The sequence below is a fragment of the Streptomyces sp. NPDC093510 genome, assembly GCF_040683555.1.
Classification (GTDB): domain Bacteria; phylum Actinomycetota; class Actinomycetes; order Streptomycetales; family Streptomycetaceae; genus Streptomyces.
Map to the genome: position 1 here is coordinate 1 of NZ_JBFBEE010000036.1, position 56,851 is coordinate 56,851.

Annotated in this window: 50 protein-coding genes, 9 tRNA genes, 1 pseudogene and 1 riboswitch (1 of these 61 cut by a window edge); of the genes and pseudogenes, 36 read left to right on the forward strand and 24 right to left on the reverse strand. The window is 70.8% G+C overall.

The genetic code is table 11. The annotated features are described in order from the left end of the window. From AB0N81_RS37595 to AB0N81_RS37615, 5 genes and pseudogenes are all read left to right on the forward strand, one after another. Positions 1-692: pseudogene (locus AB0N81_RS37595) on the forward strand (DNA polymerase III subunit gamma and tau); the annotation flags it as partial. 169 nt (positions 693-861) lie between these two features. Continuing rightward, complete coding sequence (purD, locus tag AB0N81_RS37600) at positions 862-2,127, forward strand: phosphoribosylamine--glycine ligase (protein WP_365366614.1); 1,266 nt, start codon at positions 862-864, stop codon at positions 2,125-2,127. A 392-nt stretch (positions 2,128-2,519) separates the two neighbouring features. Continuing rightward, entirely contained in the window at positions 2,520-4,412 is a 1,893-nt protein-coding gene (locus AB0N81_RS37605; RefSeq protein ID WP_365366617.1) for a hypothetical protein, read from the forward strand. Between the two features lie 238 nt (positions 4,413-4,650). Further along, the gene (locus AB0N81_RS37610) at positions 4,651-6,141 is read left to right on the forward strand and encodes a N,N-dimethylformamidase beta subunit family domain-containing protein (protein ID WP_365366619.1); all 1,491 of its coding nucleotides are present in this window, start codon (positions 4,651-4,653) and stop codon (positions 6,139-6,141) included. A 151-nt stretch (positions 6,142-6,292) separates the two neighbouring features. Continuing rightward, on the forward strand, positions 6,293-7,189 hold the full coding sequence (locus AB0N81_RS37615) for a phosphoribosylaminoimidazolesuccinocarboxamide synthase (RefSeq protein WP_365366621.1): 897 nt from the start codon (positions 6,293-6,295) through the stop codon (positions 7,187-7,189). Between the two features lie 49 nt (positions 7,190-7,238). Here AB0N81_RS37615 and AB0N81_RS37620 read toward each other — a convergent pair. The 8 genes from AB0N81_RS37620 to AB0N81_RS37655 form a co-directional block, all read right to left on the reverse strand. After that, positions 7,239-7,311 (reverse strand) — tRNA-Gly (locus AB0N81_RS37620). Between the two features lie 23 nt (positions 7,312-7,334). Further along, complete coding sequence (locus AB0N81_RS37625; protein WP_365366623.1) at positions 7,335-7,943, reverse strand: response regulator transcription factor; 609 nt, start codon at positions 7,941-7,943, stop codon at positions 7,335-7,337. After that, the gene (locus tag AB0N81_RS37630; RefSeq protein WP_365366625.1) at positions 7,940-9,307 is read right to left on the reverse strand and encodes a histidine kinase; all 1,368 of its coding nucleotides are present in this window, start codon (positions 9,305-9,307) and stop codon (positions 7,940-7,942) included. Before AB0N81_RS37630 ends, AB0N81_RS37625 begins: the two co-directional genes overlap by 4 nt. 13 nt (positions 9,308-9,320) lie before the next feature. Beyond that, the gene (locus tag AB0N81_RS37635; RefSeq protein WP_365366627.1) at positions 9,321-10,100 is read right to left on the reverse strand and encodes an ABC transporter permease; all 780 of its coding nucleotides are present in this window, start codon (positions 10,098-10,100) and stop codon (positions 9,321-9,323) included. Continuing rightward, positions 10,097-11,068, reverse strand: coding sequence for an ABC transporter ATP-binding protein (locus AB0N81_RS37640; protein ID WP_365366629.1), 972 nt, complete (start codon positions 11,066-11,068; stop codon positions 10,097-10,099). The genes AB0N81_RS37635 and AB0N81_RS37640 overlap by 4 nt, the downstream gene beginning before the upstream one ends. A 135-nt stretch (positions 11,069-11,203) precedes the next feature. After that, positions 11,204-11,279, reverse strand: a tRNA-Gly gene (locus tag AB0N81_RS37645). Positions 11,280-11,357: 78 nt separating this feature from the next. After that, positions 11,358-11,429 (reverse strand) — tRNA-Gly (locus AB0N81_RS37650). 123 nt (positions 11,430-11,552) lie between these two features. Then, positions 11,553-11,870 carry an Lsr2 family protein gene (locus AB0N81_RS37655; RefSeq protein ID WP_365366631.1) on the reverse strand — a complete coding sequence of 106 codons (318 nt, stop codon included), beginning with the start codon at positions 11,868-11,870 and terminating at the stop codon, positions 11,553-11,555. A 319-nt stretch (positions 11,871-12,189) separates the two neighbouring features. On the opposite strand from AB0N81_RS37655, the gene purS reads away from it, so the two are divergent. The 8 genes from purS to AB0N81_RS37695 all read left to right on the forward strand — a co-directional run bounded on the left by purS (position 12,190) and on the right by AB0N81_RS37695 (position 19,308). Beyond that, a complete protein-coding gene (purS, locus tag AB0N81_RS37660) occupies positions 12,190-12,471 on the forward strand; it encodes a phosphoribosylformylglycinamidine synthase subunit PurS (RefSeq protein ID WP_365366633.1) in 282 nt (93 codons plus the stop codon). Beyond that, a complete protein-coding gene (gene purQ, locus AB0N81_RS37665; protein WP_365366635.1) occupies positions 12,468-13,148 on the forward strand; it encodes a phosphoribosylformylglycinamidine synthase subunit PurQ in 681 nt (226 codons plus the stop codon). The genes purS and purQ overlap by 4 nt, the downstream gene beginning before the upstream one ends. Beyond that, positions 13,145-15,394, forward strand: coding sequence for a phosphoribosylformylglycinamidine synthase subunit PurL (purL, locus tag AB0N81_RS37670; RefSeq protein ID WP_365366637.1), 2,250 nt, complete (start codon positions 13,145-13,147; stop codon positions 15,392-15,394). Before purQ ends, purL begins: the two co-directional genes overlap by 4 nt. Before the next feature lie 127 nt (positions 15,395-15,521). Beyond that, positions 15,522-16,028 carry a helix-turn-helix domain-containing protein gene (locus AB0N81_RS37675; RefSeq protein WP_365366639.1) on the forward strand — a complete coding sequence of 169 codons (507 nt, stop codon included), beginning with the start codon at positions 15,522-15,524 and terminating at the stop codon, positions 16,026-16,028. Positions 16,029-16,070: 42 nt separating this feature from the next. Next, complete coding sequence (locus AB0N81_RS37680) at positions 16,071-16,910, forward strand: M23 family metallopeptidase (protein WP_365366641.1); 840 nt, start codon at positions 16,071-16,073, stop codon at positions 16,908-16,910. A gap of 5 nt (positions 16,911-16,915) precedes the next feature. Then, positions 16,916-17,554, forward strand: coding sequence for a TetR/AcrR family transcriptional regulator (locus tag AB0N81_RS37685; protein ID WP_365366643.1), 639 nt, complete (start codon positions 16,916-16,918; stop codon positions 17,552-17,554). A gap of 10 nt (positions 17,555-17,564) precedes the next feature. Continuing rightward, positions 17,565-18,365: a sterol carrier family protein gene (locus AB0N81_RS37690; protein ID WP_365366645.1), complete on the forward strand. Its 801-nt coding sequence runs from the start codon at positions 17,565-17,567 to the stop codon at positions 18,363-18,365. 55 nt (positions 18,366-18,420) lie between these two features. Continuing rightward, on the forward strand, positions 18,421-19,308 hold the full coding sequence (locus AB0N81_RS37695; RefSeq protein ID WP_365366647.1) for an META domain-containing protein: 888 nt from the start codon (positions 18,421-18,423) through the stop codon (positions 19,306-19,308). Positions 19,309-19,327: 19 nt separating this feature from the next. Here AB0N81_RS37695 and AB0N81_RS37700 read toward each other — a convergent pair whose 3' ends face one another. Beyond that, positions 19,328-20,788: a sulfatase-like hydrolase/transferase gene (locus AB0N81_RS37700; RefSeq protein WP_365366649.1), complete on the reverse strand. Its 1,461-nt coding sequence runs from the start codon at positions 20,786-20,788 to the stop codon at positions 19,328-19,330. 215 nt (positions 20,789-21,003) lie between these two features. Here AB0N81_RS37700 and purF point away from each other — a divergent pair, with 215 nt between their 5' ends. Beyond that, complete coding sequence (purF, locus tag AB0N81_RS37705; protein WP_365366651.1) at positions 21,004-22,530, forward strand: amidophosphoribosyltransferase; 1,527 nt, start codon at positions 21,004-21,006, stop codon at positions 22,528-22,530. A 36-nt stretch (positions 22,531-22,566) separates the two neighbouring features. Beyond that, positions 22,567-23,640 carry a phosphoribosylformylglycinamidine cyclo-ligase gene (gene purM, locus AB0N81_RS37710; protein ID WP_365366653.1) on the forward strand — a complete coding sequence of 358 codons (1,074 nt, stop codon included), beginning with the start codon at positions 22,567-22,569 and terminating at the stop codon, positions 23,638-23,640. Positions 23,641-23,757: 117 nt separating this feature from the next. Here purM and AB0N81_RS37715 read toward each other — a convergent pair whose 3' ends face one another. Next, on the reverse strand, positions 23,758-24,012 hold the full coding sequence (locus AB0N81_RS37715) for a DUF3073 domain-containing protein (RefSeq protein ID WP_055568369.1): 255 nt from the start codon (positions 24,010-24,012) through the stop codon (positions 23,758-23,760). Positions 24,013-24,328: 316 nt separating this feature from the next. Then, entirely contained in the window at positions 24,329-25,405 is a 1,077-nt protein-coding gene (locus tag AB0N81_RS37720; protein WP_365366655.1) for a Glu/Leu/Phe/Val dehydrogenase dimerization domain-containing protein, read from the reverse strand. Between the two features lie 153 nt (positions 25,406-25,558). Between AB0N81_RS37720 and AB0N81_RS37725 the strand changes: the two genes are divergently transcribed. Together AB0N81_RS37725 and bldC are read left to right on the forward strand one after the other, a co-directional pair. Next, complete coding sequence (locus AB0N81_RS37725; protein ID WP_365366657.1) at positions 25,559-26,392, forward strand: hypothetical protein; 834 nt, start codon at positions 25,559-25,561, stop codon at positions 26,390-26,392. Between the two features lie 469 nt (positions 26,393-26,861). Next, positions 26,862-27,068, forward strand: a complete 207-nt coding sequence (gene bldC / locus AB0N81_RS37730; RefSeq protein ID WP_003949541.1) for a developmental transcriptional regulator BldC — start codon at positions 26,862-26,864, stop codon at positions 27,066-27,068. Positions 27,069-27,591: 523 nt separating this feature from the next. Here the strand turns inward: bldC and AB0N81_RS37735 are convergent. From AB0N81_RS37735 to hrpA, 3 genes are all read right to left on the reverse strand, one after another. Next, positions 27,592-27,840: a DUF6274 family protein gene (locus AB0N81_RS37735; RefSeq protein ID WP_365366659.1), complete on the reverse strand. Its 249-nt coding sequence runs from the start codon at positions 27,838-27,840 to the stop codon at positions 27,592-27,594. A gap of 273 nt (positions 27,841-28,113) precedes the next feature. Continuing rightward, positions 28,114-28,188: transfer RNA gene (locus tag AB0N81_RS37740), tRNA-Asp, on the reverse strand. Between the two features lie 95 nt (positions 28,189-28,283). Continuing rightward, positions 28,284-32,267 carry an ATP-dependent RNA helicase HrpA gene (gene hrpA / locus AB0N81_RS37745; protein WP_365366661.1) on the reverse strand — a complete coding sequence of 1,328 codons (3,984 nt, stop codon included), beginning with the start codon at positions 32,265-32,267 and terminating at the stop codon, positions 28,284-28,286. A gap of 83 nt (positions 32,268-32,350) precedes the next feature. Here hrpA and AB0N81_RS37750 point away from each other — a divergent pair, with 83 nt between their 5' ends. The 4 genes from AB0N81_RS37750 (at position 32,351) to AB0N81_RS37765 (ending at position 35,737) form a co-directional block, all read left to right on the forward strand. After that, positions 32,351-32,725 carry a hypothetical protein gene (locus AB0N81_RS37750; protein ID WP_365366663.1) on the forward strand — a complete coding sequence of 125 codons (375 nt, stop codon included), beginning with the start codon at positions 32,351-32,353 and terminating at the stop codon, positions 32,723-32,725. 82 nt (positions 32,726-32,807) lie between these two features. Continuing rightward, positions 32,808-33,689 (forward strand): DsbA family protein, encoded by an 882-nt coding sequence (locus tag AB0N81_RS37755; protein WP_365366665.1) that lies wholly within the window; start codon positions 32,808-32,810, stop codon positions 33,687-33,689. After that, on the forward strand, positions 33,686-34,582 hold the full coding sequence (locus AB0N81_RS37760; RefSeq protein ID WP_365366667.1) for a cytochrome c biogenesis CcdA family protein: 897 nt from the start codon (positions 33,686-33,688) through the stop codon (positions 34,580-34,582). Before AB0N81_RS37755 ends, AB0N81_RS37760 begins: the two co-directional genes overlap by 4 nt. 33 nt (positions 34,583-34,615) lie before the next feature. Next, positions 34,616-35,737, forward strand: coding sequence for an ABC transporter permease (locus tag AB0N81_RS37765; protein ID WP_365366669.1), 1,122 nt, complete (start codon positions 34,616-34,618; stop codon positions 35,735-35,737). A gap of 360 nt (positions 35,738-36,097) precedes the next feature. Here the strand turns inward: AB0N81_RS37765 and AB0N81_RS37770 are convergent. The 4 genes from AB0N81_RS37770 to AB0N81_RS37785 all read right to left on the reverse strand — a co-directional run bounded on the left by AB0N81_RS37770 (position 36,098) and on the right by AB0N81_RS37785 (position 38,011). Further along, positions 36,098-36,171, reverse strand: a tRNA-Phe gene (locus tag AB0N81_RS37770). Between the two features lie 24 nt (positions 36,172-36,195). Next, positions 36,196-36,270: transfer RNA gene (locus AB0N81_RS37775), tRNA-Asp, on the reverse strand. 39 nt (positions 36,271-36,309) lie between these two features. After that, positions 36,310-36,382, reverse strand: a tRNA-Glu gene (locus tag AB0N81_RS37780). Positions 36,383-36,463: 81 nt separating this feature from the next. Beyond that, positions 36,464-38,011 carry a metallophosphoesterase gene (locus tag AB0N81_RS37785; RefSeq protein WP_365366671.1) on the reverse strand — a complete coding sequence of 516 codons (1,548 nt, stop codon included), beginning with the start codon at positions 38,009-38,011 and terminating at the stop codon, positions 36,464-36,466. Between the two features lie 71 nt (positions 38,012-38,082). Between AB0N81_RS37785 and AB0N81_RS37790 the strand changes: the two genes are divergently transcribed. The 4 genes from AB0N81_RS37790 (at position 38,083) to AB0N81_RS37805 (ending at position 41,895) form a co-directional block, all read left to right on the forward strand. Beyond that, entirely contained in the window at positions 38,083-38,433 is a 351-nt protein-coding gene (locus AB0N81_RS37790) for a metallopeptidase family protein (protein WP_362991921.1), read from the forward strand. Between the two features lie 156 nt (positions 38,434-38,589). Next, the gene (locus tag AB0N81_RS37795; protein ID WP_365366673.1) at positions 38,590-39,144 is read left to right on the forward strand and encodes a hypothetical protein; all 555 of its coding nucleotides are present in this window, start codon (positions 38,590-38,592) and stop codon (positions 39,142-39,144) included. A gap of 223 nt (positions 39,145-39,367) precedes the next feature. Continuing rightward, positions 39,368-41,710, forward strand: coding sequence for a DEAD/DEAH box helicase (locus AB0N81_RS37800; RefSeq protein WP_365366675.1), 2,343 nt, complete (start codon positions 39,368-39,370; stop codon positions 41,708-41,710). A 112-nt stretch (positions 41,711-41,822) separates the two neighbouring features. Then, positions 41,823-41,895, forward strand: a tRNA-Lys gene (locus AB0N81_RS37805). Between the two features lie 235 nt (positions 41,896-42,130). Here AB0N81_RS37805 and AB0N81_RS37810 read toward each other — a convergent pair. From AB0N81_RS37810 to AB0N81_RS37825, 4 genes are all read right to left on the reverse strand, one after another. Further along, the gene (locus tag AB0N81_RS37810) at positions 42,131-42,295 is read right to left on the reverse strand and encodes a hypothetical protein (protein WP_365366676.1); all 165 of its coding nucleotides are present in this window, start codon (positions 42,293-42,295) and stop codon (positions 42,131-42,133) included. Beyond that, complete coding sequence (locus AB0N81_RS37815; RefSeq protein ID WP_365366678.1) at positions 42,288-42,509, reverse strand: hypothetical protein; 222 nt, start codon at positions 42,507-42,509, stop codon at positions 42,288-42,290. Before AB0N81_RS37815 ends, AB0N81_RS37810 begins: the two co-directional genes overlap by 8 nt. Next, positions 42,506-42,964 (reverse strand): hypothetical protein, encoded by a 459-nt coding sequence (locus tag AB0N81_RS37820; protein WP_365366680.1) that lies wholly within the window; start codon positions 42,962-42,964, stop codon positions 42,506-42,508. The genes AB0N81_RS37815 and AB0N81_RS37820 overlap by 4 nt, the downstream gene beginning before the upstream one ends. 152 nt (positions 42,965-43,116) lie before the next feature. Then, complete coding sequence (locus AB0N81_RS37825) at positions 43,117-44,370, reverse strand: helix-turn-helix transcriptional regulator (RefSeq protein WP_365366682.1); 1,254 nt, start codon at positions 44,368-44,370, stop codon at positions 43,117-43,119. Between the two features lie 394 nt (positions 44,371-44,764). Here AB0N81_RS37825 and AB0N81_RS37830 point away from each other — a divergent pair, with 394 nt between their 5' ends. Beyond that, positions 44,765-44,920, forward strand: a complete 156-nt coding sequence (locus AB0N81_RS37830; RefSeq protein ID WP_365366684.1) for a hypothetical protein — start codon at positions 44,765-44,767, stop codon at positions 44,918-44,920. Continuing rightward, entirely contained in the window at positions 44,917-45,471 is a 555-nt protein-coding gene (locus AB0N81_RS37835) for a GNAT family N-acetyltransferase (RefSeq protein ID WP_365366686.1), read from the forward strand. The genes AB0N81_RS37830 and AB0N81_RS37835 overlap by 4 nt, the downstream gene beginning before the upstream one ends. Positions 45,472-45,581: 110 nt before the next feature. On the opposite strand, the gene AB0N81_RS37840 is transcribed toward AB0N81_RS37835, so the two are convergent. Further along, positions 45,582-46,796 carry an MFS transporter gene (locus AB0N81_RS37840; RefSeq protein ID WP_365366688.1) on the reverse strand — a complete coding sequence of 405 codons (1,215 nt, stop codon included), beginning with the start codon at positions 46,794-46,796 and terminating at the stop codon, positions 45,582-45,584. A 259-nt stretch (positions 46,797-47,055) separates the two neighbouring features. On the opposite strand from AB0N81_RS37840, the gene AB0N81_RS37845 reads away from it, so the two are divergent. Genes AB0N81_RS37845 through AB0N81_RS37855 form a run of 3 tightly spaced genes read left to right on the forward strand, consistent with a single transcriptional unit; the run spans position 47,056 to position 50,154 of the window. After that, a complete protein-coding gene (locus AB0N81_RS37845) occupies positions 47,056-48,393 on the forward strand; it encodes a cytochrome P450 (protein ID WP_365366690.1) in 1,338 nt (445 codons plus the stop codon). Then, positions 48,390-49,106, forward strand: coding sequence for an HAD family hydrolase (locus AB0N81_RS37850; protein ID WP_365366692.1), 717 nt, complete (start codon positions 48,390-48,392; stop codon positions 49,104-49,106). Before AB0N81_RS37845 ends, AB0N81_RS37850 begins: the two co-directional genes overlap by 4 nt. Before the next feature lie 28 nt (positions 49,107-49,134). Next, positions 49,135-50,154: a LacI family DNA-binding transcriptional regulator gene (locus tag AB0N81_RS37855; protein WP_365366694.1), complete on the forward strand. Its 1,020-nt coding sequence runs from the start codon at positions 49,135-49,137 to the stop codon at positions 50,152-50,154. 35 nt (positions 50,155-50,189) lie between these two features. On the opposite strand, the gene AB0N81_RS37860 is transcribed toward AB0N81_RS37855, so the two are convergent. Then, complete coding sequence (locus tag AB0N81_RS37860; RefSeq protein WP_365366697.1) at positions 50,190-51,023, reverse strand: LuxR C-terminal-related transcriptional regulator; 834 nt, start codon at positions 51,021-51,023, stop codon at positions 50,190-50,192. A 413-nt stretch (positions 51,024-51,436) separates the two neighbouring features. On the opposite strand from AB0N81_RS37860, the gene AB0N81_RS37865 reads away from it, so the two are divergent. From AB0N81_RS37865 to AB0N81_RS37890, 6 genes are all read left to right on the forward strand, one after another. Next, the gene (locus AB0N81_RS37865) at positions 51,437-52,411 is read left to right on the forward strand and encodes a nucleoside hydrolase (protein WP_365366699.1); all 975 of its coding nucleotides are present in this window, start codon (positions 51,437-51,439) and stop codon (positions 52,409-52,411) included. Between the two features lie 106 nt (positions 52,412-52,517). Next, the gene (locus AB0N81_RS37870; RefSeq protein ID WP_365366701.1) at positions 52,518-53,747 is read left to right on the forward strand and encodes an alginate lyase family protein; all 1,230 of its coding nucleotides are present in this window, start codon (positions 52,518-52,520) and stop codon (positions 53,745-53,747) included. Between the two features lie 69 nt (positions 53,748-53,816). After that, a tRNA-Met gene (locus AB0N81_RS37875) sits at positions 53,817-53,890 on the forward strand. A 154-nt stretch (positions 53,891-54,044) separates the two neighbouring features. Beyond that, on the forward strand, positions 54,045-55,196 hold the full coding sequence (locus AB0N81_RS37880; RefSeq protein WP_365366703.1) for a PP2C family protein-serine/threonine phosphatase: 1,152 nt from the start codon (positions 54,045-54,047) through the stop codon (positions 55,194-55,196). Positions 55,197-55,417: 221 nt separating this feature from the next. Continuing rightward, a riboswitch (cyclic di-AMP (ydaO/yuaA leader) is annotated at positions 55,418-55,565 on the forward strand. Between the two features lie 41 nt (positions 55,566-55,606). Continuing rightward, positions 55,607-56,662, forward strand: a complete 1,056-nt coding sequence (locus AB0N81_RS37885; RefSeq protein WP_365366705.1) for a M23 family metallopeptidase — start codon at positions 55,607-55,609, stop codon at positions 56,660-56,662. A 71-nt stretch (positions 56,663-56,733) separates the two neighbouring features. After that, positions 56,734-56,851: the start of an aldo/keto reductase gene (locus AB0N81_RS37890; RefSeq protein WP_365366707.1), read on the forward strand. The gene runs 827 nt beyond the window's last position; only the first 118 of its 945 coding nucleotides appear in the window; the start codon lies at positions 56,734-56,736; its stop codon lies off the right edge, out of view.

The following is a 56,851-nucleotide window of genomic DNA, read 5'->3' on the forward strand; positions in this document are numbered from 1 at the left end:
CTCCGTCCGCGCCGAGCCCCGCACCCACGACCTCCCAGGCCCCCCAGGCCCCCCAGGCCCCCCAGGCCCCCGCCCCCATGGCGGCCGCGCCCCCCGCCGGCGGCCCCGACCCGCGCACCCTGTGGCCGAACATCCTCGAGGCGGTGAAGAACCGTCGCCGCTTCACCTGGATTTTGCTCAGCCAGAACGCCCAGGTTGCGGGGTTCGACGGGACGACCCTGCAGATCGGCTTCGTCAACGCGGGCGCCCGGGACAACTTCGCGAGCAGCGGCAGCGAGGACGTGCTGCGGCAGGCGCTGTCCGAGCAGTTCGGCGTGCAGTGGAAGGTCGAGGCGATCGTCGACCCGTCCGGCGGCTCCGCACCCCCGCCCGCCGCCGGGAACTTCGGAGGCAACTCCGGCGGGAACTTCGGCGGCGCCCCGACCGCCTCCCGCCCCGCCTACACGCCCCCGCAGCAGCAGACACCACCCCCGGCGGCACCGGCACCCCACTCCCCGCCCCCGCCCGCCCCGGAGGCCGCCCCGGCCCCCCGCCCTGCCGCGCCCCCCGCCCCTGCCCCGGAACACGTGTCCCCCGAGGACGACATCCCCGAGGACGACGACCCGGACCTGGTCGATTCGGCCCTCTCCGGTCACGACCTGATCGTCCGGGAACTGGGCGCGACGGTGGTCGACGAGTACCCGAACGAGTAGCTCGCGCAGGCGCTCGGACAGAGCGGGGCACGCGGCGGGCAGAGCGGGCCGCTCAGGGCGGGCAGAGCGGGCCGCTCAGGGCGGGCTGGAGGAACGTACAAAGAACTTCCCGGCCCACCCTGAGCGGCCCGTACAAACGCACCGCACCCCGCGGGCTAGGCTGACCACCGTGAAGGTCCTCGTCATCGGCAGTGGTGCCCGCGAACACGCCCTGTGCCGCTCTCTGTCCCTCGACCCCGACGTCTCCGAGCTGCACTGCGCCCCCGGCAACGCCGGCATCGCAGAGGTGGCCGAGCTGCACCGGGTCGACGCCCTCGACGGCGCCGCCGTGGCCGCGCTCGCCCAACAGCTCGGCGCCGGTCTCGTCGTCGTCGGCCCGGAGGCGCCCCTCGTCGCGGGCGTCGCCGACGCCGTGCGCGCGGCGGGCATCCCCTGCTTCGGGCCCTCCAAGGAGGCCGCGGAGCTGGAAGGCTCCAAGGCGTTCGCCAAGGACGTCATGGCGGGCGCGAGCGTGCCGACCGCCCGGTCTTACGTCTGCACGACCCCGGCGGAGATCGACGAGGCCCTCGACGCCTTCGGGGCGCCGTACGTCGTCAAGGACGACGGCCTGGCCGCGGGCAAGGGCGTCGTCGTCACCGACGACGTGGACGTGGCCCGTGCCCACGCCCTCGCCTGCGACCGCGTCGTCATCGAGGAGTTCCTCGACGGCCCCGAGGTCTCCCTCTTCGCGATCACCGACGGCGAGACCGTCGTCCCGCTCCAGCCCGCCCAGGACTTCAAGCGCGCGCTCGACGGCGACGAGGGCCCGAACACCGGCGGCATGGGCGCGTACTCGCCCCTCCCGTGGGCCGACCCGAAGCTCGTCGACGAGGTCATGCAGAGCGTGCTCCAGCCGACCGTGGACGAGCTGCGCCGCCGCGGCACCCCGTTCTCGGGGCTGCTGTACGCGGGCCTCGCGATCACGAGCCGCGGCGTGCGCGTCATCGAGTTCAACGCCCGCTTCGGCGACCCCGAGACGCAGGTCGTCCTCGCCCGTCTGCGGACCCCGCTCGCCGGGCTCCTGATGGCCGCGGCGACCGGCAACCTCGCCGATCTGCCCCCGCTGCGCTGGAGCGACGACGCCGCGGTGACCGTGGTCGTCGCCTCGTACAACTACCCCGGTACGCCGCGTACGGGTGACCCCATCGAGGGCCTGGCCGAGGTCGCGGCGCAGGACGCCCCCGACGCGTACGTGCTGCATGCGGGGACGAAGCGCGACGGCGACGCGGTCGTCAGCGCGGGCGGCCGCGTGCTGTCCGTGACGGCGACCGGCACCGGCCTCACCGAGGCGCGGGAGCGCGCGTACGCCGCGCTGTCCCGCATCCGCCTCGACGGTTCCCAGCACCGCACGGACATCGCGGCGAAGGCGGCCGCGGAGGCGACCGAGGAGGCGTGACCCGCCTCCTCCCGCCCGCGCACCCCGCGCATCCCGCCCGCGCATCCCGCCCGCGCATCCCGCCCGCGCCTCCCGCGCACCCCGCGTGACTTTCGGCCACTCGCGTCGCATCGGGCCCCGGATCTGACACTGGATCCGGGGCCCTTTTGGCATACAGCTTTAGCCAAAGCCATTCCATCGAGTGACCGGTCGCCCATCCGGCTGACGATGGCGGGCGCCCCAACTAGGGTGCGGCGAAAGCGTTCGAGGTGCCCAGAGCCAAACAGACCACCGGCATTGCGGTGTGGATGGCGGGTGCCACAGTGGGGGAGTGAGCAACACGAACGCCGTCGATGTGTGCCGCCGGCTCCGGCCGGCGGCCGAGCAGTAGGCAGCAGGGGGTGTCATCGGTCGTGTCAGGTACGGGTGTGGAGGTCGGCGCGCAGGCCGCGCGCTCCCGGGCCCTCGCCGTGCTGCGTCTGCGCAGCCGGGCGCTGGCCGTCGCCCTGCTGCCCGCGGCCGTCGCCGTCGTGCTGCTCGCGGGCGGGGCCACGGGCCATGTCAGCGGCGGGCGTTGGGACGTCATCCGCTGGGTCGTGACCGTCGTGGCCGTGCTCGTGCTGCTCGCCGCGGCCGGCGTCGGCCTGGTCGTCGCGCGGGCCAGGCCAGCCCTGAGCCCCACGGTGCCGATCACCGAGGAGTCCGCCCCCGACCTGTACCGCCTGGTGCGGGACCTCGCCGACCGGCTGGACGTGCCCGCGCCCTCGGCGATAGCGCTCACCCCCGACTGCGACAGCTGGCTGGAGGACCGCACCCACCCCGCCCACGGCCCGCCCGCGCGCGGCAGCCGGGACCGGGAAAGGGACCGTGCCTCGGCTGGCCAGCCTGCCCAGGCCGCCCAGGCCGCCTCGGCTGGCACCTCCCCGCACGCCTCCGCCCCGCACGCCTCCGCCCCGCAACGCCCGTCCTCCGTAGCCCCCGTGCTCGTCATCGGCTCCCCGTTCCTGTGGTGGATGCGGGTCGGTGAGCTGCGCGCGGTGCTCGCGCCCGTCGTGGCGGGCACGGGGCCCTCGGCGCACCCCGACATAGCCGCGGCGCGCCGCTTCGTGCGCGGGCTCGACGCGGCGGTCGCGGTCGCCGCGGCCCCGGGCCGCGACCCCTTCTCGCGCCTGGTGCTGGCCGGTGTCGGCCGGATCGCCCGGCTCCTCCTGCGCCACTGCCGGGTGCACGCCGCCGAGATGGAGCGCGGCGTCGCCGCGGCCGCCGCCGAGCGCGCCCAGGCCGTGGACTACGGAGTGCGGATCGTCGCGCAGGAACAGGTCGGCCTCGCGTACGCGGGATGGGACCGCCTCCTCACGCGCGTCGCGCTGCCCGCCTGGCGCATGGGCCGCTGGCCCTCCCGGCTCGACGCGGGCGTGGTCTCCGCGCTCACCGAGCTGTCCCGCAGGGACCGCCTGGCGGAGGGCTTCGCCTCACGCCTGGGCGAGCGTCCCGCCTGTGACCTCCTGGAGGAGCCGGGATCGGTGGACGAGGCGGCGTCGCTGCTGGCCGCCCGCCTCTTCCACGGCGGGCCCGCGGAGCCGGGGCCGGACTGGGCGCCGGTGGCCTGGCAGGAGTATCCGGACGAGGTCGTCGACCGGAAATGGCGCATGGACGCCGCCCGGCTGCACCGCGTCCTGGACTCCCTGGGCGTCAGCCACTCCGCGGACCCGACGACCCCGGACCCCGACGGGCCGACCCTCGGACGCGTACTCGAACACCTGACGACGGCTGCCCCGAGCGTTACGGAGAGTGACGGATCGGGGGGGCCGGGCTCGGCGTCGGACAGCGCCCCGCCGCACCGGCTCGCACCCGACGCCCCCGAGCGCGCCGCCACCCTCTTCCCCGCCGAGGAGGAGGCCGACGAGCAGAGCCGTGGCGGCATGCTCGCCGCGGGCCTCACCGCCGAGCTCGCCCGCGAGGAGGCCGCCGCGCCGCCCCGCCCCGCCCCCACGGGCCAGGGCCCGGACGAGGCCCTCTGGGACGACGGCGCGCTGCCGCTCTTCCCGCTCCAGCCGCCGCGCACGGGCCGTGAGCTCCTCGCCGACCACGTCACGGCCATGGTGTGCTGCGCCGCGGTGGACACCGCGGGTGCCGCGCCGGGCCTCGACTGGCTCGACGGCCCGGCCCTGATGGTCGACGGAGAGCGCGCGGCGGACCTCGCGCCACGTGTCCTGAGCCTCGTCGAGGACGGCGACCCGTCTCCGCTGCGGGACTGGCTCACGCGCCTGGGCATCCGCCCGGAGAAACCGGTCCGCCTGGTCTGACCGACCGGGCCGCGCCGAGCGAGCCGCCACCCCACCGCGCGAGCCGCCACCCCGTCACGCGCATCCGCCACCCCGCCACCACCCCGCCCCCGCCTCGCGCGGAGCATCACGCTCCGTTCACATAAATTCGCGACGAACGGTGACGGGGTGCGTGCGTAATGTGATGTGCTGGGAGCGGCCGCCGGACCATATGCACCAAGCGGCGCCGCAGGCTCGGGGGAGCGAGGGAGGGGCACAGATGAGGTCGGAGCCGATCCGCCGCTGGGAATCGGGCGCGCTCGCGCACGCCGTGTCGGATCCTTTCGGCCAGGGCCCGCTGCCCTGGCTGCGCGGATCCGAGCACTATTTCGACGACACGGGCCAGGTCGTGCCCTGGTACGTCGATCATGCCCCGGCCCCCGGCGCGGCGAACATCCCGGAGCCCCGTACCGGCGGCCCGCTCACCGCCGACGACGTGCACCGCCAGATCAAGGGCTTCACCTCCACCGGCGCCGCCGCCCCGGGCGAGGCGATCGACTTCCACGTCACCGTCGACCCGCCCCAGCAGTTCAGCGTCGACATATACCGCATCGGGCACTACGGAGGAGACGGGGCATCGAAGATCACCACCAGCCCCCGCCTCTCCGGCATCGTCCAGCCGGCCCCGCTGACCGCGGACCGCACGGTCTCCTGCCACCACTGGTGGCTCTCCTGGCGTCTGCAGATCCCGAGTTACTGGAGCGTCGGGGCGTACGTGGCGGTGCTGACCACCGCCGACGGGTACCGCTCGCACGTCCCCTTCACGGTCCGCGACGACCACCCCGCCGACCTCCTGCTGCTCCTGCCGGACATCACCTGGCAGGCGTACAACCTCTACCCCGAGGACGGCCGCACGGGCGCCAGTCTCTACCACGCGTGGGACGAGCAGGGCATTCTCCTCGGCGAGAGCGAGGCCGCGGTGACGGTCTCCTTCGACCGGCCGTACGCGGGCGCAGGGCTGCCCCTGCACGTGGGCCACGCCTACGACTTCATCCGCTGGGCCGAGCGGTACGGGTACGACCTGGCGTACGCCGACGCCCGCGACCTGCACGCGGGCCGCATCGACCCCACCCGGTACCGGGGCCTGGTCTTCCCCGGCCACGACGAGTACTGGTCGCCGAGCATGCGCCGCACCACGGAGCTGGCCCGCGAGCACGGCACCTCCCTGGTCTTCCTCTCCGCCAACACCATGTACTGGCAGGTGGAGCTGGGCCCGTCCGCGTCCGGTGTCGAGGACCGCCTCCTCACCTGCCGCAAGCGCCGCGGCCCCGGCAGGCCCGCCCTCTGGCGCGAGCGGGACGGCGGCAAGACGCCCGAGCAGCAGCTGCTCGGCATCCAGTACGCGGGCCGCGTCCCCGAGCCGCATCCCCTCGTCGTCCGCAACGCCGACCACTGGCTGTGGGAGGCCACCGGGGCGCACGAGGGCGACGAGATCGACGGCCTGGTCGCGGGCGAGGCCGACCGCTACTTCCCACGGACGGCGCTCCCCGAGCACCAGGGCCGCATCCTGCTCGCCCACTCCCCGTACGAGGACACCGAGGGCGTCACCCGCCACCAGGAGTCGTCGCTCTACCGCGCCCCGTCCGGCGCCCTGGTCTTCGCGTCCGGCACCTTCGCCTGGTCCCCGGCCCTCGACCGACCCGGCCACGTGGACACCCGCATCCAGCGCGCCACGGCCAATCTCCTGGACCGCATCTGCAAGCGCGACTGACTCCGCCGGCGTATCCGTACGGCCCCGCCGCCAGGCGCGGCGGAACCCCGCCGGTGCACGCCACCGCACAGCCCCGCTCGACCCTTGGCCAAAACCGCGCCTCCCATACGGGAGAATCGACCTCACTTGGCCAGAACCACGGGAGGGAACCGTGTCCGGATTCGTAGAAAAGCCCGAGCCTCTTGAGGTGCCGGGCCTGGTCCACCTCCACACCGGCAAGGTGCGCGAGCTGTACCAGAACGAGGCGGGCGAGCTCGTCATGGTCGCCAGCGACCGCATGTCCGCCTATGACTGGGTGCTGCCATCGGAGATCCCCGACAAGGGCCGCGTCCTCACCCAGCTCTCCCTGTGGTGGTTCGACCAGCTCGCGGACCTCGTGCCGAACCACGTCGTCTCCACTGACCTGCCGGCGGGCGCGCCCGCCGATTGGGAGGGCCGCACCCTCGTCTGCAAGTCCCTGCGGATGGTCCCGGTCGAGTGCGTCGCCCGCGGCTATCTGACGGGCTCGGGCCTCCTGGAGTACAACGACTCCCGCACCGTCTGCGGCCTCGCCCTGCCCGAGGGCCTGGTCGACGGCTCGGAGCTGCCCGCGCCGATCTTCACGCCCGCGGCGAAGGCCGCGGTCGGCGAGCACGACGAGAACGTGTCGTACGAGGAGGTCGCCCGCCAGGTCGGCGCGGACACCGCGGCGCGGCTGCGCCAGACGACCCTCGCCGTCTACGGCCGGGCGCGGGACATCGCGCGCGACCGCGGCCTGATCCTCGCCGACACGAAGTTCGAGTTCGGCTTCGACGAGGAGACGCTGATCCTCGCCGACGAGGTCCTGACCCCGGACTCCTCGCGCTTGTGGCCCGCGGACCAGTGGGAGCCGGGCCGCGCCCAGCCGTCGTACGACAAGCAGTTCGTGCGGAACTGGCTGACCTCGCCGGACTCGGGCTGGGACCGCAAGAGCGAGCAGCCGCCGCCGGCGCTGCCGCAGGACGTGGTGGACGCCACACGCGCCAAGTACATCGAGGCGTACGAGCGGCTGACCGGAACGCCCTGGTAGCCCCGGCAACGCGGAAGGCCCCGCTCCGAGGAGCGGGGCCTTCTCTCTGAGCGGACGACCAGGTTCGAACTGGCGACCTCAACCTTGGCAAGGTTGCGCTCTACCAACTGAGCTACGTCCGCGTTGCGCCGAAGCGCGAGGACAACTATACCCAACCTCGCTCGCGTGCGAGACGCACCGCGGCATGCCGGTTCTCCGCCCCCATCTTGGTGGCCGCCGAGGAGAGGTAGTTGCGGACGGTCCCCTGGGACAGTGCGGCGCGCTCGGCGATCTCCGCGACGGGTGCCCCGTCGGCGGCGAGTTCGAGCACCTCGGCCTCGCGGGCCGTCAGTGGCGAGTCCCCGGCGGAGATCGCGTCGGCCGCCAACTCCGGGTCCACGTAGCGGTTTCCGGAGTGCACGGTGCGGATGATCTCGGCGAGCCGCTGGGCGCTCACGGTCTTCGGCACGAAGCCGCGCACCCCCACCGCGAGGGCCCGCTTGAGATGTCCCGGTCTGCCATGGCTCGTCACGATCATGGTCCGGCACTGCGGGAGTTCGTCCCGCAGGGATGTGGCCACACTCACACCGTCGGCGCCCGGCATCTGCAGATCGAGCACGGCGACGTCGGGACGGTGGGCCCGCGCCATGGCGAGTGCCTCGGGCCCGGTCGCGGCCTCGGCGACCACGACGAGGTCGTCCTCGAGGGCGAGCAGCGCGGCGAGCGCCCCTCGGATGAGGTGCTCGTCGTCGGCGAGCAGTACGCGCAGGCTCACGCGGCCACCCCTCGATCCTGATTCCGGTTCCGATCCTGATTCCGGTCCCGATCCTGATTCCGGTCCCGGTCCCGGTCCCGGTCCCGGTCATGATCCTGATTCCGATCCCGGTCCCGGTCCCGCCGCTCCCCGGGCACGGGGCCGTCCGAAGGCGGCAGCGGGATTTCCACGGTGAGCCGGAACAGATCCTCGCCGGACGCGAAGTCCAGCACCCCGTCCACCGCGGCCAGCCGCTCCCGCAGCCCCGCGAGACCGGACCCCCGCCCTTCGGGCGCGACCTCCGGCGCTCCGTCGTTCTCCACCACCAATGTCGCCCGCCCCTCGTCCACCGCCAGCGTGATGTCGCAGCGTCCCGCGTCACCGTGCCGCAGCACATTCGTCGCCGCCTCCCGCACGACCCACCCGAGAGCCGACTGCACCGAGGCGGGCAGCGTCGCCGCGGACCCGGTCACCCGGCACACGATCCCGGCCGCCTCCAACACGCCCTGGGCCCCGGCGAGTTCCACCGCGAGGTCGACCTCGCGGTATCCCCGTACGACTTCGCGCACCTCCCGCTGCGACTCGTGCGCGATCCGCTGCACCTCGACCATCTGGTCCACCGCCTCGGGCCGTCCCCTGCGGGCGAGCTGCACCGCGAGTTCGCTCTTGAGCGCGATGACGGCGAGGTTGCGCCCCATCACGTCGTGCAGGTCACGGCCGAACCGCAGCCGCTCCTCGGCGACCGCGAGCCGCGCCTCGACCTCGCGGGCCCGGTCGCCCTCCCACATCACGGAGAGCGTCCAGGCGCCGCAGCGCGTGGAGACCAGCGCCAGGACGCCGGCGAAGGCGATGAGGCCGCCGACCGCGGCGAGCTCCCCGCCGCGGACTCCGCCGGCCGCGAAGGCGGCCACGGCCACGGCGTCGACCAGCGCCACCCGGGCCAGGAACCCCCGGATGGGCACGGAGAAGGCGAGCGCCTGGGCGAACGGCATCATCATGTACAGGGTCGTGAAGCCCAGCATTCCGTTGCGCACACCGTCCACGGCCTGGAGGCCGACGGCGAGTCCCAGGGTGCCGCCCATGAGGGCGGCGGCCACGGCGAGGTCGCGGCGCGGCAGGGGCGCCCGCCGGAGGTAGTGGTCGATCGACCGGCGCAGTGTGCGGTTGGCGTGCACGCACTGCGCGGCCGCCAGCGCGATCAGCGACCAGCCGAGGAGCTGTGCGGCGAGCTGTGGGCGCAGGCTCAGGCCGAGCGGCACCGAGAGCCAGCTGAGGAAGAAGATCCACGGCATGGCGTGCCACATGGCGATGCTCTGGAGCTCGACCCTCTCGATCTTGCTGCGGCCGTGCCAGTCACGCTGCCAGGCCCGCATGCGGTCGATCACGGTGGCTCCTCCCTCAGTGCCGGGGTTCCCAGCGGAACCATCGCCGTACAGCAAACACCGCGAGTACGGTCCAGGCCACCGCGGTGGCGGCGGCGCCCAGCGCGTCCCCGGCCGAGAGGTTGCCGGCCCAGCCGCCGCGGATCAGCTCGACGACCGGGGAGAGCGGGAGCAGCTCGCAGACCGAGGCCACCTTGTCGGGCATGACCTCCAGCGGGATGAAGAGGCCGGAGCCGATCATCGACACGAAGATCAGCGGCATGCTCATGACCTGCGCGGACTCGGTGGTCCTGCTGAAGCTTCCGGTGACGGCGGCCAGCGCGGAGAACATCACGAGCCCCACGGCGACGCCGAGCACGACGAGGTGCGGCGCGCTCGGCGCCCCGGCGTCGAGGAGCACCGCGCAGCCCACGGAGAGCACGAGGCACTGCACGACCCCGATGAGGACCGACGGCAGCGCGGCGCCCGCGAGGATCTCGGGGTCCCGGAGTTCGCCGGTGCGCAGCCGCTTGAGCACGAGCTCCTCGCGTCGGGCGGCGTAGACGGCGGTCAGTGCGGAGTACACGGCGAACAGCAGGGAGAAGCCGAGGGCGCTGGGCAGGACCACGGTGCCGACGTCGAGCCCGGTGCCCTTCAGGTCCATGCCTTCGGCCGCCTGCCGCATGCTGAACGGGATCACCAACGGCACGAACAGCGCCGCGAACAGCATCGCCTTGTTCCGCCCGAACAGCGTCATCTCGGCGCGCGCCAGCGCCTGCATCCGGCCCGCCGGGGTCGTCTCGGTCGCCGTGCTCATACCGACATCTCCTTGCCCCCGAGGCGCCGCTCGGCGGCCTCGCTCGTTCCGCTCTGCGCGTTCCGCGCGATCCGCAGGAACGCCTCCTCCAGCGTGGCCGCGCGCACGTCAAGGGCGGTCAGCTCGACCCGTGCGTCGCGGGCCCACAACAGCAGCCCGGTGGCGGCCCGTTGCAGTTCTTCGGTGCGCAGCCGGACGCGGCGGCCGTCCGTCTCGTGCCCGGTCACGCCGAGTCCGGCGAGCGGCGGCAGGTCGCCCACGAAGTACCCGGCGGGCAGTTCGAAGGAGATGTGGGAGGGCTGCTCGGCCACCACGTCGGCGACGCTTCCCTCGGCGGCGATCCGGCCCTCGTGGAGGATCGCGAGGCGGTCGGCGAGCTCCTCGGCCTCTTCCAGGTAGTGGGTGGTGAGCAGCACGGTCGTGCCGTTGTCGCGCAGGTCCCGCACCAACTTCCAGGTCTCGCGCCGCCCTTCGGCGTCGAGTCCGGTGGTGGGTTCGTCGAGGAAGAGCACCTCGGGCCGCCCGAGGAGCGCCATGGCCAGGTCGAGGCGCCGCTTCTCGCCGCCGGAGAGCTGTTTCACGCGGACCCGGGACCGCTTGGCGAGCCCGACGAGCTCCAGGGCCTCGCCGACGGGCCGGGCACCGCTGGTGCACCCCGCCCACATCCGCGCGGTCTCGACGACGGTCAACTCCGCGGGGAAGCCGCCCTCCTGGAGCATGACGCCGATCCGCGGGCGCACCGCGTTCCGCTCGGTGTACGGGTCGTGCCCGAGCACCCGCACCCGTCCGGCGGCCGGTGCCGCGAGCCCTTCGAGGAGTTCGACGGTGGACGTCTTGCCGGCGCCGTTGGTGCCGAGCAGCGCGAAGAGCTCGCCGCGTCCCACGGTGAAGGAGATGCCCCGTACCGCCTCGAAATCTCCCCCGTACACGCGCCGCAGGTCGGTCACGTCGATCACTTGGTCAGTCATGATTCGAGCGTCTCCCGGCCGGGGAGCCTTCGGCAGTGCGCGCTGTCACCGGCCCGCATGACAAATGTCAGAAGCGGCGCATCGCCACCGGGGACACGAAGAAGGCCCCGGTCGCATGACCGGGGCCTTCTCACATGGAGCGAACGACGAGGTTCGAACTCGCGACCTCAACCTTGGCAAGGTTGCGCTCTACCAACTGAGCTACGTTCGCATTGCCTCCGATCGGCTCTCACCGACCGGCGCGGCACCAGCTTACCGCAACCGGAGGACCGGTCCGTAAGCGGTGCAGAGCGGGTGACAGGAATTGCACACTGCGCCTTCCCCCTGGAAGGGGGATGTTCTACTACTGAACTACACCCGCAAGACTCCGTGAGGTTCGGCCCTGCGGCCTCGCCCCTCGGCGTGCTCCAGACTTTAGCTGACCGGGAGGGGTGCTGCGCAAGTCGGTTGCCGCGAGGGGCTCCGGGCGGCGTCGGGCCGGGAGTCAGTTGGCCGCTTCGAAGGCCTCGTAGACCTTCTTCGGGATGCGGCCGCGGGGCGGGACGTCCATCTGGTGCGAGCGCGCCCAGGCGCGCACCGCCGACGGATCGGGGGAGACCGCGGTGTGCCGGAAGGCGATGCCGGACCTCGACTGCTTGCGGGCGGCCTCCAGATACGGCGCAAGTGCCGTGCGCAGTTTCTTGGCATTGGTTTGATTGAGGTCGATCTCGTACGACTTGCCGTCAAGACCGAACGCGACCGTTTCCGCCGCTTCCCCGCCGTCGATGTCGTCAAAGAGAGTGACCACGACACGTTGCGCCACGAATATCGGTCCCTTCGCGCGGCTCTACCGCGTTGACATGCGGTGATGCCGACTGCACGGATGTTTTGGGCAAAGTATCGACTATTGCCATTTCCTTTGTACAGTGCCCGGCATTGCATTGCAGCAATGACGATGCGTGATCTTTCTGGATTCATCGTGAAGGTTCTCGGTTCGCAACCTGTTCAGACACCGGAACGTGACCCGCATCTCGTAGGTTGCTACGAATCTACGCGAGTAGAAATTTTGTGCCGGTAGTCTGAAGGGACCTGCTCAGCGCCTCGCAAGCAGCACACGCCAGCACCACACACCGGGAGTGCCAGTGGCACGCGTCGTAGTCGACGTCATGCTCAAGCCGGAGATCCTCGACCCCCAGGGCCAGGCGGTGCAGCGTGCACTGCCGCGCCTCGGTTTCCAGGGCATCTCCGACGTACGTCAGGGAAAGCGCTTCGAACTCGAGGTGGACGGGCCCGTCGACGACGCCGCCCTCGCCCGTATCCACGAGTTGGCGGAAACCTTCCTCGCCAACACCGTGATCGAGGACTTCGTCGTAAAGGTCGAAGAGGCCCAGAAGACGCAGAAGGCCGAGGAGGCCGCGAAGTGACTGCTCGAATTGGAGTCGTCACTTTCCCGGGAACCCTCGACGACCGCGACACCCAGCGCGCCGTCCGCGTGGCGGGCGCCGAAGCCGTGCCGCTGTGGCACAAGGACAAGGACCTCAAGCAGGTCGACGCCGTGGTGCTGCCCGGCGGCTTCTCCTACGGCGACTATCTGCGGGCCGGCGCCATCTCGCGTTTCTCCCCGGTGATGGAGTCCGTCATCGAGCAGGCGAAGGCCGGAATGCCGGTCCTCGGCATCTGCAACGGCTTCCAGGTGCTCACCGAGACGCACCTCCTGCCGGGCGCGATGCTGCGCAACAACCACCTGCACTTCATCTGCCGCGACCAGAAGCTGCGCGTGGAGACGGACAGGACCGCCTGGACCGCCGACTACACCCCCGGCCAGGAGATCTCGATCCCGCTCAAGAACATCGACGGGCAGTACGTCGCCGACGAGCGGACGCTGGACATGCTGGAGGCCGAGGGCCGCGTCGCCTTCCGCTACCTCGACATGAACCCCAACGGCTCGCTCCGTGACATCGCCGGCATCACCAACGAGGCGGGCAACGTCGTCGGCCTCATGCCGCACCCCGAGCACGCCGTGGAGCCGCTGGTCGGGACCGGCCGCACCGACGGCCTCGGATTCTTCACCTCGATCCTGAAGAAGCTGGTCAACGCATGACTCTGGACACCGTCAAGCACGCAGCCGACACTCCCGACGTCAAGCTGCCCTGGGCCGAACTGGGCCTGAAGGAAGACGAGTACGAGCGCGTCCGCGAGATCCTCGGCCGCCGCCCGACCGGCGCCGAACTCGCCATGTACTCGGTGATGTGGTCCGAGCACTGCTCGTACAAGAGCAGCAAGGTCCACCTGCGCCAGTTCGGCGAGAAGGTCCCCGAGAACGACGCCATGCTCGTCGGCATCGGTGAGAACGCCGGCGTCGTCGACGTCGGCCAGGGCTACGCGGTCACCTTCAAGGTCGAGTCCCACAACCACCCGTCGTACGTCGAGCCCTACCAGGGCGCGGCCACCGGCGTCGGCGGCATCGTCCGCGACATCATCGCGATGGGCGCGCGGCCGGTCGCGGTCGTGGACCCGCTGCGCATGGGCGACGCGAACCACCCCGACACCAAGCGCGTGCTCCCCGGAGTCGTCGCGGGCATCGGCGGCTACGGCAACTGCCTGGGCCTGCCGAACATCGGCGGCGAGCTCGTCTTCGACGCCTGCTACCAGGGCAACCCGCTGGTCAACGCCGGTGCCATCGGCGTGATGCGGCACGAGGACATTCACCTCGCGAAGGCGTCCGGGCCCGGCAACAAGGTCATCCTGTACGGCGCCCGCACGGGCGGCGACGGCATCGGCGGCGCCTCGATTCTCGCGAGTGAGACCTTCGACGACAGCAAGCCGTCGAAGCGCCCCGCCGTCCAGGTCGGCGACCCCTTCCAGGAGAAGCTCCTCATCGAGTGCACCCTGGAGGCCTTCGCCGAGAAGCTCGTCGTGGGCATCCAGGACCTCGGCGCCGCCGGACTCTCCTGCGCCACGAGCGAGTTGGCGTCCAACGGCTCCGGCGGTATGCGCGTCGAGCTCGACGACGTGCCGCTGCGCGACTCCACGCTCACTCCCGAGGAGATCCTCATGAGTGAGTCGCAGGAACGCATGTGCGCCGTCGTGGAGCCCGGCAAGGTCGACCGCTTCCTGGAGATCTGCGAGAAGTGGGACGTCATCGCCACCGTCGTGGGTGAAGTCACCGACGGCGACCGCCTGGAGATCTTCTGGCACGGCGAGAAGATCGTCGACGTCGACCCGCGCACGGTCGCGCACGACGGCCCGGTCTACGAGCGTCCGTACGCCCGTCCCTCCTGGCAGGACGCCCTCCAGGCCGACGACGCGAACAAGCTGGCCCGCCCGGCGAACGCGGACGAACTGCGCGAGCAGGTCCTCAAGCTGGTCGCCGCCCCGAACCAGGCCGCGAAGTCCTGGGTCACCGACCAGTACGACCGCTTCGTGCAGGGCAACACCGTGCTCGCGCAGCCCGAGGACTCCGGGATGATCCGGATCAACGAGGAGACGGGCCTCGGCGTCGCCATCGCCACCGACGGCAACGGCCGGTTCGCGAAGCTCGACCCGTACACGGGCGCGCAGCTCGCCCTCGCCGAGTCGTACCGCAACGTCGCCGCTTCGGGCGCCAAGCCGCTCGCGATCTCGGACTGCCTGAACTTCGGTTCGCCCGAGGACCCGGACGTCATGTGGCAGTTCGCCGAGGCCATCCGCGGCCTCGCGGACGGCTGCCTGGAGCTCGGCACCCCGGTCACCGGCGGCAACGTCTCGCTGTACAACCAGACCGGCGAGGCGGCGATCCACCCGACGCCGGTCGTCGCCGTCCTCGGTGTGATCGACGACGTCGCGCGCCGCACGCCGATCGCCTTCGAGGAAGAGGGCCAGCTCCTCTACCTGCTGGGCGAGACGCGCGAGGAGTTCGGCGGTTCGGCCTGGTCGCAGGTGGTCCACGGGCACCTCGGCGGACTGCCGCCCAAGGTCGACCTGGCGCGCGAGAAGCTGCTCGGCGACATCCTCATCTCCGCCTCGCGCGACGGCATGATCGACGCCGCGCACGACCTGTCGGACGGCGGTCTCGTGCAGGCCGTCACCGAGTCCTGCCTGCGCGGCGGACGCGGTGCCCGGCTCGTCGTGCCGGACGGTCTGGACGCGTTCACCTTCCTCTTCTCCGAGTCGGCGGGGCGCGCGGTCGTCTCCGTCCCGCGGAGCGAGGAGCTGCGCTTCACCGACATGTGCGGGGCGCGGGGTCTGCCCGTCACGCGCATCGGTGTCGTCGACGGTGACGCCGTCGACGTGCAGGGCGAGTTCACGCTGCCGCTGAGCGAGCTGCGCGAGGCCCACGAGGGGACTCTTCCGGGGCTCTTCGCCTGATCCACCTTCGCTGACAGCCCCCGTCCGGACCCGGTCCGGACGGGGGCTTCGGCGTTTCCGGCCCGAGCCGGTTCCCGGGGGCGCCAGTGGGTTGCCAGTAATTACGTAACTACGTAAGCTCGTAATCGTGGATCTTGAAGAGCGCGTCGCCGAGCTCGAACGGCGCATGGCGGAACTGGAGAGCGCGGGCCCGGCAGCGCCTCCCGTGGGCGAGGGCGATTTCTGGGCCCTCGACGCACTGAAGGCGCGGCACCCGGTGACGGAGGACGCGGACGGCGCCGTCCTGTTCACCGGCTCGGTGCGGGTGCCGACGGGACACCGGTACGACTGGCAGTACGGCCTGCTCACCGAGACGGTGTTCGAGGGCGACTGGTCGGAGGCCGCCGAGTCGTTCGCCGCCCTCGGCAATCCCGTGCGGCTGCGGCTGCTGCGGGAGATCCTCGGCGGCCTGCGCACCGCCGCCGAGCTGGCCGCGCTCGACGACGTCGGCACGACCGGCCAGATCTACCACCACCTGCGCCAGCTGACCGGCACGGGCTGGCTGCACAGCACGGAGCGCGGTCGCTACGAGGTCCCCGCCGGGCGGGTGGTGCCGCTGCTCGTGGTGCTCACGGCCGCGCGCCCGGTGACCTGACCGGTCTTTCGGTATGGATGTCCGTACGTACGAGGGGGAGTTATGTCCATAGGCCTGCGCAAGTCAGCCGCGGTGCTCCATCGGATGCTGTGGGTCGTGTTCTTCGCCCAGTTCGTCGTCAGGCTCTTCACGGACCTGCCGTACGACTACTGGCTGAGCTGGCTGCCCGCGCTCGCCGCGATCGCCATCAGCACGACGCTGTCCCGCTCCGCGCGCCGGCGGATCGAGGCGGAACCCCCGGCCCCGGTCGAGGTCGAGCCCCCGGTCACCGGCCGCTGGTCCGCGCTCAACAGCCCCGCCGACAAGGTGCCGAGCCACGGCACGCACCACCTGGGGCAGACGTACGCCATCGACATCGCGGCCGAGCCGGAGGAGGGGCCCGCGCGCCCCAAGCCCGTCTGGTTCTGGCCCATTGCCCGGCCCGGCAAGGCCTACCCCGCCTTCGGGGAGCCGCTGCACGCCGTGGCCGACGCCACCGTCGTGCACGCCGAGGACGGCCAGCGCGACCACCTCAGCCGCAGCTCCCTCGCCGGGGTCCTGTACTTCTGGCTGTTCGAGGGCGTCGGCAGGACGCTCGGCGGCACCCGCCGCGTCGTCGGCAACCACGTCGTCCTCGATCTCGGCGGGGGCACGTACGCGATGTACGCCCACGTCCAGCGGGGTTCGCTCGCCGTCCGGACGGGGGACGGGGTCGTCGCGGGGCAGCTGATCGGGCGCTGCGGGAACTCCGGCAACTCCACCGAGCCGCACGTCCACTTCCAGCTGATGGACGGGCCCGACCTGGACACGGCACGGGGTGTGCCGTTCAGCTGGCGCGGGGTCGGGGTGCCCCGCAACCGCGAGACGTTCACCGTGCGGGAAGAAGCCACCCCGGTACCGTGACCTGCATGACTGAGGAGCTGGGGCTGCGCGCGCGCAAGAAGCGGCAGACCGCCGCGCGGATCTGGCAGGTCGCCGTGGACCTCTGCTCCGAGCGGGGCTTCGACCACGTCTCCGTGGCGGAGATCGCCGAGGCGGCCGACGTGTCGAAGATGACCGTCTTCAACTACTTCGGCACCAAAGAGGGCGTGCTCGTCGGCCCGATGGAGGAGCACGCGGGAGACCCGGCCCGCGCGGTGCGCGAGCGGCGGCCCGGCGAGTCCGCGGTCGCCGCGGCGCGCCGCCAGTTCCTGGAGCAGATCCCCGGACACGACCCGTCGATCGGCCTCAGCGGCGACCCGCGCACCCTCAAGGTGCGCCAGCTCATCAAGGAGACACCGACGCTCGCGCACCGGGTGGTGATCTTCCACATGCGTAGCGTCCAGCTCCTCGCGGACGCCCTCGCCGAGGAGACCGGCGACATGCTCCTCGCGCGGGTCGCCGCCGCCCAGCTGATCGGCGCCCGGAACGCGCTCATCATGGAGAACCACGAGCGAACCCTCGCCGGCGACCCGATCGACGAGATCGCGAAGGACTGCGCCGAGGCCGCCGAGCGCGCCTTCGATCTGGTGGAAAAGGGACTTCAGGGGTACCCCGAAAGCGCTTAGGCTCGGCACCATGCCACCGGCCAAGAAGCGCACGCGTTCGTACGACTCCGCCAAGATCCGCACCGCGGTCCTCGCCCAGTTCGGCAACGTACGGGACGCGGCGCGCACCCTCACGCCCGAGCAACTCGCCCGCCCGACCCGGCTCGGTGACTGGACCGTGCACGAACTGGCCGCCCACCTCGCGATGGTCCTCGGCACCGTCCACCGCTACCTGGGCATGCCGGAACCGGAGAAGCACGAAGTGCCGCTCATGGACTGGCCGTTCGCCACCGTCACGGCGGCCGCCCAGGTCGACGAGGACACCCGCGCCATCGCCGAGAGCGCCGGCGCCGGCCTCGACGACCTGTTCACACGCACGCTCACCGGCATCGAGGAGTCCCTGGCCGCCGCGTCCGACGACCGCCTGGTGCCCTCCCGCTTCGGCGCCATGACCCTCGGCGACTTCCTGGTCACCCGGACCGTCGAACTCACCGTCCACACGGACGACTTGAACGACGCGGTGCCGGAACTCGACGTACCGTACGACCGCCAGGCGCTGGCCGCCTGTGCCCGGCTGCTCGCGGACGCCCTCGCGGTGAAGGCGCCGGGCGCCTCGACCGAGGTGCGGATTCCGCCCTACGCGGTCGTGCAGTGCGTGGAGGGCCCCCGGCACACCCGGGGCACCCCGCCCAACGTCGTCGAGGCCGACCCGCTCACCTGGATCCGCCTCGCGACCGGCCGCACGGACTGGGCCACGGCGCTGGGCGCGGCGCAGGTCAGCGCGAGCGGTGAGCGGGCGGATCTGTCGGGGCTGCTCCCGATCATGGGCTGACCCGCGCCGGGGCGCCGGATGGAACCGACTCCCCCACTTGTCCCGTCACATCGTCATGCACACGCAGCGACTGACCCTCACCCTGACCGCGCTGGCCTCCGCCGGGCTGCTGCTCACCGCATGCGGCACCGAGTCGGGGGCCGGCTCCGAAGGCGACTCCGGCGGCCGTTCCGTGGAGAGCTCCGCGGAGAGCGGGGAGGCTCTCACCGGCGTCCGCTGGACCGTCGAGAGCCTCACCCTGGGCGGCAAGAAGCACGACGCGCCGGGCGACGCCTACCTCAAGATCGGTAAGGACGGGCGGGCCGGCGGCAGCTTCGGCTGCAACTCGGTCGGCGCCGACGTGACGATCAAGGGCGGGACCGTGGAGTTCGGGCAGCCCCTGACGACGAAGCGGGCCTGCACGGACGGCGGCCGCATGACGTTCGAGAAGAACGCCCTGCGCGCCCTCGGCAAGGAGAAGTTCACCGCGAAGGTCACCGGCGACCGCATGACCCTCACCACCGCCAAGGGAGACCGCGTGGCCTTCAGCTCGCAGCCCGCCGAGCCCGACGCCCCGCTCACCGGCACCAAGTGGAAGGTCGACGCCGTCGGCGACGCCCGGACCACCGCGTCCCTGCCGAAGGACGTGGCCGACAAGGTCCACCTGACCTTCGGCGAGGACGGCAAGGTCCGCGGCAACCTCGGCTGCAACTCCGTCACCGCCAACGCCGAGGCGAAGGACGGCCGCATCACCTTCGGCGCCCCCGCCACCACCCGGAAGATGTGCCCGGGCGAGGCGATGACCACGGAACGCAAGCTCCTGAAGCTCTTCGACGGCACGGCACGCTACGAGGTGGCGCGGGACACCCTGAAGATCACCGCCGCCGACGGCACCGTGATCAGGGCGAACGCGGACCAGGCGGGCCACGCGGACCAGAAGGACACCGAGAAGCCGGCGAAGTAGTCGCACGGCGCCCGGGGCTTCAGCCGTACGCCAGCAGCTCCCCGTCAGTCCGCTCCCACGCCGCCCGCAACTCGGCCAGTAGCTCCGGCTCGCCCGCGGCCCGGTCGGCCTGCTCACGCCGGTCGGCCGCCAGGTCGAAGAGCTGGTCCGCGCCGCCCTTGCCGCGGTAGTACTTCCACTTCCCGCGGCGCAGCGCCCGCTCCCCGCGCACCCGCCAGAACAGCTCGCGCTCGGCGACGGCCTTCCCCTTCAGGAGGTAGGGGGCGAGGCTCGTCCCGTCCAGCGGATACGCCGGGTGCGGCCGGGCCCCGGCGATCTCCAGGAGCGTCGCCGTCCAGTCCGGGGTGTAGACGGGCTCGTCGCTGACCTGCCCGCCGTCGATCCGCGCCGGCCACCGCACGATGGTCGGCACGCGGATGCCGCCCTCCTTGAGCGAGCCCTTGTTGCCGGACAGCGGCCAGTTGTACGAGAAGCGCTCACCGCCGTTGTCGGAGGCGAAGAACACCAGGGTGTCCCGCTCCTGCCCGGACTTCCGCAGCGCGCGCAGCACTTCGCCGACCGAGCGGTCCAGGTCCTCGACCATCTCCGCGTACTTCTCCACGGAGCCGCCGTCCTGGTGCCGGAGCGCGCCCTTGTCGCCCGCCTTGATCCTCCGCACGATCTCGGCGCTCTCCTCCTTGTCGCCGTCCGCGATCCAGGGCCAGTGCGGGGTGGTGAAGTTGAGGTTCAGCAGCCACGGCTTGTCCCCGTGGTCGCGCCGTACGTAGTCGCTCGCCCGATCGGTCAGGATCTGCGTGTAGTACCGCAGGTCCTTGTACTCGGCGTCGCCCTCCCGGACAGCGCCTTCGTAGAGGTCGTACTCCCCGCCGAGCCCCAGCTTCGAGTAGTACTCCAAGGCCCCGCCGAAGTTCCCGAAGAACTCGTCCCAGCCCGACTTGGTGGGGGAGTAGTCCGGCAGGTATCCGCAGTGCCACTTGCCGATCAGGGCGGTCGCGTACCCGGCGTCGCGCAGCAGCGAGGCGAGCGTGGGGTGGGTCGGGTCGAGGCCGACGGACCTGTCGGCGATCGGCTCCGCGAGTCCGCCCTTCGTACGGCCGGGGTAGCGCCCCGTGTACAGGCTGAAGCGGGTGGGCGAGCAGGTCGCGGACCCGGAGTAGGCGTCCGTGAACCGCACGCCCTGGCGGGCGAGGCGGTCCAGATTGGGGGTTCTTATGTGCGGCGACCCGTAGGAGGAGAGATCAGCCCAGCCGAGGTCGTCGCCGAGGATGAAGAGGATGTTGGGCCGCCGGGAGTGCCGCCCGCGCGCGGCGGCGAAGGGCCGCTCGGCAGCGGCTTCGGCGGCTTCGGCGGGTGCGCCGGACGCGGCGTCGGCGCGCGTCGCGGCGCCCACTGCACCCACGCCGACGGCGGCGCCCGCCACTCCGCCGGCGAAGGAGCGCCGGGACAACCGAGAAGACCGTGACAATCCATGAGGCTGCATGGATCAGGAGCCTCACGGGCTGCCGGAAGGGCCGTCAACGCGTCGAAGCCCCTGTTCACAAAGCCGTCGTCGCAGTTCACAGCCCTGTCGTACGCCCGAAGCACTCGCGCCGCGAACGGGCTGCGACGGCCCCGGCGACGGATCGCGCTCACCCTCCGTGCAGGGCCCGTATCCCCAATTCGGACCAGTGGTCGATCTCGCCTACACTCGGTGGCGTGCCACGTGGTGACGGTCGACTCAATCACGATCTGCTTCCCGGCGAGAAGGGCCCCCAGGACGCTTGCGGCGTCTTTGGTGTCTGGGCTCCAGGCGAAGAGGTCGCAAAGCTCACTTACTTCGGGCTCTACGCCCTCCAGCATCGGGGCCAGGAATCCGCGGGAATCGCGGTCAGCAACGGCTCCCAGATCCTCGTCTTCAAGGACATGGGTCTCGTTTCCCAGGTCTTCGACGAAACCTCTCTCAGCTCGCTCCAGGGTCATATCGCGGTCGGTCACGCCCGCTACTCGACCACCGGAGCCTCCGTCTGGGAGAACGCCCAGCCGACGTTCCGTGCCACCGCGCACGGCTCCATCGCGCTCGGGCACAACGGCAACCTCGTCAACACGGCCCAGCTCGCCGAGCTGGTCGCCGAACTCCCGAAGGAGAACGGCCGCGCGACCCAGGTCGCCGCGACCAACGACACCGACCTGGTGACGGCTCTCCTCGCGGGCCAGGTGGACGACGACGGCAAGCCGCTGACCATCGAAGACGCCGCCATGAAGATCCTCCCGCAGGTTCAGGGCGCCTTCTCCCTCGTCTTCATGGACGAGAGCACGCTGTACGCGGCCCGTGACCCGCAGGGCATCCGCCCGCTGGTCCTCGGCCGCCTGGAGCGCGGCTGGGTCGTCGCCTCGGAGTCCGCGGCGCTCGACATCTGCGGCGCCAGCTACGTCCGCGAGATCGAGCCCGGCGAGTTCGTCGCGATCGACGAGAACGGACTGCGAACGTCCCGATTCGCGGAAGCGAAGCCCAAGGGCTGTGTCTTCGAGTACGTCTACCTCGCGCGCCCCGACACGGACATCGCGGGCCGCAACGTCTACCTCTCGCGCGTCGAGATGGGCCGCAAGCTCGCCGAGGAAGCTCCCGTCGAGGCCGACCTCGTCATAGCGACGCCCGAATCCGGCACCCCCGCCGCGATCGGGTACGCGGAAGCCTCCGGCATCCCCTTCGGCGCGGGCCTGGTCAAGAACGCCTACGTCGGACGTACGTTCATCCAGCCCTCGCAGACGATCCGCCAGCTCGGCATCCGTCTCAAGCTGAACCCGCTCAAGGAAGTCATCAAGGGCAAGCGCCTGGTGGTCGTCGACGACTCGATCGTCCGCGGCAACACCCAGCGCGCCCTGGTCAAGATGCTCCGAGAGGCCGGCGCCGCCGAGATCCACATCCGGATCTCGTCCCCGCCCGTGAAGTGGCCGTGCTTCTTCGGCATCGACTTCGCGACGCGCGCCGAGCTCATCGCCAACGGCATGACCATCGAGGAGATCGGCACGTCCATGGGCGCCGACTCCCTCTCGTACATCTCCATCGACGGCATGATCGAGGCCACGACCATCGACAAGCCGAACCTCTGCCGCGCCTGCTTCGACGGCGAGTACCCGATGGATCTGCCCGACCCCGAGCTGCTCGGCAAGCAGCTTCTGGAGACGGAACTGGCCGCGGGCCCGGCGAGCACCGCCGCCGCCGACGCGATCCGTCGCCCGTAAGACCCCACGCAGTACGACACGAAAGTTCTCACCGTCATGTCTGAGACCACTGGTGCCAGCTACGCAAGCGCGGGCGTCGACATCGAGGCGGGCGACCGCGCCGTCGAGCTGATGAAGGAGTGGGTCAAGAAGACCCAGCGTCCCGAGGTCGCGGGCCTCGGCGGCCTCGGCGGCTTCGCCGGCCTCTTCGACGCCTCCGCGCTCAAGCGTTTCGAGCGCCCCCTGCTCGCCTCCGCCACCGACGGCGTCGGCACGAAGGTCGACGTCGCCCGCCAGATGGGCGTCTACGACACCATCGGCCACGACCTCGTCGCGATGGTCATGGACGACATCGTCGTGTGCGGCGCCGAGCCGCTCTTCATGACCGACTACATCTGCGTCGGCAAGGTCCACCCCGAGCGCGTCGCCGCCATCGTGAAGGGCATCGCCGAGGGCTGTGTCCTCGCGGGCTGCTCCCTCGTCGGCGGCGAGACGGCGGAGCACCCGGGTCTGCTCGGCCCGGACGACTTCGACGTCGCGGGCGCCGGCACGGGCGCGGTCGAGGCCGACCGCCTGCTCGGCCCGGATCGCATCCGTAAGGGTGACGCGGTCATCGCCATGGCGGCCTCCGGTCTTCACTCGAACGGGTACTCGCTCGTGCGGCATGTGGTCTTCGACCGCGCGGGCTGGGCCCTGGACCGGCACGTCGAGGAGTTCGGCCGCACGCTCGGCGAGGAGCTCCTGGAGCCCACGAAGATCTACTCCCTGGACTGCCTGGCGCTCACCCGCACCACCGACGTCCACGCCTTCAGCCACATCACGGGCGGCGGCCTCGCGGCGAACCTCGCCCGGGTGATCCCGGACGGCCTGCACGCGATCGTCGACCGCGAGACGTGGACGCCCGGCGCGGTCTTCGACGTGGTCGGCAAGGCCGGTCAGGTCGAGCGCCTCGAACTGGAGAAGACGCTGAACATGGGCGTCGGCATGATCGCGATCGTCCCCGAGGAGTCGGCGGACGCGGCGCTCACCACCCTCGCGGACCGCGGCGTGGACGCCTGGGTCGCGGGCGAGATCACCGACCGCGGCGACCACGCGACGGGCGCCGAGCTCATCGGCGACTACGCGAAGTAAGAAGCGCAGGACAGCACAGAACCCGGCCCGGGGTGGTGCCCCCGGACCGGGTGAAGTGCAGTTGCTATGAGAACTGCGAATACTGCGTAGGCAATAAATAATGCGTATTCAACGAGGTCAAGCGCCGCGGCGCTGAGACGAAGGACCGGACTCGTCGGAGTCCTCGTCCTCATCGTCGTTATACAGATCCGCGTACTGGGCGTACGGGTCGTCTTCCTCGTCGTCGTCCTCGAACGGCTCGCCATTCGGCGGCTGTTGCGAAGTCGAAGCGCCCAGCTCATTGGCCAGACGCGACAGGTCAGTCCCGCCGCTGCTGTACTTCAGCTGGCGGGCGACCTTCGTCTGCTTGGCCTTTGCCCGGCCGCGCCCCATGGCTCGACCCCCTCGGATACGGGGCTCGACGGCCCCAGAGTCTTGACACGCGTTCATGATCTGGAACGGTCTCTCCGTGGAGAGACCGGTCCGTAGGGCTTCCACGGTACCTGCTCCTGCGGCCATACGGTACGTCGCCCGCAGGACGCGCCTAGGCGCACAACCCTCGAGGAGCCCCGTCCTCGCTGGTCAACTGCGATTTTAACCTCTTCTTGCCGGGCGACCCGCCGATGGGGGTGAGTCTTGTCTCTCGTGTACGTCGACGGGGCCCTGTCAAAACGTGCCGTACTGCCGGAACATCAGATTCCGGCCTCTTTCACCGTGCGTCGGACATCCGCTGCTCGGCGATCCTGTCGGCCGCGGCGGCAGGCGGAATGCCGTCCTCCTTTGCGCGTGCGAATATTGTCAGCGTGGTGTCGAAGATCTTCGAGGCCTTCTCCTTGCACCGGTCGAAGTCGAAGCCGCGCAGCTCGTCGGCGACCTGGATCACGCCGCCGGCGTTCACCACGTAGTCCGGCGCGTAGAGGATCGACCGGTCGGCGAGGTCCTTCTCCACCCCGGGGTGCGCCAGCTGGTTGTTCGCGGCGCCGCACACCACCTTCGCGGTCAGGACCGGCACGGACTCGTCGTTGAGCGCGCCGCCGAGCGCGCAGGGCGCGTAGATGTCGAGGCCCTCGGTGCGGATGAGCGCCTCGGTGTCCGCCACCGCCGTCACCGAAGGGTGCTTGTGGACGACGCGCGTCACCGACTCCTCGCGGACGTCCGTGATCACGACCTCGGCGCCGTCCGCAAGGAGGTGCTCGACGAGGTGGTGGCCCACCTTGCCGACGCCCGCGACACCGACCTTGCGGCCGCGCAGCGAAGGATCGCCCCACAGGTGCTCGGCGCTGGCGCGCATGCCCTGGAAGACACCGAACGCGGTGAGCACGGAGGAGTCGCCCGCGCCGCCGTTCTCGGGGGAGCGCCCGGTGGTCCAGCGGCACTCGCGCGCGACGACGTCCATGTCCGCCACGTACGTACCGACGTCGCAGGCCGTCACGTACCGGCCGCCGAGCGAGGCGACGGAGCGGCCGAAGGCGAGGAGCAGGTCCTCGCTCTTGATCCGGTCGGGGTCGCCGATGATCACGGCCTTGCCGCCGCCGTGGTCGAGACCGGCCAGGGCGTTCTTGTACGACATCCCGCGCGACAGGTTCAGGACGTCGGCGACGGCCTCTTCCTCGGTCGCGTACGGATAGAAGCGGGTGCCGCCGAGGGCCGGGCCCAGGGCGGTGCTGTGGATGGCGATGACGGCCTTGAGGCCGCTGGCTCGGTCCTGGCAGAGCACTACTTGCTCGTGGCCTCCCTGATCCGAGTGGAACAGGGTGTGCAGGACGCCGTTGTCTGCTTCGGTCACTGTGGTGACTCCCGGTCAAGTGGCGGCGGTCGGACGGGCTCCCGTACGGGTGGCGGGCCCCGATGGGCATGAGACTAAAGGCTGTCCACCCACCTTGACCGCCCGGAGTCGAGGATCACGTTTTCGAGTCCACCCATAGGGGAGAGAGCAGCCGTGCCCAAGGTGTCATCGGTGACGGTCCCGTACGCGTCCTATCTGCGTGTGTACGAGCCGCTGGCCGCCTTCCCGGAACCGGAGCGCGGCCACTGGGCGCGCTACGCCCGCCGCGAAGACCTGCCCTCCTGCCAGGACGAGCTCCGCCGCTCGCTGGCCGACCTCGTGTCCACGCCACCGGTGCCCGTACCGGTGCACGAGAGCGGCGACGCGTTCGTGGTGGAGGCCGACGGGGTGCTGTGCGTCTGCCCGTGGCGGACCCGGCTGCGCGGCTGGCAGGCGATGGGGGAGCTGGCCGGGCAGCTGCCCGCGCCGGTCCTCGACGCGGTGCTCCCTCCCGTGCTGCGGCGGCAGACGGCGGCGGACTACGAAAGGTGGCTGGCCCGCAACCCCGACGCGCGCCCGTGGATTCGTACATCCACGTGGCAGGTGCCGCTGCACTGGTTCGTGCTCGTCTCCGACGAGGAGCGGACGTACGTGAAGGGTGACCCGCCCGACCTTCGCTACCGCACCCCGATGGTGCAGGCCCGGCGCCGGGTCGCGCGCGGTCTGAAGACGCTGCGGGAGGCGCTGGACGAGGGGCCGCTCATCGACGGGCTCGTGGACGTCGGCCGGTGGCTGGAGGACTTCCACCCGCGCTCCTTGGTCGAGCTCGACTACGGAGGGCTCGTGCACGCGGTGGCGCCCGACGAACTCGACGAGGACCACTCGGCGGCGGACGTGGCCGAGGGGATCGAGGCGCTGCGCGACGGCGACGACGAGGCGGCCGGCGAGGCGTATGCGAGGCTCGTGGAGCGATGGCGGGCGGTCCGGGATCTTCAGTTCGCGAACTGAGGATCTGTGGTCCCCGCCGGGCGGCGGGACGTAGGTCCCGATCCGGGCCTTTGCCTCAAGCGTGATGGACCGCACTTACGGGGCCCTTGCGCCCAACGCCCCTCCTCATGCCAAAATAGGACAAGGAGTCCGGGGAGGACTCCTTCCGCCCAACTATGGGCGGAATGCTCAGCATTGCACTCTATGGGGGGTCTGTTGACTCCTGATCGCTCTGTGACTGATCGTCACTGTGGCGTGACTGTCCGCTATGGCATGGTCCATCGGCTTCCGTCGGTGATGAACACCTGGGAGGGCAATTCCATCGGTTTGGCCGACGCGGCTGGACGGATGGTGTAGTTGTAGTGCCGAGGACAAGCCGTTCGTCCTATAACCGACTCGACTCGCGTCCGCCATTTCGGGCAACGCGGGTCAAGGTGCAGAATTTAGAGGAATGAACCGAGAAGGTTCGGTTCTCCCGAGGAGGCCGCTCATGACCGCTCGCACCCCTGATGCCGAGCCGCTGCTGACCCCGGCTGAGGTCGCCACGATGTTCCGCGTCGACCCGAAGACGGTGACGCGCTGGGCAAAGGCTGGCAAGCTCACGTCGATTCGCACGCTCGGCGGACACCGCCGTTACCGCGAGGCTGAGGTCCGCGCACTGCTCGCGGGTATTCCGCAGCAGCGCAGCGAGGCCTGACGTACGCCAGAAGTACCGCTCAACCAGCAGTAACTCGTACAACTCGGGCGAAGAGCACCACTGCTGCCAGGTCCCCCAACCTGGCCGTACGTCCGACATATGGCTACACGCGACGAGGGTCCCGCCCCAACGGGAGCCACGCCTGACACACGTGGGTGCGTCGTTTTGATCGCGCTGGACTCCGCCGGGTCCAGCGCGATCTTTTTTGTGCGCCGAGGACGTGCTGGTGGGCGGACCTGTGGGCGCTCTTGTTGGTCTCTGGGGGGCCGCTGGGGGATGCCGAGGGGGTGCCCGGGGGGATGTCGGGGGAGCGCCCCGGGGGCGGTGCAATTGCACATATTAAATTGGCCGGTTGTATGAAGGGTGTAAGTTCCGGGGTTTCTTAAACCAGTTCGGTGACACCCGTCACACGTCATGAATCTTGTAGCGCACAACTCCCCTGCGCTAGAGGGGTCCTGGCGCCACTCGAAGGCCCTCGGCTCCCAGCCTGCCACCGGGGAGGCGGGTCGCGCGTCGGCTTTGGTCATGCGTCGGGAGGACTTTCGTCCTCGCCGGGCTCGGCAGGGGCGTCTGCGGCGCTCTCGCGCACGAAACCTCCGTCGGGGTCCTCACGCTCGCCGGAGACGCGCTGAGAGGGCTCCAGGGCGAGTCTCAGCAGCCGGTGGCAGATCGGGCAGTGCCGGGTCACGTGGCGGTAGCTGGTGGCCGCCGCGAGGTGTGCGCGGAGCAGTGCGCGCGTCTCGTGCCGCGCGGACGCCGGAGAAGCGGACATGCGTCACCTCCTGGGGGCCTCCCGCCGGCCCCCTGCTCTCCGGAGTACCGGTGGAATGTGACTCCGTCAAGCCGTCCAGGCACGGCCAGGGCATACGGCGAGGGCCGCCCGTGGGTACGAACCGCACACGAATGAGGGCCGCACCCGATGGGTACGGCCCTCACTCTTACTGCGGTCCTGACGGGATTTGCTGTGTCTGATTGCGGCTCCGCCGCGGGCGCGGCGCACGCGACTGAGGGCCGCACCTGATAGATGCGGCCCTCACTCTTACTGCGGTCCTGACGGGATTTGAACCCGCGGCCTCCACCTTGACAGGGTGGCGAGCACTCCAAACTGCTCCACAGGACCTTGCTTTGCGGCACTTGCTTGCGCGTTGCGCTGCGAGACAGGACTCTACAGCAGTGCAGGCCCGGCGGTCGAACTCACCGTGCGTACCCGGGTGATCACGGGGCGAGCGCGTCGATCGCCTTCACGATCCGCTTGTCCGAGACGGGATACGCCGTGCCCAGCGCGTGCGCGAAGTAGCTGACGCGGAGCTCCTCGATCATCCAGCGGATGTCCAGGGCCTCCTGAGGGACCGGGCGGCCCTGCGGCAGCTGCTCCAGCAGCCACAGGTACTCGTCGCGCATCTCGCGGACCTTCTCCATGCGCGTGGTGTCCCGCTGGACGTTGGCCGGCATCTGCTGCAGGCGCCGGTCCGCCGCCACCATGTACCGCATCAGGTCCGCCAGGCGGCGCAGCCCCGTCTCCGTCACGAACCCCGGCTTGATGAGGGAGTTCAGCTGCTCCCGCACGTCCGACAGGTTGGCGAGCAGAGCCGGGCTCTTCGTCGACTTCAGGCGCCGCTCGCAGGCCTGCCAGGCGGCGAGGACCTGCTGCACCTGGCCGACCGCGCGCACGGTCGTGTCGACGATCTCGGCGCGCACCTTGTCGTACAGCTTCCGGTACGACTCCTCGTCCCAGACGGGCCCGCCGAAGTCCGCCATCAGCTTGTCCGCGGCGGCCGTCGCGCAGTCGTCGAAGAGGGCCTGCATGGAGCCGTGCGGGTTCGCGGACAGGGCGAGCTTCTGCTGGTTGGTCAGCTTGTCCGAGGCGAACTTGCCCGGGTTCACCGGGATGTTGCGCAGGATGAGGCGCCGGGTGCCGCGCCACATGGCCTGCTGCTGCTCCGCCTCGGTGTCGAAGAGGCGTACGGAGACGGTGTCGCCGTCGTCCACGAGCGCGGGGTACGCCTTCACCGGCTGACCGGCGCGGCGCGTCTCGAAGACGCGCTGGAGCGTGCCGATGCTCCAGTCCGTCAGGCCCGCGCGCTCGACCGCCGAGCCGCCCGTCCGCTCGGCCGTCGCTGCGGCCGCCTGCGAGAGCGCCTTGCGGGCCTTCGGCTTCAGCCGGAGCTTCAGCGCTTCGAGGTCCTTGTCCTCGGCGAGCTTCTTGCGCCGCTCGTCGACGATCCGGAACGTGATCTTCAGATGGTCCGGTACGCGCGTCAGGTCGAAGTCGTCCGGCGAGACGGGCACCCCGACCATCCGCTGGAGCTCGCGCGCCAGCGTCACATGCAGCGGCTCCTGCAGCGGAACCGCGCGCTCCAGGAACGCCTTCGCGAAGTTGGGCGCCGGGACGTAGTTCCGGCGGACCGGCTTCGGCAGGGAGCGGATCAGCTCGACCACGACCTCCTCGCGAAGGCCCGGGATCTGCCAGTCGAAGCCTTCGTCGGTGACCTGGTTCAGGACCTGGAGCGGGATGTGGACGGTCACGCCGTCCGCGTCCGCGCCCGGCTCGAACTGGTACGTCACCTTGAACTTGAGCTGCCCCTGACGCCACGAGTCCGGGTAGTCGTCCTTGGAGACGTCCCCCGCCTTCTCGTTGATCAGCATCGACCGCTCGAAGTCGAGCAGCTCGGGCTCTTCCCGCTGCTTCTTCTTCCACCAGGAGTCGAAGTGCGCCCCGGAGACGACGTCCGCGGGCACCCGCTGGTCGTAGAAGTCGAAGAGCGTCTCGTCGTCCACGAGGATGTCGCGGCGCCGCGCGCGGTGCTCCAGCTCCTCGACCTCGGTGAGGAGCTTGCGGTTGGCGGCGAAGAACTTGTGGTGGGTGCGCCAGTCGCCCTCCACCAGCGCGTTCCGGATGAACAGGTCGCGGGAGACCTCGGGGTCGATGCGGCCGTAGTTCACCTTGCGGTCGGTGACGATCGGGACGCCGTACAGCGTGACCTTCTCGACGGCCATCACCGCCGCCTGGTCCTTCTCCCAGTGCGGCTCGCTGTACGTGCGCTTCACGAGGTGCTGGGCGAGCGGCTCGACCCACTCGGGCTCGATCTTCGCGTTGACCCGCGCCCACAGGCGGGAGGTCTCGACGAGCTCGGCCGACATGATGAAGCGCGGGGGCTTCTTGAAGAGCGCCGAACCGGGGAAGACGGCGAACTTCGCGTTGCGCGCGCCGATGTACTCGCCCCGCCCGCCGCCGCGCTGCTTGGGGTCCTTCTCCTTGCTGTCCTTCGACTCCTTCACGTCCTTCATCCCGATGTGGGAGAGGAGACCGGCGAGGAGGGAGATGTGGACGTGCTGCTCGGGGGCGTCCTCGTCGTTGAGCTGGAGGCCCATCTGCTTGGCGACCGTACGGAGCTGCGAGTAGATGTCCTGCCACTCACGGATGCGCAGGAAGTTCAGGTGCTCCGCCTTGCACATACGCCGGAAGGAGGAGGAGCCGCGCTCCTTCTGCTGCTCCCTGACGTACCGCCACAGGTTGAGGAAGGCGAGGAAGTCGCTCGTCTCGTCCTTGAAGCGGGCGTGCTGCTGGTCGGCCTGCGTCTGCTTCTCTGCCGGGCGTTCGCGCGGGTCCTGGATGGAGAGCGCCGCCGCGATCACCATGACCTCGCGCACGCAGCCGTTCTTCTCGGCCTCCAGGACCATGCGGGCGAGCCGCGGGTCGACGGGCAGCTGGCTGAGCTTGCGCCCCTGCTGGGTGAGCCGCTTCTTCGGGTCCTTCTGGGTGGGGTCGAGCGCACCCAGTTCCTGGAGGAGCTGGATGCCGTCGCGGATGTTGCGGTGGTCCGGCGGGTCGATGAAGGGGAACTTCTCGATCTCGCCGAGGCCGGCCGCCGTCATCTGCAGGATGACCGATGCGAGGTTCGTACGGAGGATCTCCGCGTCCGTGAACTCGGGGCGGGAGAGGAAGTCGTCCTCGCTGTACAGGCGGATGCAGATGCCGTCCGACGTACGGCCGCAGCGGCCCTTGCGCTGGTTGGCGCTGGCCTGGCTGATCGCCTCGATGGGCAGCCGCTGCACCTTCGTGCGGTGGCTGTAGCGGGAGATGCGGGCCGTGCCCGGGTCGATCACGTACTTGATGCCGGGGACGGTCAGGGACGTCTCGGCGACGTTGGTCGCCAGGACGATTCTTCGGCCGGTGTGCTGCTGGAACACGCGGTGCTGCTCGGCGTGCGAGAGGCGCGCGTAGAGGGGGAGGACTTCCGTGAACCGGTAGTTCTTCTTGTTGAGCGCGTCCGCCGTGTCCCGGATCTCGCGCTCTCCGGAGAGGAACACGAGAATATCGCCGCTGGCGCCCTCCGCCTGGAGCTCCTCGACGGCGTCCGTGATCGCGGTGATCTGGTCGCGGTCGGAGTCTTCGGAGTCCTCTTCGAGGAGCGGGCGGTAGCGCACCTCCACGGGATACGTGCGGCCGGACACCTCGACGATCGGCGCGTCCCCGAAGTGCCGCGAGAACCGCTCGGGGTCGATGGTCGCGGAGGTGATCACGACCTTCAGGTCCGGGCGCCTCGGCAGGAGCTGGGCGAGGTAGCCCAGCAGGAAGTCGATGTTGAGCGAGCGCTCGTGGGCCTCGTCGATGATGATCGTGTCGTACGCGCGCAGCTCGCGGTCCGTCTGGATCTCGGCCAGCAGGATGCCGTCCGTCATCAGCTTCACGAACGTGTCCGCGCCGACCTGGTCGGTGAAGCGGACCTTCCAGCCGACGGCCTCGCCGAGCGGCGTGTCCAGCTCTTCGGCGACGCGCTCGGCGACCGTGCGGGCCGCGATGCGGCGGGGCTGCGTGTGGCCGATCATGCCGCGCACGCCCCGGCCGAGCTCCATGCAGATCTTGGGGATCTGCGTGGTCTTGCCCGAACCGGTCTCGCCCGCGACGATCACGACCTGGTTGGCGCGGATCGCCTCGGCGATGTCGTCCTTCTTCTGGCTGACCGGCAGCTGTTCCGGATACGTGATCACGGGCAGGCGGGAGCCGCGCTCGGCCATCCGCGCCCCGGCCTTCTCCACGTCCGCCGCGATCTCGGCGAGGACGGCGGCACGGGCCTCGGGCTTATGGATCCGGCGCGCACCCTCCAGCCGCCGGCCGATCCGGTGCTCGTCGCGCAGCGAGAGCTCGGAGAGGCGGGAGGCGAGGGTGTCGAGGGCGAGGGCGGGCTGCGTAGACATACGCCGTCCAGGATCTCACCCGCGACTCGGCAGTGGCGAACCGATTTCCGGTGGGGCGCCGCCCGGCACGTACGATTCCGGGCATGTTGTCCCGTGCGCGTACGCCGTGGTGCCCCCTGGTGGCGGTACTGCTCGTCGTGCTCGGGCTGCTCTGCGGCGGGCCTTCGACGGCCGGGGCGGGCCCCGCGGAGCCGTCGGCGGTGGTGACGGCGGTGGTGACGGCGACAGCGGGCGCGACGCCCGGCTGCGGCAAGGGAAGCCCGCAGGACGCCGACCACGTGCCGGGCACGCCGGCGCGCTCCGGCAGCTCGTACGAGCTGCTTCCCGCGCTGTACGACGCCCACGCCGCGACCGGCGCGTGCGCGGTCGACCACGTCGTTACGCCGCCGCTGCCCGGCCGCGCGCCGCCCGCCCTCGATCCGCCGTCGCCGATGGAGCTCTCCGTCCTGCGCGTGTAGGAGGCCCCCGCCCCCTCACGTTCCTCACGTGACCCATGGGCCCCTCCACCGACGTACAACAGGACATAGAGAGAGCACAGCCATGCCCAAGAACGGCAGCAAGAAGAACCAGGACAACAAGAGCCGCAACATCGCCATCGGCGCGGGTGTCGCCGTCGCCGCGGTGCTGCTCGGCGTCGCCTCGTACACCGCGACCAAGCCGGCGGACTCCGGTGGCGGCACGGTGAAGGAGGAGGCCGCGGGGGCCGCGCCCTCCGCCGGGCAGGAGGCCGGCGTCTACCCCGAGCTGGAGAAGCTCGCCCGACGCGACGCCAAGGACCCACTCGCGCAGGGGCGTGCGGACGCGCCCGTCGTGATGGTCGAATACGCCGACTTCAAGTGCGGTTTCTGCGGCAAGTTCGCCCGCGACACCGAGCCCGGCCTCGTGAAGAAGTACGTCGACGAGGGCACCCTGCGCATCGAATGGCGCAACTTCCCGATCTTCGGTGAGGACTCCGAGCGGGCCGCGCGCGGCGCGTGGGCGGCGGGGCGCCAGGGCCGCTTCTGGCAGTTCCATGAGGCCGCGTACGCCGACGGGTCCAAGGAGAAGGGCTTCGGCGAGGGGCGGCTGAAGGAGCTGGCCCGGGAGGCCGGGGTCAAGGACGTCGGCCGGTTCGTGAAGGACCTGGACAGCGACGCCGCCGAGGCCGCGGTGAAGAAGGACCAGGAGGAGGCGTACGGACTGGGAGCCGCCTCGACGCCGTCCTTCCTGATCAACGGCCGGCCCGTCTCGGGCGCCCAGCCGGACCAGGTCTTCGACCAGGCGATCGAGGCGGCGGCCAAGAGCGCGAAGCCCGCGGGCAAGGGCGGGGATTCCGCCGGCAAGGGCGGGGACTCCGCGGGCAAGGGCGGGGACTCCGCGGGCAAGGGTGGGGACTCCGCGGGCAAGGGTGGGGACTCCGCGGGCAAGGGTGGTTCCGAGTGACCGCCGACGTCGGGTACTTCGCCGCCTTCCTCGGCGGGCTGCTCGCCCTGGTGAGTCCGTGCAGCGCACTGCTGCTGCCCGCCTTCTTCGCCTACTCGATCGACTCTGCCTCGCGCCTCGTCGCCCGGACCGGCATCTTCTACGCCGGACTCGCCACCACCCTCGTGCCGCTCGGCGCGGCCGGGTCCTACGCAGGGCGCTTCTTCTTCGGCCACCGCGACCAGCTGGTGCTCGCCGCGGGATGGCTGATCGTCGGGCTCGGCGTGCTGCAGATCCTCGGCATGGGCTTCGCCTCGCGGAAGATGGCCGAGCTGTCCGGCCGCATCCGGCCGACCACCGCCTTCTCCGTGTACGCGCTCGGGGCGGTGTACGGGCTCGCCGGGTTCTGCGCGGGGCCGATCCTCGGCAGCGTGCTCACGGTGGCCGCGGTGAGCGGGAGCCCGGTCTACGGAGGGCTGCTGCTCGCCGTGTACGCCCTGGGGATGGCCGTGCCGCTCTTCCTGCTCGCGCTGCTCTGGGAGCGGTTCGACCTGGGGCGGCGCGGATGGTTGCGGGGGCGGACGTTCCGGCTCGGCCGGTTCGAGCTGCACACCACGTCGCTGCTCTCGGGGCTGTTCTTCATCGCGCTCGGGGCGCTGTTCCTCGCGTACGACGGGACGACGGCGCTGCCCGGTCTGCTGGATGTGGACGACTCGTTCGCCGTGGAGCAGTGGGCGGGCGGGGTCGGTCGCGCGGTGCCGGACGTGGCGCTGCTGATCGGGGTCGTCGTGGTGGTGGCCGCGGTGCTCGGGGTACGCGGGTGCCGGAAGTGGGAACAGTCCGAGTCGCGGGAGCAGCCCGAATCGCGGGAGCAGCCTGAGTCCGTTTCACCCGGTTCCTCGCCGGGTGAGTGAGAAGGATACTTATGCGTGGTTTAGCGTATTCGTATGCCTGATCAAGTCGGTACGCCTGGTCAAGAGCCGGAGCAACATCAGCCGGAGCAGCATCAGCCCGAGCAGCATCAGCATGGTGCTCATGGGCGCGTGCCCACCCGGAGCGAGCGGTGGGACGCGTTCAAGCGGTCGCCCTTCCTGCCCGCGATCGTGCTGGTGTTCATCCTCGCGGCCGCCGCCGGGCTCTTCGCCGGTTCGTACACGTACTCCATGGCGAACCCGACCCCGCACCACATCCCCACCGCGGTGGTCGACGCGCGCGACTCGGCGCGCGGCAAGGCGTTCCTCGAGGGCATGGAGAAGGCGCTGAACGCGTCTCTGGAGGTGCGCCGGTACGACAGCCGGGCGGCGGCGCTGCGGGACGTGGAGGAGCAGAAGGTCTTCGCGGTCCTGGATGTGGCCCGGGGCGGCGACAAGGTGACGCTGGACGTCTCCGGGGCGTCCGGCGCCTCTGTCGCGCAGGTGCTCGCGGAGACCGCGCCGAAGGTCGGCGAGAAGGTCGGCGTGCCGGTGGCGGTGAAGGACATCAAGCCGCTGCAGGAGGGCGACCCGCGGGGTCTCGCCATCTTCTACATCTCCCTCGCCGCCGTGATCATCGGCTTCGTGGGGGCGATCCAGCTGAGCGTCCACGCCCGGGGGCTCAATCCGGCGGAACGGATCGGCTTCACCGCGCTGTACGCGCTGCTCGGCGCGTTCGTCATCGCGGCGGTCGTGGACTGGTGGCTGGGGGCGGTGCGGCTGCCCTTCGTGGAGTCGTGGCTGATCCTGGCGCTGACGATGTTCGCGTCGGGGATGGTCTTTTCGATGTTCAACACGATGTTCGGGCGGTGGGCGATGCTGCCGACGTGGGGCCTGATGGTGCTCCTCGGCAATCCGTCGTCGGGTGGTGCGGTGTCGTGGCCGCTGCTTCCCTCGGTGCTCGGGCACATCGGGCAGTGGCTGCCGCCGGGGGCGTCGGTGAACGCGCAGCACACGGCCGTGTACTTCGGCGGTCACCAGCACGCGTTTCCGTTCCTGGTGCTGGGGGGCTGGGCGCTGCTCTCCAGCGCGATCTTCTGGGTCTGGCGCCATCGCCATCCGGGGGGCCGCACGTCTTCTCCCGCTCACGCGGGGTAGCGCCTTCCGCCCGGCTGTGGGGCGGGGCCGTGGGGGTATGTACGTACTCGCTATCCCTGCGTCGCGCCTCAAGTCCAAAGGCGCCAGAGTGTGCTCGGTGCTCCGTGCGCACATACCCCCACGTCCCCTCGGGACGCGTTTGCGGCTGCGGCCCGGTGGAGGGCCACCCCCCTACTGCTCCTACCCCTGCAGGGCGTCGCGGGGAACACCCCACCCACCCGCCCCTACTCCCGCGGGACGTCGCGGGGTGCACGGGTGGGTGGGTGGGATGCATCCGCCGCGGAGCGGCGGGCCTGTTTGGACCGGCAAGGGGGAGAACGACAGAAGCCCCGCCGGGTGAGGCGGGGCTTCTGTAAGAGGTGGCTGGGGCCGGGATCGAACCGGCGACCTATCGCTTTTCAGGCGATCGCTCGTACCAACTGAGCTACCCAGCCACGCGATCCGCGTGGAATCGCAAGCGGTCCTGACGGGATTTGAACCCGCGGCCTCCACCTTGACAGGGTGGCGAGCACTCCAAACTGCTCCACAGGACCAAGCATTGTGCGAGCACTAGTCTCGCACAAGGTGTTGCGTGCCCCCAACGGGATTCGAACCCGTGCTACCGCCTTGAAAGGGCGGCGTCCTGGGCCACTAGACGATGAGGGCTAAGAGGCCCGCCTGGGCGCTTTGCAGCGCGTCGGGGACGTGAGAAGCATATGGGATGCGGGGAGCTATCGCCAAAACGGTTTACCGCGAGGGGGTCGGGGGCGTGGGCGGGACGGGCGCCCCGGGCCTGTTCTCCTTGGGCAGGTGGCGGCTGACCTCCGCCTTCGTCAGGCCGAGCCCGCCCAGTCTGATCTCGTCCCAGGCCTGCAGCCGCTTGGTCGTCCGGTCCAGGTAGAGGATCGACGCCTCGACCGGGTCGGGGTGCTTGTCCTCCACGGCGCGCAGGCCGCTGCCGCCCGTGGAGCCTTCGATGCGCAGCCGCGTACCGCCGTCCATGACCTCCATCTCCTGGTGGTGGACGTGGCCCGCGAGGACGAGCGGCACCTCGCCGTCCGTCTCGCGCGCCGCCTTCGGGTTGTGGGCGACGGCCACGTCGACCGGCGTCCCGGCCGCCCGCTCGGCGCGCAGGGCGGACGCCAGACGTATGCCCGCCATGTGTTCGACCGAGTCGCCGCCGGGCTTCTCCGAGCGGTCGGGGGTGTACTGCGGGTCGCCGATGCCGGCGAAGCGCAGGCCCGCGACGGTCTCGGCCCTGCCGTCGTCGAGGACGTGGACGTTCTTGAAGCGCTCCAGGTAGCGCTGGGTGGTGTGCGAGTCGTGGTTGCCGCGTACCCACACGTAGGGCGCGCCGAGGTCCTCGATGGGGTCGAGGAAGCCGTTCTCGGTGGCCGAGCCGTGGTCCATGGTGTCGCCCGAGTCGACGATGACGTCGATGTCGTACTGGGTGACGAGGGAAGAAATGATCTTCCAGCTCGCCGGGTTCAGATGGATGTCCGAGACGTGCAGGACGCGCATGGTGGTGGGGTCCGGCTGGTACGCGGGGAGGGTGGACGTCACGTCGTACAGCTTCGTGACGTTGGTGACCAGGCGCGCCAACTCCTGTTGGTAGACGTCGAATTCGCTGACGATGCTGCGGGCGTCACCGACGACGGAGGGCGCGCTGCTGAGCAGGCCGGAGAACTTCGGCTCCAGGACGGACTTCGGGTTCCAGGTGGCGTACGCGGCCGTGCCGGACGCCGCGAGGAGGGCGAGCGCGAGGCCGCCCGCGGCCAGGGCGCGGCGCGGGCGGCGGTAGACGGCGAGGCCGAGGGCGGTCGCGCCGAAGACGACGGCGACGCAGGAGCGTACGGCCAGGTCGAGCGTGCCGTGGCCGACGTCGCGCGCGACCTCGTCCTGGAGCCCGGAGAGCCGCTCCGGGTGGTCGACCAGGGCCTGTGAGCGCACCGGGTCCAGGCGGTCCACGTCGACGTCCAGGCGGATGGGGGCCGTGTGGGACCGGAGCTCCAGGGCGCCGAGGGGGGAGACGTCGATCTTCGTGCCGCCGGTCACGGACGGGCGCAGCGTCATGCGGGTGTCCATCGGGCCGACCGGCGCGCGCACGCTGCCGACGACGAGGAGGCCGAGCCAGGCGCCGAGCAGCACGACCGTGACCAGGCCGAGGGCGCGGGCGTACGGGTGCGGGGGGCTGACCAGTTCGTTGACGGGGTGGGTGCGGCGGGCGCGGTAGTGGCCCACCAGGGCGCTGCCCGCCCTTCGTACGCCTTGCAGGGCGGTGAAGTCGCGGGCCATTGGTCCCGTATGCCCAGTTGGAGCGGTGGATATGCCGGGACGGGGCGGTCGGCGTGGCCGACAATGGGGGTGTGCTGGAGATGACGCGCGAGGAGTTCGAGGAACTGGTCGGCGAGGCTCTCGACCGGATTCCGCCGGAGCTGACACGGCTGATGGACAACGTGGCCGTTTTTGTGGAGGACGAGCCGCCGTCCGACGATCCCGAACTGCTCGGGCTCTACGAGGGGACTCCGCTGACCGACCGCGGCGAGTGGTACGCGGGGGTGCTGCCGGACCGCATCACGATCTACCGGGGGCCGACGCTGCGGATGTGCGGGTCGCGCGAGGAGGTGGTCGCCGAGACGGAGATCACTGTGGTGCACGAGGTGGCCCATCACTTCGGCATCGACGACGCCCGGCTGCACGCGCTCGGGTACGGGTGAGTTCCGGCCCGCGGGCCGGTTCGGGTACGGGTGAGCGAGGGGGTCCGGCCTGGTGTGCGGGGCCGGGCGGGCGGGGGTGGGCCGCCGTGTCCTCTTGCGGGCCGCGGGAGTTGGGCAGGGCGTCTCGATCCTCAGCGCCTCAGGAGGTGCTCGGCCGTGCGCCAGTTGTACGTTCCCGTCCGTTGGGCCGCGGTCGCGGTGGCCGTAGCGGCGACCGCGGGCTGCATGAGCATCAGTGACGACGGGAAGGCCCCGGCGCCCGGCCGTTCCTCGGGGCAGCGCGACGGTGCGGCCGCGCCCGACGGCGGCCCCGTGACGCAGGGCGGTGACGTGTCGTCCGAGGACGGGCACGGGGAGGGGCGGGGGCGGCACAAGGGCAAGAAGGGCGGCAAGGGCGGGTCCGCGCGCGCGGGCGGCTCCGGGTCGGGGAGCGCGGCCGAGCCCGCGGAGTCCTCCTCCGCGACGGCCTCCGAGAAGCCGCCGAAGCCGGGCGGCCCGGGGAAGCCGACGCCGCCGCGTCCGAAGCCGACCCCGACGCGCACGAGCGCGACGCCCGCCCCGCCGAAGCCCACGCCGACCCCCACGCCCGATCCGACCACTCCGGAGCCGTCGTCCTCGGCGCACGAGGGGTCGGGGCAGGGCGCCCAGCTACAGCGGCGAAACGCGGAGATCGGGGAGCGTGAGCCGTCGCCCCAGGCGGGTCCTCGCTGACGAACGCGCAGGTGAGAGGGGTTTCGCGGGGGCGGTTTGCCATATGGGGTGGGGGGTGCGTATGGTGGTAGATCGTTTGATCCCATTTGCCCGGCGCCGACACAGAAGAGCGCCGCGTGGCGCGTACTCTCCCTTGCCGTGGCTGACCGCATAGAGGCGGTCCATTGCGAAATCACGGAGTTGACGGGCGCGTGCCGAGACTCCGGAAGGTTTCGCATTTCGCATGTCCATTTCTCATTCTGACCACGCCGTCCTGCCCGAGAACGAGACGACCGACGAGCTGACGGTGGAGACCGTCACCGAGGCCGTCGAGACCGTCCAGGCCGTCGAGACCGTCCAGGCCGCCGACGTCGTGGAAGCGGCCGAGCAGGTCGTCGTCGAGACCGAGGCCGCCGACGAGGCCGACGAGGCCGCCGAAGACGCCGAAGACGCCGAAGACGCCGAGACCGGCCCCACCTTCGGTGACCTCGGTCTGCCCGAGGGCATCGTCCGCAAGCTGGCGCAGAACGGCGTCACCACGCCCTTCCCGATCCAGGCCGCGACCATCCCGGACGCCCTGGCCGGCAAGGACATCCTCGGCCGTGGCCGCACCGGCTCCGGCAAGACCCTCTCCTTCGGTCTCCCGATGCTGGCGACGCTCGCCGAGGGCGGCCGCACCGAGAAGAAGAAGCCCCGTGGCGTCATCCTCACCCCGACCCGTGAGCTTGCGATGCAGGTCGCGGACGCCCTCCAGCCCTACGGCGACGTGCTCGGCCTGAAGATGAAGGTCGTCTGCGGCGGTACGTCGATGGGCAACCAGATCTACGCCCTCGAGCGTGGCGTCGACATCCTCGTCGCCACCCCGGGCCGCCTGCGCGACATCATCAGCCGCGGCGCCTGCTCGCTGGAGAACACCCAGATCGCCGTCCTCGACGAGGCCGACCAGATGTCCGACCTGGGCTTCCTGCCCGAGGTCACCGAGCTGCTCGACCAGGTCCCCTCCGGCGGCCAGCGCATGCTGTTCTCGGCCACGATGGAGAACGAGATCTCCACGCTGGTCAAGCGCTACCTGAACAACCCGGTGACGCACGAGGTCGACAGCGCCCAGGGCAACGTCACGACCATGTCGCACCACATCCTGATCGTGAAGCCCCGCGACAAGGCGCCCGTCACGGCCGCCATCGCCGCGCGCAAGGGCCGCACCATCATCTTCGTCCGCACCCAGCTGGGCGCCGACCGCATCGCCGAGCAGCTCTGCGACTCCGGTGTGAAGGCCGACGCGCTGCACGGCGGCATGACGCAGGGTGCCCGCACCCGCGTGCTCGAGGACTTCAAGAAGGGCTACGTCAACGCCCTGGTCGCCACCGACGTCGCCGCCCGCGGCATCCACGTCGACGGCATCGACCTGGTCCTGAACGTGGACCCGGCCGGCGACCACAAGGACTACCTGCACCGCTCCGGCCGTACCGCTCGCGCGGGCCGGTCCGGCACGGTCGTCTCCCTCTCCCTCCCGCACCAGCGCCGCCAGATCTTCCGCCTCATGGAGGACGCCGGCGTCGACGCCACCCGCCACATCATCAACGGCGGCGGCACCTTCGACCCGGAGGTCGCCGAGATCACCGGCGCCCGTTCGATGACCGAGGTCCAGGCCGACTCCGCGGGCAACGCGGCCACGCAGGCCGAGCGCGAGGTCAAGGACCTCACCAAGGAGCTGGAGCGCGCCACGCGCCGCGCCGCCGAGCTGCGCGAGGAGGCCGACCGCCTCACCGCGCGTGCCGCCCGTGAGCGCGGCGACGACCCGGAGGCCGCGGTCGCCGAGGCCGCCGCGGCGGCCGAGGCGGTCATCGAGGCCGCCGTGTCGGTCCCGGAGCAGCCCGTCGCCGAGCGCTCCGAGCGCCCGGCCCGCGATGAGCGTTCCTCCTCGTACGAGAACCGTCGTCCGCAGCGTGACGAGCGCGGCAACTACGAGCGCCGCGACAACCGCGGTGGCGACCGTGGTGGCGACCGCGGTGGCCGTTCGTTCGAGCGTCGTGACGACAACCGCGGTGGTGGCTTCAACCGCGACCGTCGTGACGACAACCGTGGTGGCGGCTTCCGCCGTGACGACCGTCCGTCGGGCGGTGACCGTGGCGGCCGTTCGTTCGAGCGTCGTGACGACAACCGCGGTGGCGGTTTCAACCGCGACCGTCGTGACGACAACCGTGGCGGTGGCTTCCGCCGCGACGACCGCCCCTCCGGTGGTGACCGTGGCGGCCGTTCCTTCGAGCGTCGTGACGACAACCGCGGTGGCGGTTTCAACCGTGACCGTCGTGACGACAACCGTGGCGGTGGCTTCCGTCGCGACGACCGTCCGTCCGGTGGTCGTTCGTTCGAGCGTCGTGACGACCGTCCGGCTGGCGGCCACCGTGGCAGCGACCGCCCGTTCAACCGCGACCGTCGCGACGACCGCCCCTCCGGCGGCTCGGGCGGCTTCCGCTCCGGCGGTCACGACCGCCCGTCGTACAACCGCCGCGACGACCGCACCGGCTCCGGCACGGGTTCGTTCGGCCGCCGCGACGACAAGCCGCGCTGGAAGCGCAACAGCTGACCTGTAGCCAGGCCCGCACGACGTACGCGTCGTGCGGGCCTTTTGGCGTCGTACACCGATACCCGATCGGACTCCGGGGCCCGTCCCGCTATGCTCGGGGGTGCACCGACGAGGACCGTTAGCTCAATTGGCAGAGCAGTGGACTTTTAATCCATTGGTTGTGGGTTCGAGTCCCACACGGTCTACAGCTCAGGCCCAGGTCAGACGACATCTGATCTGGGCCTGCGGTGCGTTTCGGGGGCTCAAAGATCGCTAGGGTCAGGTGCGAGACCTGCCCGATGACGACACGCGTGGCTTGGGTGATGGACGTGCCGGTAGCGACCCTGACGGAGTGACGCGGCCCCGGCTCCGCGATCTCGTGTAGCGGTGGGCGGCCCCTCCCCGTATCCGCGGTCCCTTCGACGGGGCCGCGGCCGGGGGCTAGGCGGGGTAGCGGCGTACGAAGGCGCGCGGCTTCGAGCACGTCGCGTGCAGGAGGACGGCCGCGCCACCGCCCGAGATGGAGACCTTCGCGGCTGTCACGACCGCCTGCCCTGTGAGGATCGGCTGGTCGCAGCTCCAGCAGAACCGTGTGCCCTCACTCATCGCGGGTCGCCATCCGGGCCTGAGCCCGTGCCGCCCGCAGCGCCGGGCTCTCTGTCACTGCGCTTCGTGTTGCGCGGACCGCGCGGCGGATTCGCGTCCCCTCGGCGCAGTCTTCTTCGGACTGGCAGGGCGAGCAGTCGTCGAGGTGCGCCAGGAGGGCGTTGTACGTCTTCTGCGCCTGCCGCTCTTCGGTGGTCGTCTCGGTCAGGCTCATCGCGGCCTCCGGAGGTGGTCGCGGGCGATGGTGAGCAGGGCGGCGACGGACTGCACGGGGCACAGGTCGCCGACCATGCGGGGCCGCACGGCCCAGTACAGGCCGGTCGGGCCCGTGAGGTCGGACGCCGGCACGCTCAGGAAGTGACCGGTGCCCAGCATCGGAGCCTCGTCGGGGTACTCCCACCGCGCCGGAGGGAACGGCGTGGTCAGCGCGTAGTACTGGCGCTGTGGGCGGTTGTGGATGACGGGCCCACGGAGCAGGTGCGCCAGGGTCACGGCCACGAGCTCAAGGTCGTCGGTCCCGGTGGCCGCGTGCACGAGCCGCGCGGGCAGGCACACCGAGTTGAACCGCTTCCCCAGCGGCAGGAGAGCGATGCCCGTTTCCATCCACTCCCGGTGGGCCTGCTGCGGCGCGTCCTGCGCGCGTGCCAGCAAGTCGAACGCAGCGCTCAACAGCCTTGGGGGGTCGTCACTTTTCGCACTGAGTGCGTCCCTGTCTTCCCGTCCGGTCGTCATCCGCCTACCCTCACAGCCGCAGTGATGTGCCTCACATGCGCGACCGTAGGGGCGGCAGACGATGAGGGAGGACCGGAATCCGGTCCCCTCTATGCCGCCAAAATGCCGACGTCCACAGCAAGCTCCGACGCCCGCCGACGGCGCTCGGCCACCTTCGACTCGACCTCTTCGAGGATGATCCGGCGTGCGTACCCGTTGTACGCGATCGTCTCTGGCGCCGCCTCGTTCGCCTTCTGCAGCGTGGCGATCGCCACGTCGGGCTGCCCGTCGAGCTGATACCCGCGGGCCTCCTCGATCCTGTGCCGCGCCCGGCGAGGCCGCGAGCTGATGACGGCCTTGTCCGCCTTCGCCGCCTGGCGCACGGACTCCCCGCCCTGGTGCAGCTCGACGGCGACGGTGACCGCGTGCGCGCCCATGATGGCGCGAGAGAAGGACGTCACCGGGTGGTAGTAGCCCCGTGGCAGCCGCTCGGCCATGTCATTCGCCTTATCCCAATGCCGCCATGCGGTACCGGTTTCCCGGCGACGAGCCGCGGTATAGCCGAGCTCGAACTCCAGCGCTCCGGCGATGGCGAGCACATCGTCCGAGGCGTCTGGCAGCAGCGGGTCGAGGAATCGGATGGCTTCGAGATTGACTGCGTCGGCCGCGTCGAAGTGGCGCGGGCCGCTATCACGGTGCGCCTGAGCGAGCAGCCACGCCGCCACACCGATCGCGTGCGGGTCCTCCGACTCCTGGGCAGCAGTCATGCCGCGTTCGGCGACACGCCAGAGAAGGCTGCTGTCGGGCTGATAAGCGGCGAAGAACTGGCAGAGGCTGTACGACTCCGCGAGTAGCGCCTGAGCGGCGCGACGGTCGGACGCTGTGTCCGCGTGACGCACCAGTGCCTGCCCGTCGCGGATGAGGTCGGGCAGCAACTTGCCGATGACCTCCCGGTGGTTGGGAGCCTGGTGACGGGCCTTCCACGCGGCGTGAAGGCGCGCCTCAAGATGCGCTACCGGCGGCGGCTCGACGTCGGATCCCAGGGTGAAGGAGTCGACCGCGGCCTTCACGGACGCGAGCCGCGGGTGCCCGGGGCCGGTGAAGAGGTCAATGTGCATGTCCTCGGGCTGGCCTGTCAGGTCGGCAAGATTGCGCACTCGCAGCGCTTCGGCGATGCGGAGCACCATTTCCAAGCCGGGAGCCTGCTGCTGTCCATTCTCGATCTTCTTCAAGGTGTGCGGTGAGACGCCCACGAAGTCCGCGAGTTGAGGCCGCGTCATTCCGCGGCGCTCGCGGAGAATTTGCACGCGTTGCCCGAATCGCAGTGGGTCGGCGTAAGGGTCCCGGGGAGCATCTGGAGACATTGCGGCCTTGCCCCTCTCTGAACAGCTCGACACTGTCAGCGTATGGGCAGGGCCGTTTCGATGTGAGGTGTCTGTCAACCCCGGCGCCGAGCATGACGAAAGGCCCCCTCCCGCCCGAAGGCAGAAGGGGGCTGTGTCATGGGTATTGGCGACGGGCCGGATCGAGTGCGACCTGCGGGGTGGGTCTGTCGTCGGGCTCCGGATCGGGTGCACCGTCACGGCGGCAGACGAGGGCGTCCGGGTCGTCGGACGGCTGCTGGAGGCTGTATCCCTATCCCTGCGGGCGGCCGTGCGTGGGATCGGTGGCGACCTGGCCCGCAACAGTGCCTCGTATCGCGTGAAGCTAGCGGGTGTACTGCTCGCTGCTGGGGAAGTCGAGGCGGGGTGCGCGGAGATGAGCGCCGTTCTGGACGCGTACGGTGGCATTTCCTCGCCCCGCTTGGCCGGCAAGCTGCGCGAGTTCCAGCGCACTGCCGCTCGCATCGACAACAGGGCGGCCCGGGACTGTGCGGAGCGCATGCACGAGACCGTACGAGGGAGCATCGAATGACGCAGAACGGCACCGTCGACGTCAGGCGGATGGACGGCCCACAGGCGGCGCGGGTCGAGGCCGCGTTCCGGGCGGTCTACGCCGAGGCGTTCGCCGAACCGCCCTACAGCGAGGGCGAGGACGCCGTCGAGGCGACGTTCCGCCGTTTCCGCTCACAGAGCCGTAAACGTACCTTCCGCGGCGCCCTCGCCCGCAGGGCCGACGGCGAGCCGGTCGGTATGGCCTACGGCTACCCCCTCGGCGCCAACACTGGGTGGTGGGGAGAACTCACCACGCCTGTGGACGACGACATGCGGCGCGAGGACGGGCGCCGGACCTTCGGGCTCATGGAGCTTGCCGTATGTGTGGACTGGCGGGGGCTCGGTATCGCCCGGCGGCTGCATGACGCTCTGCTCGACGGTGTCGAGGCGGAACGGGTGCTGCTGAACGTCCATCCGGAGAGCAAGGCGGCGGTGGCCGCCTATCGAGCATGGGGATACCGGAAGGTCGGCGAGGCACGCCCCTGGGAGGGCGCTGAGCTTCACGACGTGATGCTGCTCGCCTTGCGTTGATCCCCGGTCCACCAGAGCGTCATACGTCGCCCTAGCCCCTCTGACCTGCTACGCAGCGTCCGGGTCGACGGAAGTCGGCTCGGGCGCTGTTGCGTTTTCCCGGGGTCCCTTCAGTCCGCGGCCCGCGCGCCCTGGCGGAAGCCGTTCGTTCGCGCGATGAACACGATCGTGCCCGCCGCCACGGCGAGGGCCAGCAGGACCCACGGGAAAGCGGTCACGCCGGCCTCGTCGAGCAGCAGGCCGCCGACCACGCCGCCGCCCGCCACCGCGAGGTTGAACACCGTCACCATCATGGACTGGGCGATGTCCGCGTCCTCGCCGGCCGCGTCGGCGACAGCCGTCTGCAGCAAGGTCGGCGCGCCGCCGAAGGTGATACCCCAGCACACGATGCCGATCACCGCCGCGGGGGCCGAGTGCAGGCCGATGGCGAGCAGCAGGGCCGCCGCCGCGAAACCGGCCAGGCTCACCAGCGTCACGGCGCGCAGAGCCCGGTCCAGCAGAGCGCCGGTGCCCCAGATCCCGATGACCGCGCCGGCCCCGAACACGAACAGCATCGCGTCGACGCGTCCGCCGAGCCCGGCTGCGGTCAGGTAGGGGGAGACGTAGGTGTAGAGAATGTTGTGGGCCAGGATCCACAGCAGGACCACGAGCAGGACGGGCCGTACGCCGGGCAGCGCGGCCACGGAGGCGATCGGGCGCCGGGCGGAGGCCGCCTGGCCGGGGAAGTCGGGCAGCAGGGCGCGTATCCAGACGATGAGCGCCAGGGCGAGCCCTGAGATGATCCAGAACACGCCGCGCCAGCCGACCACGTCGCCGAGAAGGGTGCCCAGGGGCACGCCCAGCGTCAGGGCGACGGGCTGTCCGACGCCGACGACGGCCAGCGCACGCCCCTGCTGCCGCTCGGGCACCAGACGGCGCGCGTACCCGACCAGCAGACCCCAGATGACGCCGGTCGCCATACCCGCCAGGAAGCGCGCCGCGAGCGTCAGCGGGTAGCTGGACGAGAGCGCGGTGACGGCGTTGAACACCATCAGTCCGGCGATGGCCCACATGAGCAGCGGGCGGCGTCGCATTCCGCGGGTCGCCGCGATCACGGGCACGGCCGCGACCATGGCTCCCAGGGCGTAACTCGTGACGAGCTGCCCGACAAGGCTCTCGGAGACGCCGAGCCCGTCCTCGATGCGGGGGAGCAGACCGGCCGGCACGGTCTCGGTCGTGATCGCCAGAAAACCGGCCGCGGTGAAGGCCAGGAGCTTGAGGACAGGGAGGCGGCGCGGGCCGGTGGATATGAGTGCTGGGTCGGCCTGGCCTGCTTCGGCAGTCAATGAAGTCTCCGTGCGGGTGCGGGTGCGGGTGCGGGTGCGGTGCGGGTGGGGAGGGTGTTCGGGGTGTGTCGGCGAGCCACAGCGGGTGACGGCGGGCGGCGGCCGTGCGGGGGGCCCGGTGGTCCGCAATCCCTGGATCAGTGTCCACGGCGGTGAAATCAGGGCTTGCCGGCGCCCTGTGTCGTGTATGCGCATGGCGGCGAGGCGACGTGTGTCCGGGGGGTGTGGATCGGCGTACGCGCGCCTAGCGTGCTGCTCCATGAGCATCAAGCACAACGGCGGCGTCGCACAATTCAGCGTCAACTCCCCCGAGTTCGAAGAGCTTCGTTATCAGATATACGGTGAACTCCGGGAGACGGAGCCGGTGTTCTGGCACGAAGAGACGGACTCCTGGTTCATCACCCGCTACGAAGACGTCTCCAAGCTTCTGGTCGGTGAACGCTTCATCACCAGCCGCCTCGTGCCCGCCAAGATGGAAATCGTCCCCGAGGGCGAGCGCGCGGAGTTCTCGGACATCATCGACATCATCTCCACGTGGATGGTCTACAACGACCGTCCCCGCCACGCGGAACTGCGCGGCCACATGAACCGTGCGTTCCTGAGCGCCGAGATCGCGCTGATCCAGCCCGAGATCGCCAAAATCGTCTCCGAGCAGCTTGATGATGTGCTGCTCCGCAACGGCACCGAATTCGATTTCGTCACCGAGGTCGCCCACCCCATTCCGGCACTGGTGCTGTGCAAGATGCTCGGCATACCCGGTGACGAGGTCAAGCGCTTCATCCAGTGGTCCGACGACATCGCTGCCTTCATGCAGGACTTCGTCGTCTCGCCGGTGCCGGACCGGGAGATCAGCGCGCAGACCCGGCAGAGCATGCGCGAGATCGTGGCGTACCTGACGGACGCCATCGCCGAACGCCGTGCGGCTCCCAAGAACGACCTGCTGTCCCGGCTGATCTCCGAGCAGCCGGGCGAGGGCGGCCAGCTGCGGGACAGCGAGGTCATGACGCAGGTGATCCACCTGATCTTCGGCGGCCACAAGATTCCCCAGTTCCTGCTGAGCAACTGCCTCCACCTGCTGTTCCGCACGCCGGACGCCCTCGCCGCGGTGAAGGCGGACCCCGAGAAGCTGCTCACGCCCGCCGTCGAGGAGGGCATCCGGCTGGAAGGGCCGACGCAGTTCATCACCCGGCACGCCGCCGAGGACGTGGAGGTGCACGGCAAGACCATCAAGAAGGGGGATTCCGTCTACTTCTACCTGGGTGCGGCCGGGCGCGACCCGAACGCCTTCGAGGAGCCCGAGGCCTTCCGTCTGGACCGGGCGGGCCGCAGGCACCTGGGATTCGGCGGCGGCTATCACGCGTGCATCGCCGCCGCGTTCTCCCGCGTCGAGGTCGAGGAGGTCCTCAAGGGCGTCCTGGCCAGGGTTCCCGACATCCGGCCGCGCTACGACCTCGACAACCCCCGCTGGACCAGCAACCCGACGTTCCACGGGATTCTGGACATGCCGGTCAGCGTGGCCGCGCCGGACGCGCAGTCCGGGGCCGGCGACGCGCAGTCCGGGGCCGGCACGTCACCGGCTGTCGGAGCGGGCCAGTGACGGGCGGCAAAGTGGCGCGCACCGCCCATATCGTCTTCGACTTCAACGGAACCCTCCTCGACGACAACGCGCCGCGCCTGCGGGCTCTCAACGACTCGCTGGTCGGGCTCGGCGTCCCGTCGATCGACATGGACACCTTCCGCAAGACGTTCTGCGTGCCCGTGCCCCGCTTCTACGCCACCCTCCTGGGGCGTGAGCTGACGCAGGAGGAGTGGCTCGAGGCCGACGGCGTCTTCCAGCGGAACTACCTGGAGTACGCGCCGACCCAGACGGAGCTGGTCTCCGGGGCCGTCGAGGCGCTGGCCGCCTGGACCGAGGCCGGGCACACCGCGTCCCTCCTGTCCCTCCACACCCACCAGGACCTGGTCGGTGAGGTGGGCCGGCTCGGTCTGTCCCCCTGGCTGGTCCGGGTCGACGGGCGGCGCGGCCCGACCGGCGGGACCAAGGCGGAGGCCATGCGGCGCCACATCGACCTCCTGGAGCTGCCCGCGGCCCGGATCGTGGCCATCGGCGACTCCCGCGACGACGCCAGGGCCGCTGATGCGGCCGGGGTACGGGCCGTCCTGTACTCGGGCGGGGCCGAGCACGCCGACTGCCTGGACGGCGTCGGCGCGCCGGTCAGCGACTCCTTGTACGGAGCCGTTGAGGAGGCCGCCCGTCTGCTGGAGGTCCCGCTGCCGGCCCGGGCCGCGGCGATCAGCATGACCGGCTGACGTGGCCTTCGGCGCACAGGTGAGGCGGGTGACCCGGGACGATGTGGCCCGCCTCGCCGGTGTCTCGACAGCGGTGGTGAGCTATGTGCTCAACGACGGGCCCCGGGGCGTCGCTCCGGAGACCCGCCGCCGCGTGGACGAGGCGATACGCCGGCTCGGCTACCGCCCGAACCGGCTGTCCCAGGCCATGGCCGGGCACCGCGACACCGGTCTCATCGGTGTGGTCGTCCCGGACATGCGGCGGGCCTTCCTCTCGGAGATGGTGCACGCGCTCGAACAGGCGGCGAGCCGACGCGGGTTCACGGTGGTGGTCGGCAACTCGGGGCTGCGGTCCGAACGGGAGCCGTACTACCGCGACGCCTTCCTCGGCATGAGGATCGCCGGACTCGTCGTGGTGGGGGCCAGGCCGCTCCCCGGCACCGTCGACCTGATCACCCACGAGGGCACCCGCGTGGTGCAGTTGTACGGGCCGGCGCCCACCGAGCCCCGGCCCGGCACGTTCACCGGCGACGAGACCGGGAGCGGCAGACTCGCCACCGAGCATCTGCTGGACCACGGTCACCGCGACATCTGCTTCTTCGCGGAGCCGGACAACCCGGTGGCCGCCCAGCGCGCGGCGGGCTGGCGGGCCGCGCTCGCGGACGCGGGCGCGCACGGGCGGCTGTTCCCCGTGCCCGGTGACCGGCTCGGCGCCTACGAGGCGGCGCGGGAGCTGCTCGACGTACGACCGCAGTGGGAGCGCCCCACGGCCGTCGTGTGCGGGACCGACGAGCAGGCGCTGGGTGTCGTCGCGGCGGCGCGTTCCCTGGGGATTCCGGTCCCCGGCGGTCTGGCCGTCGTGGGTCAGGACGGCATCAGGGAGGCGGGTTTCCAAACCCCCGCGCTGACGACCGTGGTGACCGCTCCGGACCTGCTCGTGCGGGCGGCCCTGGACGCGCTGGGCGCCGGGGCCGCCGTCCCGCCGCCGTCGGCCTCGCCTGCACCGCCCGGCGTGGACCCGGGCCGTCCGCGCCTGGAGGCCGGTGGCTCGTGCGGATGCGGGACGTAGCCCGGGCCGGGACCCGCTTCGGCGCAGGCGGGGGTTCAGAGACAGTGACGCTCGGGTTCCGTCGCGGCCTCCTGCTCGTGCAGGAGGCCGCGCTCGCTGACGAGGAACCCGGCGTGCATGCGGTTCTTGGCCCCCAAGCGCTTCATGATGACCTCGATGTGGCGCTGGCACGAGCGCAGCGACATGTTCAGCCGCCGCGCTATCAGCCGGTCCTCGACGCCCTGCACCATGAGGTGCAGGATCGTGCGCTTGGTGCTCTCGGAAAGCTCGTCCACCACGTCACGCTCGTAGGACGTACTGAATTCCGTTCCCCGGTTCCACGCCCGCTCGAAGGCGGCGACGGCGAACGCGACGACGGAAGGGTCCCGCGCCAGCACGATTCCGCCGGGACGCGTGTGATGGGAGAAGACCGCGACCTGCCGGTCGAAGACGAGCAGCCGCATGAAGGCGTCGCTGCGGGTGCGATATGTGGTGTTCCGCTGCGTCTGGGCCCGCATGTGCGTGATGAGTTCCCGCCGGAACCGAGCCGTGTGGGCCAACAGCGTGCGGACCTGGACATCCGTGCTCAACGGGAATCTGCAGTCGGACTGAGCGTGCCCCGCGGAGGTGACGGCGGCGGACACGTCGGGTTCGGAGCACAGGAGCTCCGAACGGCAGGCGGCGGCCATTTCCAGGGTCAGCTCCAGCGCCCGGCCCGGTGAGGTGACGACTTCCACGGGCGTGCTTCCCGCACAGCGCGCCGCCTCTCTCCGGTACACCTCCGTGAGTTCGTGCAGGGCGATCCTGGTGCGGTCGACCGCGTGCTGCCGCTGGTCGATCTCGCGTTGCAGAGGTCCGAGGAGCTCGACCCTCGCCGTTTCCGGGGCCACCGCGGAGTAATCGGATTCCGAGCCCGGATCGACGCGGACCAGCCGCAGCCGGGTCAGCCTGGCAAGTGAATTCTCTATTTCCTCCGGCCGCATCCCGACGCCCGCGGAAATCTCCCCGACGTCCGAAGGCTCGGCCCTGGAAATCCATCCATAAACCTTCCGGTCCTCATCCCGGAGGTAAGGGATCGAGTCTTGTGGCGATTTCGGGGATGAATCCTCACAACCTTCGTCCAGGGCTTGTGTGTGCCCCTGTCCCGCTCCACGTGTGGCGTCCGACACCTTCGTCACCGCGGTACCCCTCGTATCACTGTCAGGCGGCAATGTGACCCCCTGACCTGCATTTCTCTACGGTGGCGGCATCCTAACCTGATCATGACAGTGAGACTTTCGAAGAATAAATGAAGAGGTGTTCCGTGGCCCTCGCGCCGATCGTCCTCGACAGCGATCCCGGTCTGGACGATGCTGTCGCCCTGCAATATCTGCTCGGCAGTGGGCTGTGGGATCTCAAGGCGTATACCGCTGTCGGCGGAAACGCCCCCATGGAGCAGGTCTTCCGCAACGCCAGGGGACTGGCCCGCGCCTTCGGTATCGACGGCGATGTCCCGGTGCACCCCGGCGCCGGCCGCACCATCAGCCGGGTGGACAGCACCTCGGACTTCCACGGTCCGACCGGTCTGGGGGAGGAGGTCCTCCCGGACTCCACGGCACCCGAGCAGAGCGAACCGGCGGCCGCCGCGTTGCTGCGTCTGTCGCGGCAGTGCGAGGGCGAGCTGACCGTGGTCGCCACCGGGCCGCTCACCAACATCGCCACGGCCCTGCTCCAGGACCCGGGCTTCGCCCACCGGGTGCGCAGGCTGGTGTTCATGGGCGGGGCCGCCCAGGTGCCGGGAAACTGCACGCCGGTCGCCGAGTTCAACGTCTGGGCGGACCCGGACGCCGCCGACATCGTGGTCTCCAGCGGCATCCCGTACACGATGGTCGGTCTCGACGCCACGCACGGCTGGCACTTCACCCACGACGACCTGGCCCGCCTGGACGCCGCGGGACCCGGCCAGGAGCTGACGGCCCGCATCATGCGCGCCTACCTGAAGGCGTACGACACACTCCGCGACCAGGGATCGTGCCCCCTGCACGACCCGCTGGCCGTCGGCGTCGCGGCCGACGAGTCCTTCGTCTCCCTCGGCTCCGGCACGGTCGTCGTCGAGTGCGCGAGCGAACTGGGCCGCGGCCAGACCGTGTTCCTGCCGGAGGCCAGGGCAGGCCGCTACAGCTACTCGGCGTCCATTCTCGACCGGGCGAAGCACCCGGGCCGGGTGGCGCTCGGCACCGGCCCGCGCGACTTCAGCGCCCACTTCATCGAGACGCTGCTGCGCCGCCCCACCGCCTGACCCGCCGGGGCGGCTCGCCCGGACGGCTCGGCCCGCCGTGCGTCCGGCCGGGCGCCGGGCCACGCTGGACCGTCAGGTCCGCGGGGCCCGATCCGGAGGTGCAGTGATGGCAGCAGCCGTGGGCGGAGCGGGGCGGCGGGTTCTCGGCGCGGGTCTTGTGGTGCTGCTGCTCGGGCTCGCCGCGGCCTGCGGCGGTGACGGCGACGAGGGGTCCGGCGGTCGTACGGCCGCCGCCCGCCCCCTCGACCTGGCGTTCACGCACCCCGGCGTGCTCGTCGGCAAGGAGCAGCTCGGGCGGGCCCGCGCCCACGTCCGGGCCGGGGAGCAGCCCTGGCTGGGGGCGTTCGAGCAGATGCGGGACAGCAAGTACGGGGCGGCGGACTACCGGGCGCGGCCGTACGCCGTGGTGGCGTGTCCGCCCGACACCCGCCCCGGCCGTGGCTGCGTCGAAGAACGTGAGGACGCCCTGGCCGCGTACACCCACGCCCTGCTCTGGAACGTCACCGGTGAACGCGCGCACGCCGAGAAGGCCGTGCAGATCATGGACGCCTGGTCGCGGGTGATCACCGGGCACACCGAGGACAACGCCGGGCTGCAGACCGCCTGGGCCGCCTCGTCCTGGGCGCGTGCCGCCGAGGCCGTGCGCTACACGTACGACGGGTGGACCGACGGGCAGCTCCTGCGCTTCGAGCGGATGCTGCGCAACGCCTACCTGCCCCTGGTCAGGGACGGGGCCGTCGAGCGCAACGGCAACTGGGACCTGGTGATGGCCGACGCCACCATGAGCATGGCCGTCTTCCTCGACGACCACGCCACGTTCGAGCGGGCTGTCGGGCACTTCAGGACGCGTGTGCCCGCGTACTTCTACCTGGAGTCGGACGGGAAGCTGCCGGTCTCCCCGCAGGGCAGCGGCCTCGACACCGCCGCCGAGCTGAAGAAGTACTGGTTCGGGCAGGGCACCTACGTCGACGGGCTCTCCCAGGAGACCTGCCGCAACTTCAAGCACGCCGGCTACTCCCTCGCGGCCGCCTCGCACCTGGCGGAGACGGCCCGCCACCAGGGCGTCGACCTGTACGGGGAGGTCAGGGACCGGCTGCGGGCCGCCTTCGAGTTCCACGCCAAGTACCAGCTGGGCGCGCGCGTGCCGCCCTGGCTGTGCGGCGGCAAGGTGCGGCGCGACCTGGGGCCCGACACGGAGGTCGGCCTGAACCACCTGCGGGGGCGGCTGCACCTGGAGATGCCGCAGACCCAGAGGTACACGGAGCAGCGGCGGCCGGAGGGGACGGACGGCCTCTTCGTGGCCTGGGAGACGCTCACGCACGCCGACAGCGCGTAGGGGTTCACGCGCCTGGGGCCGAAGTGGTTCGACGCACCCCTTCGGATGACGTAGAGTTGTGTTTACCGACGCGGGGTGGAGCAGCTCGGTAGCTCGCTGGGCTCATAACCCAGAGGTCGCAGGTTCAAATCCTGTCCCCGCTACTGAAGGCCTGAGGCCGGGAAGCATCAGCTTCCCGGCCTCAGGTGTTTCCCGGCCCCGTAACCCGGTCGGCCCGCATCAGCTCGCACCCTTCCCCCGCTGCGGGAACCCTGAGTGGAGCGCGGTGATGGGCGCGGAGGCGGCGGGAGACAAGCGGTGGGGCAGCGAGGAGGACCCGACAACAGGGGGGCCAGGGGGGCCACCGGGCCCGAGCGGACCTTCGTCCGTGTGCTGCCCCTCCTGCTCCTCGTCGTCGGTGTCCTGTACGACGCCGCGACCCCGCCGGAGTTCACCGCCGCCCCGCTCTTCACGGCGGCCCCCCTGATCGCCGCTCCCTTCTACTCGCTGCTCAACACCGTCCTGACCGGCGCGGCGGCCACGTGCGCCGTCCTCGTCCTGCACTACGGCAACAGCGTCGGCGCCCACGTGGAGGCCGTCACCGAGGTGCTCACCGTGGCGACCGTCGCCGCCCTGGCGATCGTCATCAACCGTGTCGTCCGGCGCGGCAACGACCGGCTCGCCATCGCCCGCTCCATCTCCGAGGCCACCCAGCGCGCCGTGCTGCCCGCGCCCGACCCGCGCATCGGCGGGCTCGACATCGCGGCGCGGTACGAGGCCGCGCAGGCCGACGCGTTCATCGGGGGCGATCTGTACGCGGTGCAGGACACCCCGCACGGCGTGCGGCTCATCGTCGGGGACGTACGGGGCAAGGGCATGGGCGCGGTCGCGGCGGTCGCCGTCGTCATCGGTGCCTTCCGGGAGGCCGCCGAGCAGGAGGCGAGCCTGGAGGCGGTGGCGCAGCGCCTGGAGCGGGCGCTCGCACGTGAGGGCACCCGGCGCGACGGGCTCGACGCGTTCGAGGGGTTCACGACCGCCGTGCTCGCCGAGATCCGGCACGGGGAGGGTTCCGTACGCCTGATCAACCGCGGGCACCCGCCGCCGCTGCTGCTGCGCGGTGACGGGCGGCTGTGCGTCATGTCGGCGAGCGAGCCCGCGCTGCCGCTCGGCATGGGTGATCTGGGGTTCTGGCCGGACCGGGCGGACGAGTCGGAGTTCCCGCCCGGCGCGACGCTGCTCCTCTACACGGACGGCCTGTCGGAGGCGCGCGACGCGGAGGGGGAGTTCTACGATCCCGCGGCGCGGCTCGGCGGGCGGATCTTTCCCGGCCGCGGCGGGCCGCACGCGCTGCTCGCCGCCCTCGCGGGGGAGGTGCGGCGGCACACCGGGGGCGCCATGACGGACGACATGGCGCTGCTCGCGGTGCGGCGTCCCGTCGCCGGCGATCCGGAGGTCACCACCGGTGACTGAAGGGCACCCCTCCGCATAACAACTGACACACTGTCAAGAAAATGTGAAGCTCCGGTGTTTGGTGACCCCGGGTCAACTCGCCCCGTTCCGCCCCCTCGTGTCCCGGTACGTACAGCCGGTGAGCGTTAACGATCAGCTGGAACAGCTTGGAATACGGACCCGCTGTCTATTAACGTTCGATAACGCAGCGCGGTCGTCCCAGCCGTCACTAGAGGCGGCTCCGCGCGCACGCGCCTAATCCCGCAAGGGAGCCGGGGAACCACCAACTTGGGGTGAATCGGGCATCTGTGCATCCGTGCCAGGTGTTCGTAGGAGACCTTCCTGCTCCGAACCCGTCAGCTAACCCGGTAGGCGAGAAGGAAGGAAAGGAGCGCGCCCCAGTGGCGTCCAACCGGCCTGCCCCCCGAGCCGTGTACATACCGAATGACGACGACTTCGGTTCGTACGACGAGGACTCCCTCGACGCCTTCGAGGAGTGGAACCCCACCGAGGAGTCCATCCGTCCCGTCCGCGGCAGGCACCGCGTGCACAAGAAGAGCGGCGGCGGGCTCGCGCGCAGCTCCACCGTGCTCGGCGTGGGCGTCATCGCCGCCGTCGGCGCGGGCGGCATCGCCACCGCGCAGGACGGCAAGCCGCCGGTCTCCATATCGATGCCCGACCTGCCGGGCGTGGGCGCCGTCGCGGACTCGCTGCCGGAGGCCAAGTCCCTTCCCGGCGTCGGGTCGTTGATGTCCGACGACTCGGCGGACACGAACGCGTCCGCCGTCGCGGCCCCCCTCACCGCCGCGGGTGTCAGCACCACCGACGCCGAGCAGGGCACCACCGACGCGGGCGAGGCGCTGCGCGCCCGCATCATGCAGCAGGCCGAGAACCAGCAGAACCAGGCGGACACCGCCGTGCGGACCGCGGCCGAGCAGGCCGCCGCCGAGCAGGCCGCCGAGGAAGCCGCCGACCAGCAGAAGGCGGCCGAGAAGGCCGCGGACGCCAAGGCCGCCGCCAAGAAGAAGAAGGAGGAGGAGGCCCGGAAGGCGAAGGCCGAGGCCGAGCGCCTGGCCAAGCTCGCCAAGAGCTACGCCATCCCCACCTCCTCGTACACCCTCACGTCGCACTTCGGTGACGCCGGTTCCATGTGGTCCTCCGGGCACCACACGGGTCTGGACTTCGCCGCTCCCACGGGTACCCCCCTCAAGGCGGTGCACACCGGCACCGTCAAGGAGGCCGGCTGGGCGGGGGCCTACGGCTACCGCACCGTGCTCGAACTCGAGGACGGCACGGAGGTCTGGTACTGCCACCAGTCCTCGCTCAACGTCAGCGCGGGCCAGAAGGTCAGCACGGGCGATGTGATCGGCCGCGTCGGCGCGACAGGCAACGTCACGGGCCCGCACCTCCACCTGGAGGTCCACACGCCCGGCGGCGCCGGGATCGACCCCCTCGGCTGGCTGCAGAGCAAGGGCCTGAACCCCTGACATGACCCCGCCGGTTTCGTGAGCCATACACGGAACGGAATTAGGTCTCCGGTCGGCGCGTTGAGCGACGTATGACTTCTCTTCGCCAGCTCGGCTCTTCCGACCTCGAGGTCTTCCCCCTCTCCCTCGGCGGCAACGTCTTCGGCTGGACCGCGGACCGTACGGCGTCCTTCGACGTCCTCGACGCCT

Bases quoted from the DNA above. Each gene is read 5' to 3' on its own strand.
- bldC (WP_003949541.1), top strand. From the start codon at position 26,862: ATGACCGCTCGCACCCCTGATGCCGAGCCGCTGCTGACCCCGGCTGAG.
- AB0N81_RS37610 (WP_365366619.1), top strand. From the start codon at position 4,651: ATGAGGTCGGAGCCGATCCGCCGCTGGGAATCGGGCGCGCTCGCGCAC.
- AB0N81_RS37680 (WP_365366641.1), top strand. From the start codon at position 16,071: ATGTCCATAGGCCTGCGCAAGTCAGCCGCGGTGCTCCATCGGATGCTG.
- AB0N81_RS37685 (WP_365366643.1), top strand. From the start codon at position 16,916: ATGACTGAGGAGCTGGGGCTGCGCGCGCGCAAGAAGCGGCAGACCGCC.
- purM (WP_365366653.1), top strand. From the start codon at position 22,567: ATGTCTGAGACCACTGGTGCCAGCTACGCAAGCGCGGGCGTCGACATC.
- AB0N81_RS37800 (WP_365366675.1), top strand. From the start codon at position 39,368: ATGTCCATTTCTCATTCTGACCACGCCGTCCTGCCCGAGAACGAGACG.
- AB0N81_RS37635 (WP_365366627.1), bottom strand. From the start codon at position 10,100: ATGAGCACGGCGACCGAGACGACCCCGGCGGGCCGGATGCAGGCGCTG.
- AB0N81_RS37825 (WP_365366682.1), bottom strand. From the start codon at position 44,370: ATGTCTCCAGATGCTCCCCGGGACCCTTACGCCGACCCACTGCGATTC.
- AB0N81_RS37735 (WP_365366659.1), bottom strand. From the start codon at position 27,840: ATGTCCGCTTCTCCGGCGTCCGCGCGGCACGAGACGCGCGCACTGCTC.
- AB0N81_RS37700 (WP_365366649.1), bottom strand. From the start codon at position 20,788: ATGCAGCCTCATGGATTGTCACGGTCTTCTCGGTTGTCCCGGCGCTCC.
- purL (WP_365366637.1), top strand. From the start codon at position 13,145: ATGACTCTGGACACCGTCAAGCACGCAGCCGACACTCCCGACGTCAAG.
- AB0N81_RS37785 (WP_365366671.1), bottom strand. From the start codon at position 38,011: ATGGCCCGCGACTTCACCGCCCTGCAAGGCGTACGAAGGGCGGGCAGC.
- AB0N81_RS37750 (WP_365366663.1), top strand. From the start codon at position 32,351: ATGTTGTCCCGTGCGCGTACGCCGTGGTGCCCCCTGGTGGCGGTACTG.
- AB0N81_RS37765 (WP_365366669.1), top strand. From the start codon at position 34,616: ATGCCTGATCAAGTCGGTACGCCTGGTCAAGAGCCGGAGCAACATCAG.
- AB0N81_RS37690 (WP_365366645.1), top strand. From the start codon at position 17,565: ATGCCACCGGCCAAGAAGCGCACGCGTTCGTACGACTCCGCCAAGATC.
- AB0N81_RS37835 (WP_365366686.1), top strand. From the start codon at position 44,917: ATGACGCAGAACGGCACCGTCGACGTCAGGCGGATGGACGGCCCACAG.
- AB0N81_RS37815 (WP_365366678.1), bottom strand. From the start codon at position 42,509: ATGAGCCTGACCGAGACGACCACCGAAGAGCGGCAGGCGCAGAAGACG.
- AB0N81_RS37870 (WP_365366701.1), top strand. From the start codon at position 52,518: ATGGCAGCAGCCGTGGGCGGAGCGGGGCGGCGGGTTCTCGGCGCGGGT.
- AB0N81_RS37845 (WP_365366690.1), top strand. From the start codon at position 47,056: ATGAGCATCAAGCACAACGGCGGCGTCGCACAATTCAGCGTCAACTCC.
- AB0N81_RS37695 (WP_365366647.1), top strand. From the start codon at position 18,421: ATGCACACGCAGCGACTGACCCTCACCCTGACCGCGCTGGCCTCCGCC.
- AB0N81_RS37830 (WP_365366684.1), top strand. From the start codon at position 44,765: ATGAGCGCCGTTCTGGACGCGTACGGTGGCATTTCCTCGCCCCGCTTG.
- AB0N81_RS37640 (WP_365366629.1), bottom strand. From the start codon at position 11,068: ATGACTGACCAAGTGATCGACGTGACCGACCTGCGGCGCGTGTACGGG.
- hrpA (WP_365366661.1), bottom strand. From the start codon at position 32,267: ATGTCTACGCAGCCCGCCCTCGCCCTCGACACCCTCGCCTCCCGCCTC.
- AB0N81_RS37755 (WP_365366665.1), top strand. From the start codon at position 32,808: ATGCCCAAGAACGGCAGCAAGAAGAACCAGGACAACAAGAGCCGCAAC.
- AB0N81_RS37810 (WP_365366676.1), bottom strand. From the start codon at position 42,295: ATGAGTGAGGGCACACGGTTCTGCTGGAGCTGCGACCAGCCGATCCTC.
- AB0N81_RS37715 (WP_055568369.1), bottom strand. From the start codon at position 24,012: ATGGGGCGCGGCCGGGCAAAGGCCAAGCAGACGAAGGTCGCCCGCCAG.